Origin of the sequence: Pseudomonas sp. RA_105y_Pfl2_P56 (assembly GCF_963970845.1) — a bacterium.
GTDB lineage: Bacteria > Pseudomonadota > Gammaproteobacteria > Pseudomonadales > Pseudomonadaceae > Aquipseudomonas > Aquipseudomonas baetica_A.
This window is the reverse complement of the sequence record NZ_CAXAPL010000009.1, coordinates 54,053-111,723: the sequence shown is the minus strand read 5'-3', so window position 1 is coordinate 111,723 and position 57,671 is coordinate 54,053. Positions and strand designations below refer to the sequence as shown.

At 58.8% G+C, this 57,671-nt stretch carries 50 protein-coding genes (2 of these 50 running past the window's edge); 34 read left to right on the top strand and 16 right to left on the bottom strand.

Going from position 1 to position 57,671, the window contains the following annotated elements:
- Positions 1-1,735: the 5' portion of a glycerol-3-phosphate 1-O-acyltransferase PlsB gene (plsB, locus tag AACY11_RS08940; RefSeq protein ID WP_339494453.1), read on the bottom strand. It extends 767 nt beyond the left edge of the window; the window shows 1,735 of its 2,502 coding nt (coding positions 1-1,735); the start codon lies at positions 1,733-1,735; its stop codon lies beyond the left edge, outside the window.
- Between the two features lie 238 nt (positions 1,736-1,973).
- Here plsB and AACY11_RS08935 point away from each other — a divergent pair, with 238 nt between their 5' ends.
- Positions 1,974-2,183 carry a cold-shock protein gene (locus AACY11_RS08935; RefSeq protein WP_007908870.1) on the top strand — a complete coding sequence of 70 codons (210 nt, stop codon included), beginning with the start codon at positions 1,974-1,976 and terminating at the stop codon, positions 2,181-2,183.
- A 76-nt stretch (positions 2,184-2,259) separates the two neighbouring features.
- On the opposite strand, the gene AACY11_RS08930 is transcribed toward AACY11_RS08935, so the two are convergent.
- From AACY11_RS08930 to AACY11_RS08915, 4 genes are all read right to left on the bottom strand, one after another.
- Positions 2,260-2,637, bottom strand: a complete 378-nt coding sequence (locus AACY11_RS08930; RefSeq protein ID WP_339430531.1) for a hypothetical protein — start codon at positions 2,635-2,637, stop codon at positions 2,260-2,262.
- 75 nt (positions 2,638-2,712) lie between these two features.
- The gene (locus AACY11_RS08925; RefSeq protein WP_339430532.1) at positions 2,713-3,522 is read right to left on the bottom strand and encodes a putative RNA methyltransferase; all 810 of its coding nucleotides are present in this window, start codon (positions 3,520-3,522) and stop codon (positions 2,713-2,715) included.
- Positions 3,522-4,673, bottom strand: coding sequence for a succinyl-diaminopimelate desuccinylase (gene dapE / locus AACY11_RS08920; protein WP_339430533.1), 1,152 nt, complete (start codon positions 4,671-4,673; stop codon positions 3,522-3,524). Before dapE ends, AACY11_RS08925 begins: the two co-directional genes overlap by 1 nt.
- 240 nt (positions 4,674-4,913) lie before the next feature.
- A complete protein-coding gene (locus tag AACY11_RS08915) occupies positions 4,914-7,505 on the bottom strand; it encodes a glycosyltransferase (RefSeq protein WP_339464333.1) in 2,592 nt (863 codons plus the stop codon).
- 220 nt (positions 7,506-7,725) lie between these two features.
- Here AACY11_RS08915 and tcdA point away from each other — a divergent pair, with 220 nt between their 5' ends.
- Positions 7,726-8,538: a tRNA cyclic N6-threonylcarbamoyladenosine(37) synthase TcdA gene (tcdA, locus tag AACY11_RS08910; protein WP_401160484.1), complete on the top strand. Its 813-nt coding sequence runs from the start codon at positions 7,726-7,728 to the stop codon at positions 8,536-8,538.
- A gap of 82 nt (positions 8,539-8,620) precedes the next feature.
- Here tcdA and AACY11_RS08905 read toward each other — a convergent pair whose 3' ends face one another.
- The 4 genes from AACY11_RS08905 to AACY11_RS08890 form a co-directional block, all read right to left on the bottom strand.
- Positions 8,621-9,025 carry a SufE family protein gene (locus AACY11_RS08905; RefSeq protein ID WP_339430536.1) on the bottom strand — a complete coding sequence of 135 codons (405 nt, stop codon included), beginning with the start codon at positions 9,023-9,025 and terminating at the stop codon, positions 8,621-8,623.
- On the bottom strand, positions 9,022-10,227 hold the full coding sequence (locus tag AACY11_RS08900; protein ID WP_339494451.1) for an aminotransferase class V-fold PLP-dependent enzyme: 1,206 nt from the start codon (positions 10,225-10,227) through the stop codon (positions 9,022-9,024). Before AACY11_RS08900 ends, AACY11_RS08905 begins: the two co-directional genes overlap by 4 nt.
- A gap of 149 nt (positions 10,228-10,376) precedes the next feature.
- Positions 10,377-11,411 (bottom strand): 2,3,4,5-tetrahydropyridine-2,6-dicarboxylate N-succinyltransferase, encoded by a 1,035-nt coding sequence (gene dapD / locus AACY11_RS08895; protein ID WP_339494449.1) that lies wholly within the window; start codon positions 11,409-11,411, stop codon positions 10,377-10,379.
- Positions 11,412-11,444: 33 nt separating this feature from the next.
- Complete coding sequence (locus AACY11_RS08890) at positions 11,445-11,807, bottom strand: ArsC family reductase (protein ID WP_003222107.1); 363 nt, start codon at positions 11,805-11,807, stop codon at positions 11,445-11,447.
- Between the two features lie 183 nt (positions 11,808-11,990).
- On the opposite strand from AACY11_RS08890, the gene AACY11_RS08885 reads away from it, so the two are divergent.
- Complete coding sequence (locus tag AACY11_RS08885) at positions 11,991-13,622, top strand: Na+/H+ antiporter (protein WP_339430539.1); 1,632 nt, start codon at positions 11,991-11,993, stop codon at positions 13,620-13,622.
- On the opposite strand, the gene AACY11_RS08880 is transcribed toward AACY11_RS08885, so the two are convergent.
- The 4 genes from AACY11_RS08880 to map all read right to left on the bottom strand — a co-directional run bounded on the left by AACY11_RS08880 (position 13,615) and on the right by map (position 19,408).
- Complete coding sequence (locus AACY11_RS08880; protein ID WP_339430540.1) at positions 13,615-14,361, bottom strand: M12 family metallopeptidase; 747 nt, start codon at positions 14,359-14,361, stop codon at positions 13,615-13,617. The genes AACY11_RS08885 and AACY11_RS08880 overlap by 8 nt on opposite strands.
- Before the next feature lie 274 nt (positions 14,362-14,635).
- Complete coding sequence (gene dapC, locus AACY11_RS08875) at positions 14,636-15,835, bottom strand: succinyldiaminopimelate transaminase (protein WP_339430541.1); 1,200 nt, start codon at positions 15,833-15,835, stop codon at positions 14,636-14,638.
- Between the two features lie 44 nt (positions 15,836-15,879).
- Positions 15,880-18,582 carry a [protein-PII] uridylyltransferase gene (locus AACY11_RS08870; RefSeq protein ID WP_339494448.1) on the bottom strand — a complete coding sequence of 901 codons (2,703 nt, stop codon included), beginning with the start codon at positions 18,580-18,582 and terminating at the stop codon, positions 15,880-15,882.
- Between the two features lie 43 nt (positions 18,583-18,625).
- Positions 18,626-19,408 carry a type I methionyl aminopeptidase gene (gene map / locus AACY11_RS08865; RefSeq protein ID WP_339430543.1) on the bottom strand — a complete coding sequence of 261 codons (783 nt, stop codon included), beginning with the start codon at positions 19,406-19,408 and terminating at the stop codon, positions 18,626-18,628.
- Between the two features lie 373 nt (positions 19,409-19,781).
- Here map and rpsB point away from each other — a divergent pair, with 373 nt between their 5' ends.
- The 23 genes from rpsB (at position 19,782) to ispD (ending at position 45,914) form a co-directional block, all read left to right on the top strand.
- The gene (gene rpsB, locus AACY11_RS08860) at positions 19,782-20,519 is read left to right on the top strand and encodes a 30S ribosomal protein S2 (protein WP_095189367.1); all 738 of its coding nucleotides are present in this window, start codon (positions 19,782-19,784) and stop codon (positions 20,517-20,519) included.
- Positions 20,520-20,722: 203 nt separating this feature from the next.
- The gene (tsf, locus tag AACY11_RS08855; RefSeq protein ID WP_339430544.1) at positions 20,723-21,586 is read left to right on the top strand and encodes a translation elongation factor Ts; all 864 of its coding nucleotides are present in this window, start codon (positions 20,723-20,725) and stop codon (positions 21,584-21,586) included.
- Positions 21,587-21,795: 209 nt separating this feature from the next.
- Positions 21,796-22,539 carry a UMP kinase gene (gene pyrH, locus AACY11_RS08850; RefSeq protein WP_003222124.1) on the top strand — a complete coding sequence of 248 codons (744 nt, stop codon included), beginning with the start codon at positions 21,796-21,798 and terminating at the stop codon, positions 22,537-22,539.
- The gene (gene frr, locus AACY11_RS08845; RefSeq protein ID WP_339430545.1) at positions 22,536-23,093 is read left to right on the top strand and encodes a ribosome recycling factor; all 558 of its coding nucleotides are present in this window, start codon (positions 22,536-22,538) and stop codon (positions 23,091-23,093) included. The genes pyrH and frr overlap by 4 nt, the downstream gene beginning before the upstream one ends.
- A gap of 14 nt (positions 23,094-23,107) precedes the next feature.
- Complete coding sequence (uppS, locus tag AACY11_RS08840; RefSeq protein WP_034156332.1) at positions 23,108-23,863, top strand: polyprenyl diphosphate synthase; 756 nt, start codon at positions 23,108-23,110, stop codon at positions 23,861-23,863.
- Entirely contained in the window at positions 23,863-24,669 is an 807-nt protein-coding gene (locus tag AACY11_RS08835; RefSeq protein WP_339494446.1) for a phosphatidate cytidylyltransferase, read from the top strand. Before uppS ends, AACY11_RS08835 begins: the two co-directional genes overlap by 1 nt.
- Positions 24,666-25,856 carry a 1-deoxy-D-xylulose-5-phosphate reductoisomerase gene (gene ispC / locus AACY11_RS08830; protein ID WP_339464337.1) on the top strand — a complete coding sequence of 397 codons (1,191 nt, stop codon included), beginning with the start codon at positions 24,666-24,668 and terminating at the stop codon, positions 25,854-25,856. Before AACY11_RS08835 ends, ispC begins: the two co-directional genes overlap by 4 nt.
- A gap of 54 nt (positions 25,857-25,910) precedes the next feature.
- On the top strand, positions 25,911-27,263 hold the full coding sequence (gene rseP, locus AACY11_RS08825; protein WP_339494444.1) for a sigma E protease regulator RseP: 1,353 nt from the start codon (positions 25,911-25,913) through the stop codon (positions 27,261-27,263).
- Positions 27,264-27,337: 74 nt separating this feature from the next.
- Positions 27,338-29,713 (top strand): outer membrane protein assembly factor BamA, encoded by a 2,376-nt coding sequence (gene bamA, locus AACY11_RS08820; RefSeq protein ID WP_339430549.1) that lies wholly within the window; start codon positions 27,338-27,340, stop codon positions 29,711-29,713.
- 45 nt (positions 29,714-29,758) lie between these two features.
- The gene (locus tag AACY11_RS08815) at positions 29,759-30,262 is read left to right on the top strand and encodes an OmpH family outer membrane protein (RefSeq protein ID WP_339430550.1); all 504 of its coding nucleotides are present in this window, start codon (positions 29,759-29,761) and stop codon (positions 30,260-30,262) included.
- Between the two features lie 3 nt (positions 30,263-30,265).
- On the top strand, positions 30,266-31,321 hold the full coding sequence (lpxD, locus tag AACY11_RS08810) for a UDP-3-O-(3-hydroxymyristoyl)glucosamine N-acyltransferase (protein WP_339494442.1): 1,056 nt from the start codon (positions 30,266-30,268) through the stop codon (positions 31,319-31,321).
- Positions 31,322-31,427: 106 nt separating this feature from the next.
- Positions 31,428-31,868, top strand: a complete 441-nt coding sequence (gene fabZ, locus AACY11_RS08805) for a 3-hydroxyacyl-ACP dehydratase FabZ (protein WP_042557884.1) — start codon at positions 31,428-31,430, stop codon at positions 31,866-31,868.
- Positions 31,865-32,641, top strand: a complete 777-nt coding sequence (gene lpxA / locus AACY11_RS08800) for an acyl-ACP--UDP-N-acetylglucosamine O-acyltransferase (RefSeq protein ID WP_339430552.1) — start codon at positions 31,865-31,867, stop codon at positions 32,639-32,641. Before fabZ ends, lpxA begins: the two co-directional genes overlap by 4 nt.
- A gap of 2 nt (positions 32,642-32,643) precedes the next feature.
- On the top strand, positions 32,644-33,774 hold the full coding sequence (gene lpxB, locus AACY11_RS08795) for a lipid-A-disaccharide synthase (RefSeq protein ID WP_339430553.1): 1,131 nt from the start codon (positions 32,644-32,646) through the stop codon (positions 33,772-33,774).
- A gap of 11 nt (positions 33,775-33,785) precedes the next feature.
- Positions 33,786-34,412: a ribonuclease HII gene (rnhB, locus tag AACY11_RS08790; protein ID WP_339494479.1), complete on the top strand. Its 627-nt coding sequence runs from the start codon at positions 33,786-33,788 to the stop codon at positions 34,410-34,412.
- 76 nt (positions 34,413-34,488) lie between these two features.
- A complete protein-coding gene (dnaE, locus tag AACY11_RS08785; RefSeq protein WP_339430554.1) occupies positions 34,489-38,010 on the top strand; it encodes a DNA polymerase III subunit alpha in 3,522 nt (1,173 codons plus the stop codon).
- Positions 38,011-38,149: 139 nt separating this feature from the next.
- Positions 38,150-39,097, top strand: coding sequence for an acetyl-CoA carboxylase carboxyltransferase subunit alpha (locus tag AACY11_RS08780; protein WP_038357918.1), 948 nt, complete (start codon positions 38,150-38,152; stop codon positions 39,095-39,097).
- 144 nt (positions 39,098-39,241) lie between these two features.
- Positions 39,242-40,558 (top strand): tRNA lysidine(34) synthetase TilS, encoded by a 1,317-nt coding sequence (tilS, locus tag AACY11_RS08775; protein WP_339430555.1) that lies wholly within the window; start codon positions 39,242-39,244, stop codon positions 40,556-40,558.
- Between the two features lie 274 nt (positions 40,559-40,832).
- On the top strand, positions 40,833-42,464 hold the full coding sequence (locus tag AACY11_RS08770; protein WP_339430556.1) for a CTP synthase: 1,632 nt from the start codon (positions 40,833-40,835) through the stop codon (positions 42,462-42,464).
- A gap of 5 nt (positions 42,465-42,469) precedes the next feature.
- A complete protein-coding gene (gene kdsA, locus AACY11_RS08765; protein WP_339430557.1) occupies positions 42,470-43,315 on the top strand; it encodes a 3-deoxy-8-phosphooctulonate synthase in 846 nt (281 codons plus the stop codon).
- Between the two features lie 157 nt (positions 43,316-43,472).
- Positions 43,473-44,762 carry a phosphopyruvate hydratase gene (gene eno, locus AACY11_RS08760; protein ID WP_339430558.1) on the top strand — a complete coding sequence of 430 codons (1,290 nt, stop codon included), beginning with the start codon at positions 43,473-43,475 and terminating at the stop codon, positions 44,760-44,762.
- Positions 44,763-44,931: 169 nt separating this feature from the next.
- The gene (ftsB, locus tag AACY11_RS08755; protein WP_339430559.1) at positions 44,932-45,210 is read left to right on the top strand and encodes a cell division protein FtsB; all 279 of its coding nucleotides are present in this window, start codon (positions 44,932-44,934) and stop codon (positions 45,208-45,210) included.
- On the top strand, positions 45,207-45,914 hold the full coding sequence (gene ispD / locus AACY11_RS08750; protein ID WP_339430560.1) for a 2-C-methyl-D-erythritol 4-phosphate cytidylyltransferase: 708 nt from the start codon (positions 45,207-45,209) through the stop codon (positions 45,912-45,914). Before ftsB ends, ispD begins: the two co-directional genes overlap by 4 nt.
- A 27-nt stretch (positions 45,915-45,941) precedes the next feature.
- Here the strand turns inward: ispD and AACY11_RS08745 are convergent, their stop codons facing one another.
- Positions 45,942-46,838: a LysR substrate-binding domain-containing protein gene (locus tag AACY11_RS08745; RefSeq protein ID WP_339430561.1), complete on the bottom strand. Its 897-nt coding sequence runs from the start codon at positions 46,836-46,838 to the stop codon at positions 45,942-45,944.
- 106 nt (positions 46,839-46,944) lie between these two features.
- Here AACY11_RS08745 and AACY11_RS08740 point away from each other — a divergent pair, with 106 nt between their 5' ends.
- The 8 genes from AACY11_RS08740 to rpoS all read left to right on the top strand — a co-directional run bounded on the left by AACY11_RS08740 (position 46,945) and on the right by rpoS (position 54,147).
- The gene (locus tag AACY11_RS08740) at positions 46,945-48,057 is read left to right on the top strand and encodes an S-(hydroxymethyl)glutathione dehydrogenase/class III alcohol dehydrogenase (protein WP_339430562.1); all 1,113 of its coding nucleotides are present in this window, start codon (positions 46,945-46,947) and stop codon (positions 48,055-48,057) included.
- A gap of 65 nt (positions 48,058-48,122) precedes the next feature.
- Entirely contained in the window at positions 48,123-48,968 is an 846-nt protein-coding gene (gene fghA, locus AACY11_RS08735) for an S-formylglutathione hydrolase (RefSeq protein ID WP_339494439.1), read from the top strand.
- A gap of 43 nt (positions 48,969-49,011) precedes the next feature.
- A complete protein-coding gene (ispF, locus tag AACY11_RS08730; protein ID WP_221732463.1) occupies positions 49,012-49,485 on the top strand; it encodes a 2-C-methyl-D-erythritol 2,4-cyclodiphosphate synthase in 474 nt (157 codons plus the stop codon).
- Positions 49,482-50,540, top strand: a complete 1,059-nt coding sequence (gene truD, locus AACY11_RS08725; protein ID WP_339464343.1) for a tRNA pseudouridine(13) synthase TruD — start codon at positions 49,482-49,484, stop codon at positions 50,538-50,540. Before ispF ends, truD begins: the two co-directional genes overlap by 4 nt.
- Positions 50,528-51,277 carry a 5'/3'-nucleotidase SurE gene (gene surE, locus AACY11_RS08720; protein ID WP_339430565.1) on the top strand — a complete coding sequence of 250 codons (750 nt, stop codon included), beginning with the start codon at positions 50,528-50,530 and terminating at the stop codon, positions 51,275-51,277. Before truD ends, surE begins: the two co-directional genes overlap by 13 nt.
- A 41-nt stretch (positions 51,278-51,318) precedes the next feature.
- The gene (locus AACY11_RS08715; protein ID WP_339430763.1) at positions 51,319-51,954 is read left to right on the top strand and encodes a protein-L-isoaspartate(D-aspartate) O-methyltransferase; all 636 of its coding nucleotides are present in this window, start codon (positions 51,319-51,321) and stop codon (positions 51,952-51,954) included.
- 212 nt (positions 51,955-52,166) lie between these two features.
- The gene (locus tag AACY11_RS08710) at positions 52,167-53,033 is read left to right on the top strand and encodes a peptidoglycan DD-metalloendopeptidase family protein (RefSeq protein WP_339430566.1); all 867 of its coding nucleotides are present in this window, start codon (positions 52,167-52,169) and stop codon (positions 53,031-53,033) included.
- Positions 53,034-53,139: 106 nt separating this feature from the next.
- On the top strand, positions 53,140-54,147 hold the full coding sequence (gene rpoS, locus AACY11_RS08705) for an RNA polymerase sigma factor RpoS (RefSeq protein WP_221732467.1): 1,008 nt from the start codon (positions 53,140-53,142) through the stop codon (positions 54,145-54,147).
- A 488-nt stretch (positions 54,148-54,635) separates the two neighbouring features.
- Here rpoS and fdxA read toward each other — a convergent pair whose 3' ends face one another.
- Both fdxA and mutS read right to left on the bottom strand, forming a co-directional pair.
- Positions 54,636-54,959, bottom strand: coding sequence for a ferredoxin FdxA (gene fdxA, locus AACY11_RS08700; protein WP_054047139.1), 324 nt, complete (start codon positions 54,957-54,959; stop codon positions 54,636-54,638).
- Positions 54,960-55,122: 163 nt separating this feature from the next.
- Positions 55,123-57,671 carry the 3' portion of a DNA mismatch repair protein MutS gene (gene mutS / locus AACY11_RS08695; protein ID WP_339464344.1) on the bottom strand. It continues 34 nt past the right edge of the window, so the window shows 2,549 of its 2,583 coding nt (coding positions 35-2,583); the start codon falls outside the window, past its right edge; the stop codon is at positions 55,123-55,125.

Below are 57,671 nucleotides of genomic sequence, written 5' to 3'. Positions count from 1 at the left end.
GCGCACGGCCATCACCTTCCGGCAGGGTGGTGTGTGGCGAGTACGGGACTTTGCGCAGCAGGGCCAGATACAGATCCAGCACGCGCGCCATGGCCCGATCGTCCAGTGCCAGGCGGCTGGTCGACAGAAGCGCCAGTGCCACCAGGTTGACCGGGTTGATCGCTGCCGCTTCGTTGAGGTGCTGGGCGACTTTCTCACCGAGGCGATGGGTGGTCGCGTTGAGCCACGCGGGTTTGTACTGCGGGCCAAGTTCCTGTTGGCGCCAGCCCGGTTGCTCGGCATCGAGGAATTGCGCCAGTTTGATCGGTTCGCCGAAGTTGACGGCCACCTGACCGAAACGTTGCTTGAGCGCGCCGATGACTTTGAAGATGTCGAAGATCGACTCTTTCTTCTTGCTCGCACCCCGCAGTTCGCCCAGGTAGGTGCGGCCCTCCAGCACGCGTTCATAACCGATGTACACCGGCACAAACACGATCGGCATGCGCGAGGAGCGCAGGAAGCTGCGCATCGTAATCGCGAGCATCCCGGTTTTCGGTTGCAGCATGCGCCCGGTGCGCGAGCGGCCGCCTTCGACGAAGTACTCGACCGGGAAGCCTTTGGTGAACAGGGTGTGCAGGTATTCGTTGAACACCGAGGTGTACAGCGGATTGCCCTTGAACGTGCGGCGCATGAAGAACGCACCGCCACGGCGCAGCAGGCTGCCGATCACCGGCATGTTGAGGTTGATCCCGGCGGCGATGTGCGGCGGGGTCAGGCCGTTGCGGAACAGCAAGTACGAGAGCAGTAGGTAGTCGATGTGGCTGCGGTGGCACGGCACGTAGATCACTTCGTGGCCCTGGGCGACCTTCTGCACGCCTTCGATGTGGTTGACCTTGATGCCGTCGTAGATCTTGTTCCAGAACCAGCTCAGCACCACTTCGAGGAAGCGGATCGCGGTGTAGGTGTAGTCCGAAGCGATCTCGTTGCCGTAGCGCAGGGCTTGGGCCTTGGCTTTTTCCGGGGAGATGTTTTCGCGCTCGGCCTCATCAAGGATCGCTTGCTTGACCAGTGGCTGGTTGAGCAGGCCTTTGACGAGGTTGCGGCGGTGGGAAATGTCCGGGCCGATCACCGCCGCTTTGAGGTTGCGAAAGTGCACGCGCAGGATGCGCTGGGCCATGCGTACGGTGCGCTCGTGGCCCTTGTTGTGTTCGATCAGCTCGCGCAAGTGGATCGGCGCAGAGAATTGCACACGGGTTTTACGCCCCAGCACGATGATGCTCAGCAGCCGGCGCAGACGTCCGGTGACCGCCCAACTGTCGGCGAACAACAATTTCCACGGGCTCGACTCGCTGTCCGGCGACTGCCCCCAGAACACGCTGACCGGGATGATTTGCGCATCTTCGGCGGCGTTCTGGGTGAGGGCGCTGACCAGGCGGGTCAGGGTCGGCGGCGCGCCGCGTTTGTCCTGACGGCCGAGCCAGTCCGGGTCTGGCGTCAGGTAAAAGAACGCCGCCGGTTCGATCAACGAACCGATCGACACCGGCAGCACCGGGCGAGGCAGGCCGGCCTTGGTGCACTCGGTATCGACCACTGCCAGGTCGGTGAGCGATGGGTTTTGCAGGACGTAGAACACCGGACGACTGCGGTCGAGGTTGAGGGTGAACGACGACTGATTGATCGTCTCGGAGCGAACCCAGAGGTACAACAGTCGGCGCAAGGTGCCAAACACAAGACGGCGGAACGGGGAACGGGTCATACGGCTTCTGCGTGAGTGAATAAAACCGAGCGTTTGCTCGGGCGGTCGACAGTTTGCCGGATTCATCGAAAATCGGCAAAAAAGCGGCGAAGTAATCTCCTGTTGAGACTTTTCGCTCCTGTCATATACTCGGCGGTCTGTCGCCGGGGCCCTTTTATGGACGTCGGACGCAGGCTGACGTTCCTCAAAGGCTTTCCTGCGAAAAGCCTGTTCAATAATAAAAAAGGAGTATGAACAGATGGCAACACGTGAAACCGGAAACGTGAAGTGGTTCAACGACGCCAAGGGCTACGGCTTCATTCAGCGCGAAGACGGGGTGGACGTGTTCGTGCACTACCGCGCGATTCGCGGCGAAGGGCATCGGTCGCTGACCGAAGGCCAGCAGGTCGAGTATGCGGTGATCACCGGCGAGAAGGGGTTGCAGGCTGAGGATGTTGTGGGTCTGTAACGCAAACCTTCAGAACGCTAAAACCATTGTGGGAGCGAGCAAGCCCGCTCCCACATTGGGGGCTGTATTGCTGGTGTTACGCGGTTTTCCAGGTGATCTCTTCTTCACCATCAGCGCTGATGCGCATCCAGCGATCCGCCGTTTCCTCGCCTTCTTCCTCGACCCACGTCCCCGGTGCACAACGCACTTCGACGTTCAGCGCAGCAAACGCGGCGCGGGCGCAGGCGATGTCGTCGTCCCATGGGGTCGCATCGCTTTCCAGGTACAGGCTGTTCCACTTGCCCACGGCTTTGGGCAGCCAGGTCACCGGGATGTTGCCGGCCTTGCACTTGTAGGTCTGGCCTTTCTGTACCCAGTCGCTGCACGGGCCCAACGCTTCACCGAGCCAGGCGGAAATGGCTTTGTGGTCGACGTCGGCGTCTTTCAGGTAAATCTCGATATCCGGTTGGCGCATGGATGTCCTCACTGCGGGTCTGAAAAATCCATTCGCGGATTTAGCCGGCCCCGGGCACTTGCCCGAGACCAAAAGTTATTGAAGAACGAAATAATCGTAGCGCATCGACACGGTGGTCACGAACGGCTCGGCCTGTTCGATCACCGCCGTGCGGCGTTCGGCACTGGCGCGCCAGCCGTGGGGTGTCATCGCCAGGAGGTTGGCGCGATCCTCGGGTTTGTCCAGCGTCAGCTTGAACTCCAACGTCTCACTGTGTGCCAGTGCCATGCCTGACGGCACCAAGGCCAGATGCTTGTCGTCGGTGTATTCGCGAACCTCGTCGTAAAGACGTTCGCGCAGTTCCATCAGATGGCCGCTGGTCGGGCCGACTTTCATCAGGCCGCCACCGACGCTGAGCAGGCGCTTGGCCTCTTCCCAGTCCAGCGGACTGAAAACGCTGGCGAGAAACTGGCAACTGCCCGCCGCCAATGGCACGCGGGCCATGCTGGCGATCAACCAGGTCAGTTGCGGATTGCGTTTGCAGGCGCGCTTGACGGCTTCGCGGGAGATATCCAGCGCGTAGCCATCGGCATCCGGCAGGGCTTCGGCGATTTGCGCGGTGTAGTAACCCTCGCCACAACCGATATCGACCCAGCGCGCCGGTGCGTAACTCGCTGCCAGCTCGGCCAGACGCTTGGCCACCGGCGCGTAATGCCCGGCGTTCAAGAAGTCGCGGCGCGCCTCGACCATCGCCTGATTGTCGCCAGGGTCGCGGCTGTTTTTGTGCTGCACCGGCAACAGGTTCAAGTAACCCTGGCGCGCACGGTCGAAGCGATGCCCGGCGGGGCAGACCACGCCGTTGTCTACCGCGTTCAGCGGCTCACTGCAGATCGGGCATGCCAGCATCAGGCGAGCAACTTGATCAGGGTCTGGTAGTAGATCTCGGTCAGCACGTCGAGATCGGCCGCCAGCACACGCTCGTTGACCTGGTGAATGGTCGCGTTGACCGGGCCCAGCTCAACGACTTGGGTGCCCATGGTCGCGATGAAACGGCCATCGGACGTGCCGCCGCTGGTGGACGCCTTGGTCTCGCGGCCGGTGATGTCCTTGATGCTCGACGACACCGCGTCGAGCAGCGCGCCCGGCTCGGTGAGGAACGGCAGGCCGGACAGCGCCCAGTCGATGTGCCAGTCCAGATCATGCTTGTCGAGGATGTCGGCCACGCGCTTTTGCAGGCCTTCAACGGTCGATTCGGTGGAGAAGCGGAAGTTGAACACCGCGACCAGATCGCCCGGAATCACGTTGGTCGCGCCGGTGCCGGAGTTGACGTTGGAAATCTGGAAACTGGTCGGCGGGAAGAAGTCGTTGCCGTGGTCCCAATGCTCGGCGGCCAGTTCAGCCAGGGCCGGCGCCGCGAGGTGAATCGGGTTCTTCGCCAGATGCGGGTAGGCGACGTGGCCCTGAATGCCTTTGATGGTGAGTTTGGCGCCAAGCGAGCCGCGACGGCCGTTTTTCACCACGTCGCCCACCAGTGTGGTGCTCGACGGTTCGCCGACGATGCACCAGTCCAGACGCTCTTTGCGCGCCGCCAGACGCTCAATCACAGCCTTGGTGCCGTGGTGCGCCGGGCCTTCTTCGTCGCTGGTGATCAGAAACGCGACCTTGCCCTTGTGATTCGGGTAATCGGCAACGAAACGCTCAGCGGCCACGGTCATCGACGCCAGGCTGCCTTTCATGTCTGCCGCGCCACGGCCGCAGAGCATGCCGTGTTCATCGATCACCGCATTGAACGGATCGATCTGCCAGGCGGTCACCGGGCCGGTCGGCACCACGTCGGTGTGACCGGCGAAGCACAGCACCGGGCCGTCGTTGTTGCCGTGGATGGCCCAGAAGTTATCCACATCTTCGATGCGCATCGGCTCCAGCGTGAAACCGGCATCGCCCAGGCGCTGCATCATCTGCTTCTGGCAATCGGCGTCGACCGGCGTCACGGACGGACGGCGGATCAGGTCGATGGCGAGTTGGAGGGTCGGCGAAAGGTCGGCGTGGGCCGTCATGGAGAACTCCGAAGATCATGAATGTGGGCGCGGACTAAATGTGGGAGCGGGCTTGCTCGCGAATGCATTGTGCCAGTCAACATCAACTTTTAATGACACACCGCATTCGCGAGCAAGCCCGCTCCCACAGGGATACAGTCCGGTCAGTCAGACCGCGTATCACGCCAAGCCCCGCAAAATGGCGGTTATCTTAAAGCAAAACGGCGACCATTGGCCGCCGTTTAGTGCATCGATGAGTATTTAGACGACCGGTGCCGGCTCAGGCGTCGCGGCAGGTTTTGGCAGTGACGACAGGAACGCCATGATCAGCGCCGCCAGATACGGCAGCGACTGCACCAGCAGCATCGCCACCCAGAAGCGCATGTCGTTGCTCGGAATGCCTTGCACCAGGAAGATCCCCAGCGCCGCGCCCCACAACAGCAGCATGATGAACAGCTCTTCCCGCGCTTCGGAAATCGCCACCCAGAAGCCGTGGTTGTCGGCGTTTTTCGGCGTGCGGAAGAACGGAATGCTGCTGGTGAAGAAGCCGTACAGCACCGCTTTGGCGATGGTGTGCGACAACGCCAGCCCGGCCAGTGCCGCACAGAACGCATCCTTGAGGTTCACGCCCACCGCGCGGCGATACAGGAAGATGATCTTGCCGACCTTGAACACGAACAGCGCCAGCGGCGGGATTGCGAAAATCAGCAGCGGCGGGTCGACCCGTTGCGGCACGATGATCATCGCCGCCGACCACAACAAAGCGCCGATGGTGAAGAAAATGTTCATCCCGTCCGCGACCCACGGCAACCAGCCCGCGAGGAAGTGGTAGCGCTGGCCGCGAGTCAGTTCGGTGTCCTGGCCGCGCAGCAGACTGCGGGTATGGCGCTTGATGATCTGGATGGCGCCATAGGCCCAGCGGAAACGCTGCTTCTTGAAGTCGATGAAGGTGTCCGGCATCAGACCTTTGCCGTAGCTGTCGTGGTAATACGCCGCCGACAGGCCTTTTTCGAACACGCGCAGACCCAGTTCGGCGTCTTCACAGATGCACCAGTCGGCCCAGCCCAGTTCTTCCAGAACCGAGCGACGGGTCATGGTCATGGTGCCATGCTGGATGATCGCGTCACGGTCATTACGGGTGACCATGCCGATGTGGAAAAAACCTTTGTACTCGGCGTAGCAGAGTTTCTTGAAGGTGCTTTCGTTCTGGTCGCGATAATCCTGCGGCGACTGCACCACGGCGATTTTCGGATCGGCGAAGTGCGGCACCATGTGCTTGAGCCAGTCAGGGTGCACGCAGTAATCGGAGTCGATCACGGCGATCACTTCGGCGTCCTTGGCGGTGTGCGGGATCAGGTAGTTCAGCGCGCCGCCCTTGAAACCTGCCAACGGCGCTACATGGAAGAACTTGAAGCGCGGGCCGAGGGTTGCGCAGTAGTCGCGCACCGGTTCCCACACCGCCGGGTCCTTGGTGTTGTTGTCGATGATCAGGACTTCGAAGTCCGGATAGTCGAGGTTGGCCAAGGCGTTGAGGGTCTGTTTGACCATCTCCGGCGGCTCGTTGTAGCAAGGCACATGGATCGACACTTTAGGTCGGTAGTCCGAATCGCCGATCACCGGCAGGAATTCTCGTCGGCGCTTGTGAGTCCACACCGCTTCGGCCAGTTCATGTGCCTCGGTGAGCAACACGATGAACACCCCGAGCGCACCCAGCGCCAGGAGGAAACCCACCGTCAGGCTGAACCAGGTGCTGTATTGCTGGCTGTAGTCGTAACCGATCCACACCAGAACCGAACCGCAGAGGAACGCGATAAAGGTCAGGAAGGTACGGCCACGCTGGCGCAGGGCCGAGCCGTCGATCATCAGCAGCGTCAGCGAGAGCAGCGCCAGCACCACCGAACCGATGGCCAGCACGCGCCATTGCGGAATCGCCACCACTGGGCCTTCAAAGTTGAATTTTTGCTGACGCGCCGCGTTGAACACGCCCCAGTACGCGCCGACCGACCCCTCGTCACTGGCCTTCCACGGCTGATCAAAGGCTTCGATCACGAAGTAGTTGAAGCCCTGGCGGTTGAGTTTGTTGACCAGCGTGCGCAGGTAGATCGCCTGATCCGCCGGCGACGCGTCGGCGCCACCGCGCATGCGACCGTTGCTCGGCCAGCCCACTTCGGACAGCAGCAGCGGTTTTTTCGGGAACATCTTTTTCAGGTCGCGGGCACGGTCGAAAACGAACTGTCCGGCCTTGTCGACGGGAATGAATTCCCAGTACGGCAGCACGTGCGCGGCGATCAGGTCAACGTGCTTGGCCAGTTCCGGGTGTTCTTCCCAAACGTGCCATTGCTCGGAGGTGGTCACCGGCACTTTCACGGCTGCGCGTACGCGATCAAGCAACACGCTCAGTTGCTCGGCAGTGATTTCCTTGCGGAAAATCGCCTCGTTACCGACCACCACCCGAACCACGCTGCGCGAAGTGTTGGCCAGTTCGATGGCACGCTGGATCTCCCGCTCGTTACGTTCCTGATCGGGGCTTATCCAGATCCCGAGGGTCACGCGTAAACCGAATTCTTCAGCCAGTTTCGGGATGTCTTGCAGGGAGCCGTCGACCGAGTAGATGCGGATGTTGTCCGTCAGCTTGCTCATGATCTCCAGGTCGCGGCGCATCTCCTCATCAGACGGATACTGATCCTTCTGTGGGTATTGTCCCTGCTGAAATGGCGAATAAGAGAAACCGGCGATCTGCTCCGGCCAGTTCGGTGCAGAAACCGGGCGATTGATCAGCGCCCAGAAACCGGTGAACAGGGCGGCGATTGCCAGAACCACCACCAGGTTGAGTCCAAATTTACGCGATGACATAGCTGTTTCGGGTTCCAAAGGCTGTGGAACGGAGGATCGGTCGGCTGTACGCCAGAGGGGCGCGCATCCTACACCGGCAGTTCGCCAGTCGTACATCGGACAGGGAAATGACTGACATTGGGCAACCGGCGTTGACTTAAGTTCTTACACTTGTAGCTTGAAGCTTAAAACTTGTCGCTGCGTAGCCCTATAATGCGCGCCGGTTTTTGGGGTAATGGTCATGAGTACAGAAGATCCACGGTTTGCAGGCATCGCCCGTTTGTATGGCATCGAAGGCCTGGAGCGTCTGCGCGCCGCCCATGTGGCGATCGTCGGCGTCGGCGGCGTCGGTTCCTGGGCGGCGGAAGCCATGGCCCGTTGCGGCGTGGGTGAAATCTCGCTGTTCGACCTGGACGACGTCTGCGTCAGCAACGCCAACCGGCAGTTGCATGCGCTGGACAGCACCGTCGGCAAACCCAAAGTCGAGGTCATGGCCGAGCGCCTGCGCGGGATCAATCCCGACTGCACCGTGCACGCGGTGGCGGATTTCGTCACCCGCGACACGATGGCCGAATACATCACGCCAAACATCGACTGCGTGATCGACTGCATCGACGCGGTCAACGCCAAGGCTGCGTTGATCGCCTGGTGCAAACGCCGCAAGATCCAGATCATCACCACGGGCGGCGCGGGCGGGCAGATTGACCCGACGCTGATTCAGGTCTGCGACCTGAACCGCACGTTCAATGATCCGTTGGCCTCGAAAGTGCGCTCTACGTTGCGCCGCGATTACGGTTTTTCGCGCACCGTGACCCGTCACTACAGCGTGCCGTGCGTGTTCTCCACCGAACAACTGCGCTATCCGAAGCCTGACGGCAGCATTTGTTTGCAGAAGAGCTTTGTCGGCGACGGCGTCAAACTGGACTGTGCCGGTGGATTTGGCGCGGTGATGATGGTGACGGCGACGTTTGGCATGGTCGCGGCAACCAAGGCTGTGGACAAGCTTGTGGCGGGTGTTCGGCGCCCGGCTGACCGAGTCAAACCTCAGGTTTGATGCAGAGGCTGATGGCCCCTTCGCGAGCAAGCCCGCATTGGGATGCGTTCCCCTGTGGGGGCAAACTTGCTCGCGAAGGCGATCAAACAGCCAACGCATTCATCCGCTTGAGCACGGCATTCAAGCCGTTACTGCGCGACGGTGAAAGCTGGCGCGAAAGCCCCAACTGGCTGAACCAGTCCGGCAAATCCACCTGCTGCAATTCATCAGCAGTCAACCCGTTGACCCGCACCAGCAGCAACGCCACCAACCCGCGAATCATCCGCGCATCGCTGCTGGCGCTGAATTGCCAGTAACCGTCCTGCAGTTTGCCCACCAGCCACACTTGGCTTTCACAACCATGCACCCGGTTGGCATCGTTTTTATCCGCATCGCCCAGCGGCGGCAGACGATCACCGAACTGCATCAGCAACCGCGCCCGCTGTTCCCAACCGGCAGCATTCTGAAAGGTTTGCAGCGCTTGCGCGGCGGCGATCGGCAGGCTCATCGCAACAATTCCAGCGCCTGATCCAGCGCTTCAAAAAAGCGCTCCAGATCTTCGGAGTCGTTGTACAGCGCCAGCGATACGCGAATCGCCCCAGCGAGCTCGAAGCTTTTGAGCAGTGGCATGGCGCAGTGATGCCCGGCGCGCACGGCAATGCCTTGCTCGGTGAGCAGGTGCGCCAGATCGGCGTTGTGCACGCCTTCGACGACAAAACTGGCCAGCGCCAGTTGCGGCGAGCCCAGCACGCGAATGCCGTTGCGAGCGGCGAGGCCGCACAGCAGATAATCATGCAGCGCCGCTTCGTGAGCAGACACCGCGTCCTGATCCAGCCCAGCCAGATAATCGAGGGTCGCCCCGAGGCCGATCACACTGGCAATCGGCGGCGTGCCCGCCTCGAAACCCAGGGGCGCCGGGCGGAAGCGCGCGTCGTGATAATTGGCTTCCAGCACCATTTCGCCGCCGAACTGCCACGGCTTCAGGTGTTCAAGCGCCTTGTTGCGCCCGAACAACACGCCGAGGCCATCAGGGCCATACAGCTTATGGCTGGAAAACACATAGAAGTCGCAACCGAGGGCCTGCATGTCCTGCCGACCATGTACCACGCCCTGGGCGCCATCGACCACGGTCAGGGCGTTTTGCGCCTTGGCCATGGCCAGCAACGCGGGCAGTGGTTGCCAGGCGCCGAGCACGTTGGACAACTGACTGACCGCCAGCAATCGGGTGCGCGGGGTGATCAAACGCACCGCCGCCGCGAGGTCGATCAAACCGTCGTCATCCAGCGGCAGGATCACCAGTTTCAGATCGCGACGTTGCGCCAGTTGCTGCCACTGCAGCAGGTTGGCGTGATGCTCCAGGGCGCTGATGACTATTTCATCGCCCGGATGGAAAAGATGTTCCAGGCCATAAGCCAGGAGATTCAGCGCACTGGTGGCGCCGTGGGTGAAGATGATCTGCCCGCTGTCACCGGCATTGAGCCACTGGGCAACCTTGAGGCGACTGTCTTCGAACGCTTGCGTGGCATGGGCGCCGGGCAAGTGCTGCGCACGGTGCACATTCGCTGCACCGTTGGCGTAGTAATGCGCCAATGCGTGGAGCAGGGCCTGGGGTTTTTGCGTGGTGGCGGCGTTGTCCAGGTAAGTCTGGTCTTGCCGTTGCAGTGCGGCGATGGCCGGGAAGTCGGCGCGCCACGGGGAGGGAATCATCATCTGTTCAGCCCTGTGAATTTGGGCGGGGTTTACGCCAGACCCTGCGGGAGCGGGCTTGCTCGCGAAAGCGTAGTGTCATTCAGCACTGCTGTTGAGTGACAGGACGCCTTCGCGAGCAAGCCCGCTCCCACAGGGGATCGGGTGGCTGCTTAGTTGTGAGCGTGCAGCGCTTCGTTCAGTTCGATGGCCGACTTGTGGGTTTTGCACTCCACGGCACCGGTTTGCGAGTTGCGACGGAACAGCAGGTCAGTCTGACCGGCCAGCTCGCGGGCCTTCACCACCTTGACCAGATTGTTGTGCTCGTCCAGCAGCGCCACCTTGGTGCCGGCGGTCACGTACAGGCCCGACTCGACGGTGTTGCGGTCGCCCAACGGGATACCGATACCGGCGTTGGCGCCGATCAGGCAGCCTTCACCCACCTTGATTACGATGTTGCCGCCGCCCGACAGGGTGCCCATGGTCGAGCAACCGCCACCCAGGTCCGAACCCTTGCCGACGAAGACGCCAGCGGATACACGGCCTTCGATCATGCCCGGGCCTTCGGTGCCGGCATTGAAGTTGATGAAACCTTCATGCATGACGGTGGTGCCTTCGCCCACATAGGCGCCCAGACGCAGGCGCGAGGCATCAGCGATACGTACGCCGGCCGGAACGACGTAGTCGGTCATTTTCGGGAATTTGTCCACCGAGAACACTTCCAGCAACTCGCCACGCAGACGGGCTTCGAGTTGCATTTCGGCCAGTTCGCTCTGGTCGATCGCCCCCTGGCTGGTCCAGGCAACGTTTGGCAGCAGCGGGAAGATCCCGGCCAGGCTCACACCGTGCGGCTTGACCAAGCGGTGGGACAGCAGGTGCAGCTTGAGGTAAGCCTCTGGCGTCGACGTCAGTTGTGTATCTTCGGCCAGTACGGTGGCGACCAGCGGCTTGTGGCTCTCGGCCAGACGGGTCAGCAGTTTGCCTTGAACGGCGTCGATGCCTTTGACCGCTTCAGCCAGTTGCGCAGCCTGCGCGGTGGTGAAGGTGATGGCCTGGTTGCCTTGGGTGTAACCGAGGATCGGCGCAACAGCCGCGACCAGTTCTGCCGACGGGTTGAGCAGTGGCTGTGCGTAGAACACTTCCAGCCATGCGCCTTGACGGTTTTGTGTGCCGACGCCGAAGGCGATGCTGAACAGGGAGTTGGACATGTGAATACCTCTAGCAATAAGTGACGGGCTGCTTTACTTGAGTGCGGCCGCGTAGATATCTGGCTTGAAGCCAATCAGGGTTCGGTCACCGAGATCGAGCACCGGGCGCTTGATCATCGAGGGTTGAGCGAGCATCAGTTCGATGGCTTTCGATTGGTCGAGATCGGCTTTGCGTTCGTCGTCGAGTTTGCGAAAGGTCGTGCCTGCGCGGTTCAACACCGTTTGCCAGCCGTGCTCGTCACACCATTGGGTCAGGTGTTCACGGTCGATACCGGCGGTTTTGTAATCATGGAAGTCGTAGCTGACAGCGTGTTCATCGAGCCAGGTGCGCGCCTTTTTCATGGTGTCGCAGGCTTTGATGCCGAAAAGGTGCAACGTTTTACTTGAAACGGTCAAGGAATCGCCCCCTTTACAGGTGCTGGAAAAAAATGGTCCGGGATTATGCCATGCCCCTTCGGGTAAAGCGCAAAACCTGTGGGCGCGAGTTGGCGAGACTGCGACGTAGGTGCAACGGTCACGCGCATCCTAAGCGGCTAATATGGCAGTTCAACGCTGTCGATCTCCTGAGATTTGTGCTTTATGCAAACTGCCTACACCGTCCTGATCCTGCTGATGCTGGTCAGCGTCTCGCGTTTGCTCGGACGGGTCATCCCGTTGCCATTGCCTCTGGTGCAAATCGCCGCCGGTGCCTTGCTGGCCTGGCCGACGCTGGGTCTGCATGTGGCGCTCGACCCGGAGCTGTTCCTGTTTTTGTTCCTGCCGCCGCTGCTGTTTTCCGACGGCTGGCGCATGCCCAAACGCGAGCTCTGGCATCTGCGGGGGCCCATCCTGACGCTGGCGGTGGGGTTGGTGCTGTTCACCGTGGTCGGCGCCGGGTACTTCATTCATTGGTTGCTGCCGACGATTGCGTTGCCCGTGGCTTTTGCTCTGGCAGCCGTGTTGTCGCCAACCGACGCCGTGGCCGTCTCGGCTATTTCGCAGAACCGCCTGCCGACGCCGCTGATGCACATGCTTCAAGGCGAGGCGCTGATGAATGATGCGTCGGGCCTGGTGACGTTCAAGTTCGCCTTGGCGGCAGCCGTCACCGGAGTGTTCTCGCTTGCCAATGCGAGCCTGGACTTTGTCGTGGTGGCAATCGGCGGGCTGGCCGTTGGCGTGGCATTGAGCTGGTTGGTCGGGCGCGGGCGCGCCTGGATGATCGCCCGTGGCTGGGATGATCCGGCCACCCATGTGGTGTTCATGTTGTTGCTGCCGTTCGCCGCGTACGTTTTGGCTGAGCGCCTGGGTGTGTCGGGCATTCTTTCGGCGGTGGCGGCGGGGATGATGCAGAGCTGGCTCGACCTGCTGCCGCGCCAGACCAGCACCCGACTGCTCAATCGCAGCGTCTGGTCGCTGCTGGAGTTTGCCTTCAACGGCCTGATCTTTCTGCTATTGGGCTTGCAGTTGCCGGACATTATCAAGGCGGTGGTCAGCCATGAGCCGACGCTGTGGCCAACGTTGTTTTATCGCTGCCTCGATGTGGTGGCGATTTTCCTGGCGTTGGTGCTGCTGCGGTTTATCTGGGTGCAAAGCATCTGGCGGTTGTCCGTGCTGCTGCGGCGTTTGCGTGGCAAAGGTGAGCTGACACAAGTGCCCACCGCCCGTTCCTGCTGGTTGTTGACCGTCGGCGGTGTGCGCGGGGCGGTGACACTGGCGGGCGTGATGTCGGTACCGATGTTGATAGGGGCGCACGCATTTCCTGAGCGTGATCTGCTGATCTTCATCGCTGCCGGCGTGATCCTGCTGTCGTTGATATCGGCCTGCATTGTGCTGCCGCTGTTGCTGCATGGAATCCAGAAGAGTCCAGACGACAAACGCCGTCAGGAAGTCCGCGATGCCTGGCGCCAAACCGCTGAAGCGGCCATTCATGCGCTTGAAACCGAAGAGTTCCCCCCGCAGGACGCTGCACAAGCGGCGTTGGCGGCAGAGCTCAAGGCCCGGATCATGTCCGAATATCGCCATCAACTGGACGTGTTCAATGATTCCGCCGAAGCGCAGGCGCTGGCGTTCCAGATGGATCTGCTGGAACGTCATTTGCGTGTGAAGGCACTGCGGGCGCAGCGCCTTGAGCTCTATAGCCTGAGTCGCCATCACCGGATCGGCGATGACGTGCTCAGGGAAGTGCTGGCTGACCTGGACTTGAGCGAGGCGAATCTGGGAAAGATCAAATAGGCAGTTGGCGATAGTTGATGGGGGGGTAGGTCTGACTTGCAAACAACTTGTCGCCTTCGCTGAGTGTTGTATTTATTTTTGTCTGCCAATTCGACAAGGTCATGAAGTCTGGTATGTGGTAGTGCATGACGGAGTCTTTATCGTACTTGCCAAAAGACAGTGTTTGGGTCGGGTCAACATCAAAGAGATTAAGGTTGACTCGTGCTTTGGTCCAGCCGAAGTTGGTTTTGAAGAAGTTATAAACTACCGGTTTGTTCCACGGAATATTGGCCTGGGGGTGCAGGTGCGCATGATGAAAGCCCAAAGCATGACCAAACTCATGAAGCAGTGTGCGCTCAAAATCAAAGTGGTCCGGTTCTACTCCGATGCACAGGGTCGGAAGGTCAGCGTGGATGTTGAGTGCTTCTGTCCCCATGGTCGAGTAGCTATCCTTGCCGCCCACAGCGATGCGAATTTCCCCCTTGTCATCCGCCACGATTTCAAAGGCCAGACTGACGTAAGGCTCCCATTGGCGAATGATCCTTTCGATTCGGTCTCTCAGGTCAACAGGAACATCGTGGGCGAAAGAGATTTTAAGGGTGCTGGCGTTTTCCCAGAAATAGTTGGCATAAGCGACTGAGCGCTTGTGACGTCCTTGAGACAACGGTTGTACCCGGTCTTCGGTATGTTCTTCATTGATCGAGTCAGTGCAGTTGTTTTTATTCTGCAGCTTCAGTTCTACATAGTGGAATATTTGCATGATTAACATCCGTGTTGGTTGTGAATGTCTGTCCTGATCCATTGGACAAACCTGTTTAAGCGGATGCGAAGATAATCTGGTTGGGCGTTCTTTGGGGGCAGATGTTGTAACTTTATGCTGGATCCACGTTCCGCTATTGCATTTTTTTTCAGGGTTTGGAGTATTGGCGCACAGGGATAACTCAGGGCGGCCGGACAGGAGACTGTTGATGGGGTGAATGTGTAACTTTTAATCAGGCCGTTGCGCCAGGTTGCCTGGCGCAAGACTTGGACAGTTACTGCTTGCGAGTAATAAAAGCGCGAATCCGCTCAGCCGCTTCAACGCATTCTGCCAAGGGGGCTACCAGCGCCATGCGCACGCGGCCAGCCCCAGGGTTGACGCCATCCACTTCCCGGGAGAGATAGGAGCCCGGCACCACAGTCACATGTTCTTCGGCAAACAGGTCACGGCAAAACGCCGCGTCATCACCTTGCACATTCGGCCACAGATAGAAGCTGCCATCCGGGCGCTGCACATCCAGCACCGGGCTGAGGATCTCCAATACGGCATCGAATTTCTCGCGGTACAGCGCACGGTTGGCACGTACATGCACTTCGTCATTCCACGCGGCAACGCTGGCCAGTTGGGTTTGTACCGGCATCGCACAACCGTGGTAGGTGCGATACAGCAGGAAGCCTTTGAGAATGTCGGCATCGCCGGCGACGAAACCGGAGCGCAGCCCCGGCAGGTTGGAGCGCTTGGACAGGCTGTGGAAGACCACGCAGCGTTTGAAGTCCTTGCGGCCCAGTTCTACGCAAGCAGTGAGCAAGCCCGGCGGGGGCGTCTGTTCGTCGAAGTACAACTCGCTGTAGCACTCATCGGCGGCGATCACGAAATCGTATTCGTCGGCCAGGGCGATGAGTTTTTTCAGCGTCTCGACCGGGATCAGCGCACCCGTCGGGTTACCCGGCGAGCACAGGAACAGGATCTGGCAGCGCGTCCAGATGTCCGGCGAGACGGCATCGAAGTCGGGGTTGAAACCGTTCTCGTCCAGGCACGGCAGGTAATGCGGCTTGGCACCGGCGAGGAAGGCGGCGCCTTCGTAGATCTGATAGAACGGGTTCGGGCTGACCACCAGTGCGTCGTCACCCCGGTTGACCACGGTTTGGGTGAAGGCAAACAGCGCCTCACGGGTTCCGTTGACCGGCAGCACGTTGCGCGCCGGGTCGATCCAGCCGGTTGGCACGCCGAAGCGACGCTCGCACCAGCCGGCAATGGCTTCGCGCAGCGCCGCAATGCCGAGCGTGGTCGGGTACACCGCCATCTGATCCAGATTATTGGCCAACGCCTCGGCGACGAAGCTTGGCGAGCGATGCTTCGGTTCACCGATGGACAGCGCGATCGGGCGCTTGTCCGGATTCGGCGTGACGGTGCCGAGCAGGGCGCGCAGCTTTTCGAAAGGGTAGGGCTGGAGCTGGTTCAGAGCGTTGTTCATTCGTGCAGGGTCTCAATGCAAAGCAGATTAATCCGGGCGCGCAGTCAGATGCTGATGCGCGACAGTTTGATATCGGGTTCCTGATTGACGCTCAGATGTTCGACGATCGCATCCTGCAAACGGCTGCACAGCAGCGGATCGGATAACGGCTGATTGTGCGCGTCGGTGATGAAGAACACGTCTTCCACCCGTTCGCCCAGCGTGGCGATCTTGGCGTTCTGCAGTGACAGGTCGAACTCGAGGAATATCCCGCCAACGCGCGCCAGCAGTCCTGGCCGGTCGGGCGCGGTGAGCTCCAGCACCGTCACTGGTCGCTGGGCGTCGTTGTGGATCGTCACCTGCGGCGCAAAGGCAAAGTGCTTGAGCTGGCGTGGTACCCGGCGCTGGATGATCGTCGGGTAGTCGTCCGGGTTGCGCAAGGCTTCGGTCAGGCCTTCGCGGATCTGCTTGACCCGGGCCGGGTTGTAGCCAATCGAGTCGCCATCGGTGTCGAGCACGATGTAGGTGTCGAGGGTGAACTGGCTGCTCGAGGTGATGACCCGGGCATCATGAATGTTCAGGTTGAGCTGGTCCATCGCCGCCACGGTCACGGCAAAGAAATCGTGCTGATCGGGTGCATAGATGAAGATCTGCGTACCGCCCTCGAACTCGCGTTGGGTGGTTTCCTTGATCAGCACCAGTGGGCCACCATCGGTGGGCTGCTGGAGAATTGCATCGCTGTGCCAGGCCACATCGCCTGCTGTGTGACGCAGGAAGTAGTCATCGCCCAACTGCGCCCACAATTGCTCGACATCGTCCGGATCGGTGCCGCCGCGCACCAGGATGTCCAGGGCCGCGCTCTGGGTCTGGCGGATCTGCTCTTCGCGATCCACCGGGTTCTCGAGGCCTCGGCGCAGGGCGCGTTTGGTCTCGGTGTAGAGTTGGCGCAGCAGGCTCGCGCGCCATGAATTCCAGAGTGTCGGATTGGTCGCGTTGATATCGGCGACCGTCAGCACATACAGGTAGTCGAGGCGGGTTTCGTCGCCGACGGCCTGAGCGAAGTCGTGGATCACTTGCGGGTCGGACAAGTCTTTACGTTGGGCCGTGGTCGACATCACCAGGTGGTTCTGCACCAGCCAGACGATCAGACGGCTGTCCCATACCGGTAACTGATGACGCTGGCAGAACGCCTCGGCATCGACCGCACCGATTTCCGAGTGATCGCCATGCCGGCCCTTGCCGATGTCGTGGTACAGGCCGGCGAGGTAGATCAGCTCCGGTTTGGGCAGCTTGCCCATGAGCTTGCTGGCCAGCGGGAATTTTTCCGATACCTGGGTGTACTGCAACTTACGCAGGTGTTTGATGAGGTTCAGGGTGTGTGCGTCGACCGTATAGATGTGGAACAGGTCGTGCTGCATCTGCCCGACGATAAAGCCGAACTCCGGCAGGTAGCGCCCGAGAATGCCGTAACGGTTCATCCGCCGCAGGTTTCGGTGGATGCCGACCTTGCACTTGAACAGCTCGATGAACAGGCTGGTATTGCGGATATCGTTGCGGAAGTTATCGTCGATCAGGTGACGGTACTCGCGCAGCAGGCGAATGGTGTCGGCACGCACGCCTTTGATTTCAGGCTGCTGAGCCATCAACACGAAAATTTCGAGCATGGCGAACGGCGTGCGGCGGAATACATTGTCACTGCGCGCCTCGATATAGCCGTCGTGCAGTTGGAAGCGCGAGTTGATCGGTTGCGGCGGTGCTTCGTCCTCCGGTGCGAGAATGACCTCTTCGAAGTGCTGGATGATCAAGTCGCTGAGCTGGGCGATGCTCATCACTACGCGAAAGTACTGTTGCATGAAGTTTTCGACGGCCTGCTTGGCGTCGTCACCTTCAAAACCCAGTAACCCGGCAATGGTGCGTTGATAATCGAACAGCAGACGGTCTTCAGAGCGTCCGGCCAGCATGTGCAGGGCGTAACGCACCTTCCACAAAAACTCCTGCGAAGAGGCGAGCAAGGCGTTTTCGCTCTCGACCAGGAAGCCTTCGCCGGCCAGCGCGCGCAGGTTGAGAGTGCCGTATTGACGACGGGCAACCCAAAGAATCGTCTGAATGTCCCGCAGTCCGCCGGGCGAGCCTTTGACGTTGGGTTCCAGGTTGTATTCGGTGTCGTTGTACTTGTGGTGGCGAGTCTTCTGTTCGGCGCGCTTGGCCAGAAAGAACTCTTTGGCTGGCCACATGTGCGCGGTACTGGTGACGTCCAGCATGCGCTGGCGCAAACGCTCGGGGCCGCAAATGGTGCGGCTTTCCATCAGGTTGGTGACCACTGTCAGGTCGGCGCGGGCTTCTTCGGCGCATTCATCGACCGAGCGAACGCTCTGACCGACTTCGAGGCCGATGTCCCACAGCAAAGTCAGAAAACGCTCGATGGAATCGCGGAAAACTTCGTGATCGGCGCTGTCCAGCAGGATCAGCAGATCGATGTCCGAGTAAGGGTGCAACTCCCCTCGGCCGTAGCCGCCGACCGCGACCAGCGCGATATCGGCGTCTTCACTCCAGTTGAACTGCTCCCAGGCCTTTTGCAGGATGTTGTCGACGAACCAGGCGCGGTCTTCGATCAGCCGGCGGATGTCACGGCCGCAGCGAAAACGTGTGTCGAGCACCTCGCGGGCCTGGCGGATGGCCTTCTTGAACGCCGCTATGGGGCTCGCTTTCAGGGCCAGTTCAGCCTGGAACTGGCCGCGGTCGAAGAGTTCGGGATCCACCTGCGGCATCGATTTGCTTTCCTTCTGTAAAAGGCTGAGAGCGTGCTGGGGATCAGGCCGAAATGCGCGCGATGGTGTCGTCAGCGCGCAGAGTGAAGATCTCGTAGCCAGTGTCGGTTACCAGCAGGGTATGTTCCCACTGTGCCGAGAGCTTGCGGTCCTTGGTGATCGCCGTCCAGCCGTCGCCCAATACTTTGGTGTCGGCCTTGCCCTGATTGATCATCGGCTCGATGGTGAAGGTCATGCCGGCCTTCAGTTCCATGCCGGTGCCGGCGCGGCCGTAGTGGAGGATCTGTGGCTCTTCGTGGAACACCTTGCCGATGCCGTGACCACAGAATTCGCGAACCACCGAGAAACCGTTCTTTTCCGCATGCTTCTGGATGACTTCACCGATGTCACCCAGGCGGCAGCCAGGTTTGACGATCTCGATGGCCTTGTACATGCATTCCTGGGTGATCTGCGAAAGGCGCTCGGCCCAGACCGGTACTTCGCCGACGTGGAACATGCGGCTGGTGTCGCCGTGATAGCCGTCCTTGATCACTGTCACGTCGATGTTCAGGGTGTCGCCGTTTTTCAGCGGTTTGTCGTTCGGGATGCCGTGGCAGACCACATGGTTGATCGAGGTGCAGATCGACTTCGGATAGCCCTTGTAGTTGAGCGGGGCAGGGATGGCCTGCTGCACATTGACGATGTAGTCGTGGCAGATCTGGTTCAATTGATCAGTGGTAATGCCCGGTTTTACATGCTCGGCAATCATTTCCAGCACATCGGCGGCCAGTTTGCCGGCGACACGCATACCAGCGATGTCCTCGGGGGTTTTGAGGTTGACGGTCATACAGGCTCTCTCTGCGCTCGGCGGCGCTTGCTGATACGGGTAGGGTGGCAACTGTTCGTTTTGCGACCCCGAAAAACGCGATTCTAACAGACCAAAGGAGCAATTCCGCGCCGGTGTGCATCGCTTCTCTCTATACAATGGCGGGTGCCGGGCCGATTCCAAGGGGGCTGCGCCCATGTCCTTGGTGTGATTACAGATTTCGGGTTCCGTTTCTGCACACCCTGTGGTATAAAATGCGCCGCTTTCCGGGGATGCCCCGAAAAGCTTAAATCCACACACGTGTCGACACGATGACCTGGGTGCTTTTGGCTTTATGCCACTGGTTGGTCATTGGGATACGTGGAGGCCAAACCCGACTTATTAAGGAACTATCATGTCCCAAGTCAACATGCGCGATATGCTGAAGGCCGGTGTGCACTTCGGTCACCAAACCCGTTACTGGAATCCGAAAATGGGTAAGTACATTTTCGGCGCGCGTAACAAGATTCACATTATCAACCTTGAAAAAACCCTGCCAATGTTCAACGAAGCTCTGACTTTCGTAGAGCGTCTGGCCCAGGGCAAAAACAAGATTCTGTTCGTCGGCACCAAGCGTTCCGCTGGCAAGATCGTTGCTGAAGAAGCAGCACGTTGCGGTTCGCCGTACGTCGATCACCGCTGGTTGGGCGGCATGCTGACCAACTTCAAAACCATTCGTGCTTCCATCAAGCGTCTGCGTGACCTTGAAGTTCAAGCCGAAGACGGTACCTTCGCCAAGCTGACCAAGAAAGAAGCGCTGATGCGCACTCGTGATCTTGAGAAGCTGGATCGCTCCCTGGGCGGCATCAAGGACATGGGCGGTCTGCCAGACGCACTGTTCGTGATCGACGTTGACCACGAGCGCATCGCGATCACCGAAGCCAACAAGCTGGGCATTCCGGTCATCGGCGTTGTCGATACCAACAGCAGCCCGGAAGGCGTTGACTACATCATCCCAGGCAACGATGACGCAATCCGCGCTATCCAGCTGTACATGGGTTCGATGGCTGACGCAGTTATCCGTGGTCGCAACAATGTTGGCGGCGGCACTGTAGAATTCGCAGCTGAAGAAACTCAGGCTGCAGCTGAGTAATTGACGCCCTGGCGTTGACTCAGTAAGCAAAAAGGGGGCTTGGCCCCCTTTTTGCCACCTCGAAAACCATTTGTCGGCGCCCACTTGTGGTAGCGCTCACCCTGCATCTGTAACGTGCAGCGGCTACAAGGTGATTCGGGAAGAATTGAACGCCCGTTCGATCGGGTGGAATGGTTGAAAACCTATCCAAGAGGAATTTGAAAATGGCAGCAATTACTGCAGCGTTGGTTAAAGAACTGCGCGAGCGTACCGGCGAAGGCATGATGGATTGCAAGAAAGCCCTGGAAAAGGCTGACGGCGACATCGAAAAAGCCATTGATGACATGCGTGCTTCGGGCGCGATCAAAGCTGCGAAAAAAGCTGGCAACGTTGCCGCTGAAGGCGCAATCGCAATCAAGGACGACGGTAAAGCTGCCGTTATCCTGGAAGTGAACTCGCAGACCGACTTCCTGGCTCTGCAAGACGACTTCAAAAACTTTGTTGCTGCCAGCGTTGAAAAAGCTTTCGCTGACAAGCTGACCGATGCGGCTCCGCTGATCGCTGCTCAAGAAGCTGATCGCGAAGCACTGGTTGCCAAAGTAGGCGAAAACGTCAACATCCGTCGTCTGACCCGTATCGAAAGTGACGTTGTGGGCTCGTACCTGCACGGCAACAAGATCGGTGTTGTTGTGGCTCTGAAAGGCGGTGACGTCGAGCTGGCCAAAGACATCGCGATGCACGTAGCTGCAAGCAACCCTGAGTTCCTGCTGCCTTCGCAAGTTTCGGCTGAAGCGATCGAGCGCGAAAAAGCTGTGTTCATGCAGCTGAACGAAGAAAAAATCAAAGGCAAGCCAGAAAACATTGTTGAGAACATGGTCAAGGGCCGTATCAGCAAGTTCCTGGCAGAAGCGAGCCTGGTTGAGCAGGCGTTCGTCAAAAACCCTGAAATCAAGGTTGGCGAGCTGGCCAAGAAAGGCGGCGCAGAAATCGTTTCCTTCACTTACTACAAAGTAGGCGAAGGCATCGAGAAGCCGGTCGACAACTTCGCTGAAGAAGTTGCTGCCCAGCTGGCTGCCGCCAAGCAGTAAGACGGTTTTTCAACTGTCGCCCGAAAGAGGCTGCCCGCTCACGCGCGCAGCCTCTTTTCAGATGGGGCAACCAATTTTTTATTGGTTTCCACTTGGAACTGACTTACAAAGCCATGTTCCGATGGCGCTGAAGCAGCGCCAAGCTAGAGTGAACGCCAGCTGTAAACAGCTCGCAAAGAATTTTAAATACGCCGCAGGAGAGATTCGCAATGGCTCAGCAGGGCAGTGGTTATCAGGCTCGCTATAAACGCATTCTACTCAAGCTTAGCGGCGAGGCCCTGATGGGCTCGGAAGAGTTCGGGATCGATCCGAAAGTGTTGGATCGAATGGCGCTGGAAGTCGGTCAGCTGGTCGGTATCGGCGTACAGGTCGGTCTGGTGATCGGTGGTGGTAACCTGTTCCGCGGCGAAGCGCTGAGCAAAGCCGGCATGGATCGGGTGACAGGCGACCACATGGGCATGCTGGCCACTGTGATGAATGCCCTGGCCATGCGCGACGCGCTGGAGCGTGCCAATATCTCGGCCATCGTGATGTCGGCCATTTCCATGGTCGGCGTAACCGATCACTATGATCGCCGCAAAGCCATGCGCCACCTGAACTCCAAAGACGTCGTGATTTTCGCGGCCGGTACCGGCAATCCGTTCTTCACCACGGATTCGGCAGCCTGCCTGCGCGCAATCGAAATCGACGCGGACGTCGTGCTCAAGGCGACCAAGGTTGATGGCGTCTACACAGCCGATCCGTTCAAAGACCCGCATGCCGAGAAGTTCGATCATCTGACTTATGATGAAGTGCTGGATCGCAAGCTGGGTGTGATGGACCTGACGGCTATTTGCCTGTGCCGCGACCACAAGATGCCGCTGCGCGTATTCAACATGAACAAACCCGGTGCCCTGCTGAACATCGTCCATGGCGGCGCTGAAGGTACCCTGATCGAGGAAGGTCAACAATGATCAACGAAATCAAGAAAGACGCTCAAGAGCGTATGCAAAAGTCTCTGGACTCCCTGTCCCATGCATTCGGTCAGATTCGTACCGGCAAGGCGCACCCAAGCATTCTGGGTAGCGTGATGGTGCCTTACTACGGCACTGACACCCCGCTGAGTGGCGTTGCCAACGTCACCGTGAAAGACTCGCGCACGCTGCAGGTCGTGGCGTTCGAGCGCAACATGCTCGCAGCCGTCGACAAGGCTATCCAGAGCGCCGGTCTGAACCTCAACCCGACTAACCTGGGTGAGTTGCTGTTGATCCCGATGCCGGCCCTCACCGAGGAAACGCGTAAAGGCTTCACCAAGCAGGCACGCAGCGCTGCTGAAGACGCGCGTGTTGCCGTGCGCAATATTCGTCGTGATGCTTTGGGCGAGCTCAAGAAACTGGTCAAGGACAAGGAAATCAGCGAAGACGAAGAGCGTCGTGCCATCGCTGATATCGATAAGCTGACCAAAGAATCCGAGGCCCAGATCACCAAGGCCACGGACGAGAAAGAAAAAGACCTGATGGCCGTATAAGGGTCGAGCTTTAAATGGACAAGACCAAGCAGACTGCGCCGTCCGCGGTGCCGCGCCATGTCGCGATCATCATGGATGGCAACAATCGCTGGGCGAAAAAACGCTTTATGCCGGGTGTTGCCGGGCATAAAGCGGGTGTGGATGCTGTTCGGGCCGTGATCGAGGTGTGTGCTGAGGCCAAGGTCGAAGTGCTCACCCTGTTCGCCTTCTCCAGTGAGAACTGGCAGCGCCCGGCCGATGAGGTCAGTGCCTTGATGGATCTGTTCTTCAAGGCCTTGCGTCGTGAGGCCAAGCGCCTCAACGACAACAACATCAGCCTGCGCATCATTGGCGATCGTTCGCGCTTCCATCCGGAGCTTCAGGCCGCGATGCGCGAAGCCGAAGCCATGACTGCGGGCTCCAATCGTTTTATCCTGCAGATCGCCGCCAACTACGGCGGTCAGTGGGATATCGCGCAAGCCGCGCAGCGTTTGGCGCGTGAAGTTCAGGCCGGGCATCTGCGTCCGGAAGACATTACTCCTGATCTGCTGCAAACCTGTCTGGCGACCGGCGATCTGCCGTTGCCGGACTTGTGCATCCGCACGGGCGGAGAGCACCGCATCAGCAACTTCCTGCTGTGGCAACTGGCTTACGCCGAGTTGTACTTCTCCGACCTGTTCTGGCCGGACTTCAAACACGATGCCATGCGCAATGCGCTGGCTGATTTCGCTTCGCGCCAGCGTCGTTTCGGTAAAACGAGCGAACAGGTCGAAGCTGGAGCCCGGGTTTAATGCTTAAACAACGAATCATCACTGCACTGATCCTGCTGCCGATCGCCTTGTGCGGGTTTTTCCTGCTCGAAGGTTCCGGTTTTGCGCTGTTCATCGGTCTGGTCGTGAGCCTCGGTGCCTGGGAATGGGCACGTCTGGCGGGCTTCACCGCACAATCGTTTCGCGTCGGCTTTGCTGCCGTCGTCGCATTGATGCTGTTCGTCATGTACGTGGTGCCCAGTCTCGCGCCGTGGGTGTTGGGTGCTTCGGTGCTTTGGTGGGCAGTTGCGACGTATCTGGTGCTGACCTACCCGCGTTCCAGCGAACATTGGTCCAGTGCTGCCAGCAAGCTAGTGATTGGTCTGTTGATTTTGCTGCCGGCCTGGCAAGGCCTGATGCAGATCAAGCAATACCCATTGGGTAACTGGCTGATCATGGCAGTGATGGTGCTGGTCTGGGGCGCAGATATCGGCGCTTATTTTTCCGGTCGTGCATTCGGCAAGCGTAAGTTGGCCCCTCAAGTCAGTCCGGGTAAAAGCTGGGAAGGCGTCTACGGCGGTCTTGCCCTCAGTCTGGTGATCACCGCTATTGTCGGCCTGGTACGTGACTGGACGGTTGCCGAGTTGCTCAAGGGTTTGATTGGTGCTGCGCTGATCGTCTTCATCTCGGTTGTGGGCGACCTCACCGAAAGCATGTTCAAGCGTCAGTCCGGCATCAAGGACAGCAGTAATCTGCTGCCAGGTCATGGCGGCGTTCTTGATCGTATCGACAGTCTGACCGCGGCCATTCCAGTCTTCGCGGTGTTGCTGTGGATGGCTGCGCCGTGAGCCGCCCGCAACAGATCACTGTTTTGGGGGCGACCGGCTCGATTGGTCTGAGCACCCTTGATGTTATTGCGCGTCACCCTGAGCGCTATCAGGTTTTCGCATTGAGCGGTTTCACTCGCCTGAGTGAGTTGCTGGCGTTGTGCATACGGCATGTGCCGCAATTTGCCGTGGTACCGCAAGTCGCCGCTGCGCGCGGTTTGCAGGACGATTTGCGCGCAGCCGGTTTGTCGACCCGTGTGCTGGTGGGGGAAGAGGGCCTGTGTCAGGTCGCTTCTGCTCCGGAAGTCGATGCGGTGATGGCGGCGATCGTTGGCGCGGCTGGCCTGCGTCCGACTCTGGCGGCCGTCGTGGCCGGCAAGAAGATCCTTTTGGCCAATAAAGAGGCGCTGGTAATGTCCGGCGCCCTGTTTATGCAGGCGGTACGCCAAAGCGGCTCTGTGCTGCTGCCGATCGACAGCGAACACAACGCGATTTTCCAGTGTATGCCACTGGATTTTGCTCGCGGATTGAGCGCTGTCGGTGTTCGCCGGATTTTGCTTACAGCCTCTGGTGGTCCGTTCCGACAGACGCCGATGAGCGAATTGGCGCACGTTTCACCTGAGCAAGCGTGTGCCCACCCGAACTGGTCCATGGGGCGCAAGATTTCAGTAGACTCGGCCAGCATGATGAATAAAGGTCTTGAGTTGATCGAGGCTTGCTGGTTGTTTGATGCAAAGCCGTCGCAAGTCGAGGTGGTGATCCACCCGCAGAGCGTGATTCACTCGCTGGTCGACTATGTCGATGGCTCGGTACTGGCGCAATTGGGGAACCCTGACATGCGCACACCGATCGCCAATGCTCTGGCTTGGCCGGAACGCATAGACTCCGGTGTGGCGCCGCTGGATCTGTTCGCAGTTGCGCGCCTGGACTTTGAGGCGCCGGATGAGCAGCGCTTCCCTTGTCTGCGTCTGGCGCGTCAAGCTGCCGAAGCAGGCGACAGTGCACCGGCGATGCTCAATGCGGCGAACGAAGTGGCGGTGGCGGCGTTTCTCGACGGACGAATCCGTTACCTGGAAATCGCGAGTATCATCGAGCAGGTGTTGAACCTCGAACCGGTCGTAGCACTGGATGATCTCGACGCTGTGTTTACGGCTGACGCCAAGGCGCGAGTTCTGGCTGAGCAGTGGTTGAAGCGTCACGATCGATAGAATTTGAAACACAATGGCGTCACGCGGCACTGAACAGGATTGCGGAGAAAGTAGATGAGCGCGCTCTATATGATTGCCGGCACCCTGATCGCCTTGGGTGTGCTGGTCACCTTTCACGAATTCGGCCACTTCTGGGTCGCGCGGCGCTGTGGCGTCAAGGTTCTGCGCTTTTCCGTAGGCTTCGGCATGCCTCTGCTGCGCTGGCACGACAAACAGGGCACTGAGTTCGTCATCGCCGCGATTCCGCTGGGTGGCTACGTCAAAATGCTCGACGAGCGTGAGGGCGAGGTGCCGGTTGATCAACTGGATCACTCGTTTAACCGCAAGACGGTTCGTCAGCGAATCGCCATTGTTGCCGCCGGCCCTGTCGCCAACTTCCTTTTGGCCCTGGTGTTTTTCTGGGTGCTGGCCATGCTCGGTAGCGAGCAGGTACGCCCGGTCATCGGTGCGGTCGAGTCTGGCAGCATCGCCGCCAAGGCTGGTTTGGGTGTGGGGCAGGAGATCGTCGCGATTGATGGCGAGCCGACCACCGGTTGGGCTGCCGTCAACTTGCAGTTGGTGCGTCGGCTTGGTGAAAGCGGTTCGTTGCAGTTGCTGGTGCGTGAGCAGGGCTCTACCGCGGACTCTCCACGCGAGTTGGTGCTGGATCACTGGCTGCAGGGGGCTGATGAGCCCGATCCTATCCGCTCATTGGGTATTCGTCCGTGGCGTCCGGCCTTGGCGCCCGTGCTTGCCGAGCTTGATCCAGAAGGTCCAGCTCAGGCGGCTGGCCTGAAAACCGGTGATCGCCTTCTGTCTTTGGATGGCCAGGCGCTTAATGACTGGCAGCAAGTGGTTGATACCGTTCGTACGCGTCCTGATACCAAAATCATGCTGCGTATCGAGCGCGACGGTGCTCAAATCGACGTCCCGGTCACCTTGGCAGCGCGCGGCAAAAGCAAGTCTCCAAGCGGTTATCTGGGGGCGGGTGTAAAAGCTGTCGACTGGCCACCGGAGATGATCCGCGAAGTCAGTTACGGGCCGTTGGCCGCGATTGGCGAGGGCGCCCATCGTACTTGGACCATGAGCATTCTGACGCTGGACTCACTCAAGAAAATGCTGTTCGGCGAGCTCTCGGTAAAAAACTTGAGTGGACCGATAACCATTGCTAAAGTGGCGGGCGCTTCTGCCAAGTCGGGCGTCGCTGATTTCCTGAATTTCCTTGCTTATCTGAGTATTAGCCTGGGAGTTCTGAATTTGCTGCCCATCCCTGTACTGGATGGGGGGCATTTGTTGTTTTATCTGATCGAGTGGGCGCGTGGTCGTCCCTTGTCGGATCGGGTGCAAGGTTGGGGGATACAGATCGGTATCAGTTTGGTGGTCGGGGTGATGTTGCTTGCTCTGGTCAACGATCTGGGTCGACTGTAACGCTTCGCTGAATTGCGAATCTGCCGCATTTTGCGGCAGTTTGTTTATTGCCAGTTGGAATAAGAAAGGACTTCATGAAACGTCTGCTGCTAACTGCGGTTCTCACCGTATTGATGATCGCCGAAGTTCACGCCGAGTCCTTCACTATCTCTGATATTCGCGTCAATGGCCTCCAGCGGGTCTCCGCGGGTAGCGTCTTTGGTGCCTTGCCGTTGAACGTCGGCGAGCAGGCGGATGATCGTCGCCTGGTGGAATCCACTCGTGCGTTGTTCAAAACCGGTTTCTTTCAAGATATCCAGCTGGGCCGCGAAGGCAACGTTCTGGTGATCACGGTTGTTGAGCGTCCATCTGTCGCCAGTATCGAGATCGAAGGTAACAAAGCGATCTCTACTGAAGACTTGATGAAAGGCCTCAAGCAATCCGGTCTGGCCGAAGGCGAGATCTTCCAGCGTGCCACCCTCGAAGGTGTCCGTAACGAACTGCAACGCCAGTACGTCGCGCAAGGCCGCTATTCCGCGACCGTCGATACCGAAGTGGTATCGCAGCCGCGTAACCGTGTTGGCCTGAAAGTGAAGATCAACGAAGGCACCGTTGCTGCCATTCAGCACATCAACGTGGTAGGCAACACGGTTTTTCCCGAGGAAGACCTGACCGACCTGTTCGAGCTGAAAACCACCAACTGGCTGTCGTTCTTCAAGAACGATGACAAATATGCCCGTGAAAAACTGTCCGGTGACCTGGAGCGTCTGCGTTCCTACTACCTGGATCGCGGCTATATCAATATGGATATTGCTTCGACCCAGGTGTCCATCACTCCGGACAAGAAGCATGTCTACATCACCGTCAACGTGACCGAGGGTGAGAAATACACCGTTCGTGACGTCAAACTCAGCGGTGATCTCAAAGTACCTGAAGATCAGATCAAGTCCTTGTTGCTGGTGCAGAAAGGCCAGGTGTTCTCGCGCAAGCTGATGACCACTACTTCTGAACTGATCACCCGTCGTCTGGGTAACGAGGGTTATACCTTCGCCAACGTCAACGGCGTGCCTCAGCCGCACGACGATGATCACACCGTAGACATCCTGTTTGCTGTCGATCCGGGCAAGCGTGCCTACGTCAACCGCATCAACTTCCGTGGCAACACCAAGTCCGAGGACGAAGTGCTGCGTCGCGAAATGCGTCAAATGGAAGGTGGCTGGGCTTCGACCTACCTGATCGACCAATCCAAGACCCGTCTTGAGCGTCTGGGCTTCTTCAAGGAAGTCAACGTCGAAACGCCGGCTGTTCCGGGTGTCGACGACCAGGTTGATGTGAACTACAGCGTTGAAGAGCAGGCTTCCGGTTCGATTACCGCCAGCGTCGGTTTCGCCCAGAGCGCCGGTTTGATCCTCGGTGGTTCGATTACCCAGAACAACTTCCTCGGTACCGGTAACCGCGTCAGCGTCGGTCTGACTCGAAGCGAATACCAGAGCCGCTACAACTTCGGCTACGTTGACCCCTACTGGACCGCCGATGGCGTGAGCCTGGGTTACAACGCGTTCTATCGCACAACCGACTACGCTGAACTCGATGCCGATATTTCGAGCTATTCCGTAGACAGCCTGGGTGCGGGTGTTAACGTTGGCTACCCGATCAGCGAGACTTCGCGACTGACCTTCGGTCTGTCTGCCCAGCAAGACAAGATCAAGACCGGCAAATACACCGTTGACGAGATTTTCGACTTCGTTAACAAAGAAGGCGACAACTACCTGAACTTCAAGGCGTCGGCCGGCTGGTCCGAGTCGACCCTGAACAAAGGTGTACTGCCAACCCGTGGTCGCTCCCAGAGCCTCACCCTGGAAACCACCATTCCGGGCAGCGACCTTGCATTCTACAAACTTGACTACCGTGGTCAGTTGTTCCAGCCGATCAGCGAAAACTACACTTTGCGTCTGCACACCGAACTGGGTTATGGCGACGGTTATGGTTCCACAGATGGCTTGCCGTTCTATGAAAACTACTATGCTGGTGGTTTCAACTCGGTTCGTGGCTTCAAGGACAGCACCCTCGGCCCGCGTAGCACACCAAGTTCGGGCAACAACCCGGGTACTGTCAAAGATCCGGACCAAGACCCGCTGCCGTTCGGTGGCAACGTCCTGATTCAGGGCGGTGTGGAAGTTCTGTTCCCGCTGCCATTCGTCAAGGATCAGCGTTCCCTGCGTACTTCGGTATTCTGGGACGTGGGTAACGTTTTCGATTCGCAGTGCAAGGACACCACCAACGCAAACGGCACTTCGTCCAACACCAAGTGCAACGACATCAGCCTGAGCAACATGGCCAGTTCCGTCGGTGTTGGCGTGACCTGGGTTACCGCGCTGGGCCCCCTGAGTTTTGCTCTGGCCATGCCGGTCAAAAAACCGGATAACGCTGAAACTCAAGTGTTCCAATTCTCCCTCGGCCAGACGTTCTAAGCGTCTGACCCAAGATAACGACAATGGATTTTGTAGGAGTGCATCGTGCGTAAGTTGACTCAATTGGTTCTCCTGGCCTCCGTACTGGTGGCAGGCCCGGCATTCGCCGACATGAAAATTGCCGTTCTGAACTATCAGATGGCGTTGCTGGAATCGGACGCGGCCAAGAAATACGCTGTCGATGCGGAGAAGAAGTTCGGTCCTCAACTGACCAAGCTCAAAACTCTGGAAAGCAGCGCCAAGGGCATTCAGGATCGTCTGATGGCCGGTGGTGACAAGATGCAGCAGGGCGAGCGTGAGCGTCTGGAGCTGGAGTTCAAGCAAAAGGCCCGTGACTTCCAGTTCCAGTCCAAGGAACTGAATGAAGCCAAGGCCGTTGCTGACCGCGAAATGCTCAAGCAACTGAAGCCGAAACTGGATAGCGCTGTAGAAGGCGTCATCAAGAAAGGTGGTTTTGACCTGGTGCTCGAACGTGGCGCAGTGATCGATGTCAAGCCTCAGTACGACATCACACGCCAGGTTATCGAGCGCATGAATCAGCTGAAGTAACCCATGACCGTGACTATCAAGCTCGGCCAGTTGGCCGAGTTCCTCGGCGCCACCCTGCGTGGCGACCCGGAGAAGCAAATTACTGGGCTAGCCACTTTGCAAGAGGCTGGCCCAGCTCAGTTGAGCTTTCTGGCAAATCCTCAATATCGAAAATACCTGGCCGGTTCTCAGGCAGCAGCCTTGTTGCTCAAAGACGCCGACGCAGAAGGTTTTGCCGGTAATGCAGTGGTGGTGCCAGATCCTTATCTGGCTTATGCACGTATCTCTCACTTGTTCGATCCCAAACCGAAAGCTGCCGCGGGTATCCATCCCTCGGCAGTCATCGCTGACGACGCTGTGGTTGATCCAACCGCCAGCATCGGCCCCTTCGTGGTGATCGAGGCGGGTGCACGCATTGGGGCGCAAGTCACGCTGGGTGCCCATTGCGTCATCGGTGCCCGCAGCGAAATCGGCGAGGGCGGCTGGCTCGCTCCGCGTGTCACGCTGTATCACGATGTGCACATCGGCAAGCGTGTGGTTGTCCAGTCCGGTGCCGTGCTCGGTGGTGAAGGCTTCGGCTTCGCCAATGAGAAGGGTATCTGGCAGAAAATTGCCCAGATCGGTGGTGTGACCATCGGCGACGATGTGGAGATCGGCGTGAATACTGCCATCGACCGCGGCGCGTTGGCCGATACCGTGATCGGCAATGGCGTGAAACTCGACAACCAGATCCAGATTGCCCACAACGTCCAGGTCGGTGATCACACTGCCATGGCCGCGTGCGTCGGGATCTCCGGTAGCACCAAAATCGGCAAGCACTGCATGCTGGCCGGAGGTGTCGGTCTGGTCGGCCACATTGATATTTGCGACAACGTTTTCCTGACCGGGATGACCATGGTGACGCACTCGATTACCGAGCCAGGCGCCTATTCTTCCGGCACAGCCATGCAACCGGCTGCCGAATGGCGCAAAAGCGCGGCACGCATTCGTCAGCTCGATGACATCGCGCGTCGTTTTAAACAGCTGGAAAAGCGCGTTGGGGAAGTGACCCCTGACGGCAATGCTTCATCAGATGGCTGATACCATTTCCATATCAAGTGTGCACAGCCTCTAGACTGCCTCCTTGATTTGCTAGAGGAGTGCGCGTCAGTCGCGCTCCCAATCTTTACATAGGCTTCCCCCCGAAATGATGGACATCAACGAGATTCGCGAATACCTGCCTCACCGTTACCCGTTCCTGCTGGTGGACCGGGTGGTGGATCTGGACACTGAAGGCAAGCGCATTCGCGCCTACAAGAATGTCAGCATCAATGAACCTTTCTTCAATGGTCACTTCCCGGCGCATCCAATCATGCCAGGCGTGCTGATCATCGAAGCGATGGCTCAAGCTGCCGGGATCCTCGGTTTCAAAATGCTCGACGTCAAACCGGCGGACGGCACCCTTTATTACTTCGTTGGTTCCGACAAGCTGCGTTTCCGCCAACCGGTCAAGCCTGGCGACCAGTTGATCCTTGAAGCCACGTTCATTAGCTGTAAACGCAAGATCTGGAAGTTTGAATGCCAGGCTTCGGTCGATGGCAAGCCGGTCTGCTCGGCCGAGATCATCTGCGCGGAACAAAAAGTATGAGTTTGATTGACCCTCGCGCAATCATCGATCCGTCGGCCGTTCTGGCAGACGGCGTCGAGGTCGGCCCTTGGTCGATCATCGGCGCAGGTGTGGAAATCGGCGAGGGTACCGTGATCGGGCCGCATGTGATCCTCAAAGGCCCGACACGTATCGGCAAGCACAATCGCATTTACCAGTTTTCCTCGGTAGGCGAAGACACGCCCGATCTGAAGTACAAAGGTGAAGAGACCCGACTGGTGATAGGTGACCACAACGTCATCCGCGAAGGCGTGACGATTCACCGTGGCACCGTGCAGGACCGTTCGGAAACCACGCTGGGCGATCACAACCTGATCATGGCCTATGCCCACATCGGTCACGACAGTGTCATCGGCAATAACTGCATCCTGGTCAACAACACGGCGTTGGCCGGCCATGTGCATGTTGACGACTGGGCGATCCTCTCCGGGTTCACCCTGGTTCACCAGTATTGCCACATTGGCGCCCATAGCTTTTCAGGCATGGGTACCGCGATCGGTAAAGACGTTCCCGCGTTTGTCACCGTGTTTGGCAACCCGGCCGAGGCGCGCAGCATGAATTTCGAAGGCATGCGCCGTCGCGGTTTCAGCGAAGACGCTATCCACGCATTGCGTCGTGCCTATAAGACCGTTTATCGCCAAGGGCTGACAGTCGAGCAGGCACTGGCTCAACTGGCCGAGCCTGCTGCTCTGTTCCCGGAAGTCGCGGTGTTTCGCGATTCCATCCAGTCGTCGACACGCGGCATCACCCGCTGATCATGGCCAATTTGCGTATTGCGCTGGTGGCGGGTGAAGCTTCCGGTGACATTTTGGGTGCCGGCCTCATGCGTGCCCTCAAGGCACAGCATCCGTCGGTCGAGTTCATCGGTGTCGGCGGTCCGTTGATGCAGGCGGAAGGTCTGACCTCGTACTTTCCCATGGAGCGCTTGTCGGTCATGGGGCTGGTTGAGGTCCTCGGTCGTTTGCGCGAGTTGCTCAAGCGTCGTAAAGAGCTGATTGCCACGCTGATTGCCGAAAAACCGGACGCGTTCATCGGTATCGATGCCCCCGACTTCAACCTCAATATCGAACTCAAGCTGCGTCAGGCCGGGATCAAAACCGTGCATTACGTCAGCCCGTCGGTGTGGGCGTGGCGGCAGAAGCGCGTGCTGAAGATTCGCGAAGGCTGCGATTTGATGCTCACCCTTTTCCCGTTCGAAGCCAGATTCTACGAAGAGAAAGGCGTACCGGTACGCTTCGTCGGTCACTCGCTGGCCGATGCCATTCCGCTGGAGGCTGATCGTGCGGCTGCGCGTGCCGAGTTGGGATTGCCTGATGGGCCGCTGATCGCGCTGATGCCTGGTAGTCGTGGCGGTGAGGTCGGTCGCCTCGGCGCACTGTTCCTCGATACCGCCCAGCGCCTGCGCGCGATGCGTCCGGGTGTGCGCTTTGTCATGCCGTGCGCCAGCCCGGAGCGCCGTTTGCAGCTTGAAGAACTGCTCGCTGGCCGCGATTTGCCGGTGACCTTGCTCGATGGCAAGTCTCATCTGGCCTTGGCTGCCTGTAACGCCGTATTGATCGCCTCCGGTACGGCAACCCTCGAAGCGCTGTTGTACAAGAGGCCGATGGTGGTTGCCTATCGTCTGGCACCGCTGACGTTCTGGATTCTCAAACGCATGGTCAAGAGCCCGTATGTATCGCTGCCAAATCTGTTGGCCCAGCGTCTGCTGGTTCCGGAGTTGTTGCAGGACGATGCAACTGTCGAGGCGCTTGCCCAGACCCTGTCGCCCTTGATCGAGGGCGGTGAAGAGCAGACTCGCGGCTTCGACGAGATTCACCGCACGCTGCGTCTGGACGCATCCAATCAGGCGGCGCATGCCGTCCTTAACCTGATCGGTCAATCACGATGAGCAAGACAAGCATGCAAATGGGCCTGGATTTCACGTTGGTCGCCGAAGTTGAAGAACTGGTCGCCGGCGTCGATGAAGTCGGTCGCGGCCCGTTGTGCGGTGCAGTGGTGACGGCAGCGGTGATCCTCGATCCGAACCGCCCTATCGTCGGGCTCAACGACTCGAAGAAACTCACCGAAGCCAAACGGGAAAAGCTTTACGACGAGATCATCGAAAAATCCCTGAGCTGGTGCATCGCTCGCGCCGAAGTCGAAGAAATCGATGAATTGAATATTTTGCACGCGACCATGCTGGCCATGCAGCGCGCCGTGGCCGGGCTGCACATCCAGCCGAAACTGGCGATGATCGATGGCAACCGCTGCCCGAAACTGCCGATGCGCGCCGAAGCGGTTGTAAAGGGCGATAGCAAGGTGCCTGCCATTGCTGCGGCATCGATTCTGGCCAAGGTCAGTCGTGACCGCGAAATGGCTGCGTTCGAACTGATTTACCCGGGTTATGGCATTGGCGGCCACAAAGGCTATCCGACGCCCGTTCATCTGGAAGCATTGGCCCGGCTCGGGCCGACCCCGATTCACCGGCGCTCGTTCGCCCCGGTGCGTCAGGCTTATGAGGCGCTGGAAGGCCTGACGCAGGTTTAGTCGCAAGGCTGATGTTTTGTTCGAGGCCCGGTACAATCCGGGCCTTGTTGTCTCTATGTAACTGGACAGGATCACTATGCCGGCTTCATTCGTTCACCTACGCCTGCACACTGAATACTCCCTGGTCGACGGGCTGGTGCGGATCAAGCCACTGGTCAAGGCCCTGGCTGGCATGAACATGCCGGCCGTCGCGGTCACCGATCAGAACAACATGTGTTCCCTGGTCAAATTCTATAAAAACACCATGGGCGCAGGGATCAAGCCGATCTGCGGCGCTGACCTGTGGCTGTCGAACAAGGATCCGGATGCGCCGCTGAGCCGGATCAGCCTGTTGGTCATGAACGCCAAGGGCTATCGCAATCTCACTGAGCTGATTTCCCGTGGCTTCATTGAAGGTCAGCGCAATGGCATGATCATCGTCGAGCGCGAGTGGGTCGCCGAGGCCAGCGAAGGCCTGATCATGCTGTCTGCCGCCAAAGAAGGCGAGATCGGCATGGCCCTCATCGGCGGTAACCCGGCTGAAGCTGAGGTTCTGACGCGTGAATGGATGGCGGTGTTTCCGGATCGTTTTTATCTGGAAATCCAGCGTACCAACCGTCCCAACGATGAAGAGCAACTGCATGGTGCTGTGGCTCTGGCTGACAAGCTGGGCGCGCCACTGGTGGCGAGCAACGATGTGCGTTTCATCAAGCAGGAAGACTTCGCCGCCCACGAAACCCGCGTTTGCATCGGTGAGGGCCGCGCCCTCGACGATCCGCGGCGTTCGAAGAATTACAGCGATCAGCAATACCTCAAAAGCGCCGAGGAAATGGCCGAGCTGTTCAGCGACATTCCTGACGCCATCGAAAACACCGTCGAAATTGCCAAACGCTGCAATATCGATGTGAAACTGGGCACGCACTTCCTGCCCAACTTCCCGATTCCCGATGGCATGACCATCGATGAGTACTTCCGCAAGGTGTCCTTCGACGGTCTGGAGGAGCGGCTCGCGGTTCTGTTGCCCAAAGACACCACCGAAGACTACGAAGCCAAGCGTCAGGTGTACGTCGACCGCTTGAATTTCGAGCTGGATATCATCATCCAGATGGGCTTCCCCGGTTATTTCCTGATCGTGATGGACTTTATCCAGTGGGCCAAGAACAACGGCGTACCGGTTGGACCTGGTCGTGGGTCGGGTGCCGGATCGCTGGTGGCCTATGTGCAGAAAATCACCGACCTCGACCCGCTGGAATACGACCTGCTGTTCGAACGTTTCCTTAACCCGGAACGGGTATCGATGCCCGACTTCGACGTCGACTTCTGCATGGACGGTCGTGACCGGGTGATCGACTATGTGGCCGAGAAATACGGGCGCAACGCGGTAAGCCAGATCATCACCTTCGGTTCCATGGCGGCAAAAGCTGTGGTGCGTGACGTGGCGCGGGTACAGGGCAAGTCCTACGGCCTGGCGGATCGTCTGTCGAAGATGATTCCGTTTGAAGTCGGCATGACCCTGGAAAAAGCCTACGAGCAGGAAGAGATCCTGCGCGACTTCATCAAGGTCGATGAAGAGGCGGCGGAAATCTGGGAGATGGCGCGCAAGCTCGAAGGCGTTGTGCGTAACGTCGGCAAGCACGCTGGTGGTGTGGTGATCGCACCGACCAAACTGACCGACTTCTCGCCGATCTATTGCGACGAGGCCGGTGACGGTCTGGTAACCCAGTTCGACAAGGACGATGTTGAGGCTGCCGGTCTGGTGAAGTTCGACTTCCTCGGTCTGCGGACGTTGACGGTTATTGACTGGGCGCTAAAGACCATCAACCGAGACCGCGCCAAGGTCGACGAACCACCGCTGGATATCGCGTTCATCCCGCTGGATGACAAACCGACTTACCAGTTGCTGCAAAAAGCTGAAACCACTGCGGTGTTCCAGCTTGAATCCCGAGGCATGAAAGAGCTGATCAAAAAGCTCAAGCCCGACTGCCTGGAAGACTTGATCGCACTGGTAGCGCTGTTCCGTCCGGGCCCGCTGCAGTCCGGCATGGTGGACGACTTCATCAACCGTAAGCACGGTCGCGCCGAACTGGCGTACCCGCACTCGGATTACCAGTACGAGGGCCTCAAGCCAGTATTGGCACCGACTTACGGCATCATCCTGTATCAGGAACAGGTGATGCAGATTGCCCAGGTCATGGCCGGTTACACCCTCGGCGGTGCGGACATGCTGCGTCGGGCGATGGGTAAGAAAAAACCCGAAGAGATGGCCAAACAGCGCGGCGGTTTCATTGAAGGTTGCAAGACCAACAATATCGACGCCGACCTCGCCGGTAACATTTTCGACCTGGTGGAAAAATTCGCCGGTTACGGCTTCAACAAGTCTCACTCCGCCGCTTACGGTCTGGTTTCGTATCAGACTGCCTGGCTGAAAACCCATTACCCGGCGCCGTTCATGGCTGCGGTACTGTCGGCGGACATGCACAACACCGACAAGGTCGTGACCTTGATCGAAGAAATTCGCACGATGAAGCTGCGTCTCGACGCGCCAGACGTGAATACTTCGGAGTTCAAGTTCACGGTGAACGACGACGGCCGCATTGTGTATGGCCTCGGCGCGATCAAAGGGGTCGGTGAAGGCCCGGTAGAAGCAATCACTGAGGCGCGTCAGGAAGGCCCGTTCAAGGATTTGTTCGATTTCTGCGCCCGTGTCGACCTCAAGCGCATCAACAAGCGCACGCTCGACGGTTTGATTCGCAGCGGTGCACTGGATCGTCTGGGGCCTTATTTTCACGACGAACAAAAGGCTTATCAGGCCAATATCGACCGTAATCGCGCGGTGTTGCTGGCGGCGATGGAGGAGGCGATCAAGGCTGCAGAGCAAACCGCCCGCACCCACGACAGTGGTCACGCCGACCTGTTTGGCGGTCTGTTCGTCGAGGAAGATGCTGACGTTTATGCCAGTCATCGCAAAGCCAAGGAGCTGACCCTCAAGGAGCGCCTCAAGGGTGAAAAAGACACCCTGGGCCTGTACCTGACCGGTCACCCGATTGACGAATACGAAGGTGAGATCCGCCGTTTCGCCCGCCAGCGCATCATCGACCTGAAACCGGCGCGCGATACGCAAACCGTGGCCGGGATGATCATTGCCCTGCGGGTGATGAAGAACAAGAAGGGCGACAAGATGGGCTTCATCACCCTCGACGACCGCTCCGGCCGGATCGAAGCGTCGCTGTTTGCCGAAGCGTTCCATTCCGCGCAGTCGCTGTTGCAGACCGACGCGATGGTGGTGGTTGAAGGCGAGGTCAGCAACGATGACTTCTCCGGCGGCCTGCGCCTGCGGGTCAAGCGCGTGATGAGCATGGAAGATGCGCGCACCAACCTTGCCGAAAGCCTGCGCCTGAAGCTGCAAACCCAGGACCTCAAAGGCGATCAGCTACGCTGGTTGGGTGATTTGCTCAAGCGTCATCGCGGGGCGTGTCCGATCACCATGGAGTACACCAGCCCCGATGCGAAGACCTTGCTGCAGTTTGGCGAGACCTGGCGCATCGACCCGGCGGATGCGTTGATTCAAGCCTTGCGTGACCAGTTCGGGCGAGACAACGTCTTCCTCCAATACCGTTGAGCGGCAGGTGCCATCATTGCGCTTGCCCGAAACCTGAATTTTTAATCTCGACCTTAGCGCGCCTCTCCCTTAAGGTAGGGCGCGAATAGACAACCGGCCGACCCAAGCTCATTTGGGATACGACCCAAGACGGACGCCTATGAACCCGAATTTTCTAGATTTCGAACAGCCGATCGCCGACCTGCAAGCCAAGATCGAAGAGTTGCGCTTGGTCGGTAATGACAATTCGCTGAATATCGGCGATGAGATCTCCCGCCTGCAGGACAAGAGCAAAACGCTGACCGAGGACATCTTCGGCAAGCTGACCAGCTGGCAGATCGCACGCTTGGCGCGTCACCCGAAACGCCCGTATACCCTGGACTACATCGAACACATCTTCACCGAGTTCGATGAACTGCACGGCGACCGTCACTTCTCCGACGACGCTGCGATCGTGGGGGGCATTGCTCGTCTGGAAGACCAGCCAGTGATGATCATCGGTCACCAGAAGGGCCGCGAAGTCCGTGAAAAAGTACGCCGCAACTTCGGCATGCCGCGTCCGGAAGGCTACCGCAAGGCATGCCGTCTGATGGAAATGGCCGAGCGTTTCAAAATGCCGATCCTGACCTTCATCGACACCCCGGGTGCCTATCCAGGTATCGACGCCGAAGAGCGTAACCAGAGCGAAGCCATCGCCTGGAACCTGCGTGTGATGTCGCGCCTGAAGACCCCGATCATCGCCACCGTTATCGGCGAGGGTGGTTCAGGCGGTGCACTGGCCATCGGTGTTTGCGATCAGTTGAACATGCTGCAGTACTCGACCTACGCGGTGATCTCGCCGGAAGGTTGTGCTTCGATTCTGTGGAAAACCGCCGAAAAAGCGCCGGACGCTGCTGAAGCCATGGGCATCACTGCCGAGCGCCTGAAAGGTCTGGGCATCGTTGACAAGGTGATCGGCGAGCCTTTGGGCGGCGCTCACCGTGATCCGGCCGCTGCCGCTGCCTCGATTCGTGCCGAGCTGAGCTCGCAGCTGGCAATGCTGAAGAAGTTCGACAACGAAGCGCTGCTCAAGCGCCGTTACGATCGACTGATGAGCTACGGTCTCTGACAGATCGCGCAATACCCAATGTGGGAGCGGGCTTGCTCGCGAAAGCGGTATAACAGTCGACAGATGTGTTGAATGTTGAGACGCCTTCGCGAGCAAGCCCGCTCACACTTTGATTTGGGCAAAGAGTTAGATAGGGGTCAGTCCGTGAGTGATCTGCCTTCCCGGCTTCTGCTGAATCTTGCAGCTTGGCGCAACGCCACTGCATGGCGCGTCGCTTTCTCCGGTGGTCTCGACTCGACCGTCCTGCTGCATCTGCTTGCCGATCTCGTAAAAGACCAATCCCTTCCGGCGCTAAGCGCCATCCACATTCATCACGGCCTCCAGCCTGCGGCGGATGCGTGGCCACAGCATTGCCAGTCGTTCTGTGATGCGCTGGGTGTTCCATTGCAAGTGGAGCGGGTCACGGTGCAACCGGGTGCGAGTCTGGAGCGAGCGGCGCGCAATGCGCGTTATGCGGTGTTCGGTGCGCTGACGCAGGCCAATGATGTGCTGCTGACCGGTCAGCATCGGGATGATCAGGCCGAAACATTACTGTTTCGTCTGTTGCGTGGCGCAGGTGTCAGAGGATTATCGGGCATGCCGAGCCAGCGAGCGCTGGGGCGGGGTGTTCTGATTCGACCTTTGCTTGATGTCCCTCGGGCTGAACTGGAGGCCTACGCACAAGCTCATCAATTGCACTGGATCGAAGACCCGTCGAATCAGGATCGTCAGTTCTCGCGTAATTACCTGCGCCATCAGGTCATGCCGCTGCTGAGCAGTCGCTGGCCGCAAGCGCCAGCAAGCATGGCGCGCAGCGCTGCGCATCTGCGTGAGGCGCAGGGTTTGCTCGATGAATTGGCGCAAATCGATCTGGCACAGGCTGCAACGCCTCATGAGTTCCAATGGCTGCGCTTGCCGTCTCTGGCGTTGGCGCCACTTTGCGCTCTCACCGCCCCCCGGCAACGAAATGCGCTGAGTCATTGGCTCGAACCGCTGACACGTTTGCCTGACACCGACCATTGGTCGGGTTGGGCGGATCTGTGCAATGCCAGTCACGATGCTTCGCCGGTCTGGCGTCTGGCCGATGGCGAGTTGCATCGCAGTGCCGGTCGTCTGTGGTGGCTCAGTGGCGACTGGCTGCGCGCTCCAGTGATCGACGGCGAGTGGCAGGCACCGGCGTCGCCGCTAAGCTTGCCCCATAACGGGGGGGTCATGTTCAGCGGTCAGGCTCCCTGCGGCCCGTTACGCATTGCCTATCGGCAGGGTGGCGAAGTGATGCATTTGGCGGATCGCGGCCATCGCGACCTCAAACGGTTGCTCAATGAGCGTGCGGTGCCGGGTTTCGTGCGTGGCAGATTGCCGCTGCTTTTTCGCGGTGACGAATTGCTCGCGGTGGCGAACCTGCCGGGACTTGATGGCCACGAGCAGGACGGCTGGAAAATGAGTTGGCAGCCAACAGACGAAGATCAAGGTTTGAGATGAAAGGGGCATTCCGGTAGACTACGCTCCCTTCTTGATACAACTTCTGTGGATTCGCCTGAATTGCAGGAGTTGCCGATTACCAAGCAGTCTTTGCTGGGCGATTCCAAAAAATGTGTAGCGCACAACGTACCGGTGTTTCATCTGCCGGTCTGTCCCAACGCGGCGGTTTTTTTGAAAGGTGCACTGTGATTAATGCTGGTGATCGGGGGCTTCGGCCTTCCTTCGCTTTCCCCGGCGGCTCGTACCGCTTTAACGCAGACTTCTAGGGTTTTTCATGACGCGCTACATATTCGTCACGGGCGGTGTTGTTTCTTCATTGGGGAAAGGCATTGCCTCGGCTTCATTGGCGGCCATCCTGGAGGCGCGGGGGCTTAAAGTCACCATGCTTAAGCTGGATCCGTACATCAACGTTGACCCGGGCACGATGAGCCCGTTCCAGCACGGTGAAGTGTTCGTCACCCATGACGGTGCCGAGACTGACCTGGACCTGGGCCATTACGAGCGGTTCATCCGCACGACCATGACCCAGAACAACAACTTCACCACCGGCCGTGTCTACGAGCACGTGCTGCGCAAAGAGCGCCGTGGTGACTACCTGGGTGCAACCATCCAGGTGATCCCGCACATCACCGACGAAATCAAGCGCCGCATCATCAAGGGTGCTGGCGATGCTGACGTGGCCATGGTCGAGATCGGTGGCACCGTGGGTGACATCGAGTCGCAACCGTTCCTCGAAGCCATTCGTCAATTGCGTTTCGAAGTCGGCGCCAAGCGCGCGATGCTGATGCACCTGACCTTGGTGCCGTACATCGCCACGGCTGGCGAGACCAAAACCAAGCCAACCCAGCACTCGGTAAAAGAGCTGCGTTCGATCGGCCTGCAGCCAGACGTGCTGGTGTGCCGTTCCGATCACCCGATCGACATCTCGTCGCGTCGCAAAATCGCTCAGTTCACCAACGTTGAAGAACGTGCGGTGATCGCGCTGGAAGACGCCGACACTATCTACAAGATCCCGGGCATCCTGCATTCCCAGGGCCTGGACGATTTCGTTGTCGAGCGTTTTGGCCTGCAATGCGGCAGCGCTGATCTGTCCGAGTGGGAAGCAGTGGTTGATGCCAAGCTGAACCCGGAACACGAAGTCACCATCGCGATGGTCGGCAAATACATGGAGCTGCTGGACGCCTACAAGTCGCTGATCGAAGCGATGAGTCACGCCGGCATCAGCAACCGCACCAAGGTCAACCTGCGCTACATCGACTCCGAAGACATCGAAAACCAGGGCACTGCGCTGCTCGAAGGTGTTGACGCGATTCTGGTGCCGGGCGGCTTCGGTCTGCGTGGCGTGGAAGGCAAGATCACCGCTGTTCAGTACGCTCGCGAAAACAAGGTTCCGTACCTGGGTATCTGCCTGGGTATGCAAGTGGCAGTCATCGAGTTCGCCCGTAACGTAATGGGCTGGAAAGACGCCAACTCCACCGAGTTCGATCGCGCCAGCGGTCACCCGGTCGTGGGCCTGATCACCGAGTGGGAAGATGCGACCGGTGCCGTTGAAGTGCGTACCGAAGCTTCCGACCTGGGCGGCACCATGCGTCTCGGCGCTCAGGATTGCCTGCTCGAAGCCGGCTCCAAAGTGCACGATTGCTACGGCAAGGACGTGATTGTCGAGCGTCACCGTCATCGTTACGAAGTGAACAACAACCTGCTGCCGCAAATCATCGAAGCCGGCCTGAAAATCTCCGGTCGTTCCGCTGATGCTGCGCTGGTTGAAGTGGTTGAAGCACCGGATCATCCATGGTTCGTGGCTTGCCAGTTCCACCCTGAGTTCACCTCGACACCACGCGATGGCCATCCGCTGTTCAGCGGTTTTGTCAAAGCAGCGTTGGCTCAACACCAGAAGAAGGCGTAACCCCGATGGCACAGAAGATCATCCGCGTCGGCGACATCGAAATTGCCAACGACAAACCCATGGTGCTGTTCGGCGGCATGAACGTGCTGGAAAGCCGTGACATGGCCATGCAGGTTTGCGAAGAGTACGTGAAGGTTACCGAAAAGCTCGGCATCCCTTACGTGTTCAAGGCCAGCTTCGACAAAGCCAACCGTTCTTCTGTGGCCTCTTATCGCGGTCCTGGCCTGGAAGAGGGCATGCGCATCTTCCAGGACATCAAACAAGCCTTTGGCGTGCCGATCATCACCGACGTCCATGAGCCTGATCAGGCTCAGGTCGTTGCTGAAGTCTGCGACATCATCCAGTTGCCGGCCTTCCTGTCGCGCCAGACCGATCTGGTTGTCGCGATGGCCAGGACCAATGCCGTGATCAACATCAAGAAAGCCCAGTTCCTCGCCCCTCAGGAAATGAAACACATCCTGAACAAGTGCGTGGAAGCGGGTAACGACCAATTGATCCTCTGCGAGCGTGGTTCGAGCTTCGGCTACAACAACCTCGTGGTCGACATGCTCGGCTTCGGCATCATGAAGCAGTTCGAGTACCCGGTGTTCTTCGACGTGACTCACTCGCTGCAAATGCCTGGCGGTCGTTCCGACTCCGCCGGCGGTCGCCGCGCACAGGTTCTGGATCTGGCCAAGGCTGGCATGAGCCAGGGCTTGGCGGGTCTGTTCCTTGAGGCCCACCCAGACCCGGACAACGCCAAATGCGATGGCCCTTGCGCCTTGCGTCTGGACAAACTGGAGCCATTCCTGGCCCAGCTCAAAGCTTTGGACGAACTGGTGAAGAGTTTTCCGACGGTAGAAACCGCGTAAACCTCAATTCTCCGGTAAAGTACCGCACGATTTGTCGCTCATGCCCTCGGGCATGAGCGTTATCGTCTGCAAGACTGCCCGCTGCACACCCCTTGCCGACGGTAAAAAGATTTCCTCTAGCTGCGTCGTTTTCGTCAACTTTGGAGTGTTTACAACAATGGCAAAAATCGTCGACATCAAAGGTCGTGAAGTTCTCGACTCCCGTGGCAATCCCACCGTGGAAGCGGACGTGCTTCTCGACAACGGCATCATCGGCAGCGCCTGCGCGCCATCCGGTGCATCCACTGGCTCGCGTGAAGCGCTCGAGCTGCGTGATGGCGACAAGAGCCGTTACCTGGGCAAGGGCGTGCTCAAAGCGGTAGCCAACATCAACGGTCCGATCCGCGATCTGCTGCTGGGCGCCGACCCAAGCGACCAGAAAGCCCTGGATCACGCGATGATCAAGCTCGACGGTACCGAAAACAAAGCAACCCTGGGCGCCAACGCCATCCTCGCCGTGTCCCTGGCTGCGGCCAAGGCTGCTGCACAGGATCAGGACCTGCCGCTGTACGCGCACATCGCCAACCTGAACGGCACTCCGGGTGTTTACTCGATGCCGGTGCCGATGATGAACATCATCAACGGCGGCGAGCACGCCGATAACAACGTCGACATCCAGGAATTCATGGTTCAGCCAGTCGGCGCCAAGTCTTTCTCGGAAGGTCTGCGCATGGGCACCGAGATTTTCCATCACCTCAAAGCTGTACTGAAGGCTCGTGGCCTGAGCACCGCTGTTGGCGACGAAGGCGGTTTCGCACCGAACCTGGCGTCCAACGAAGACGCTTTGAAAGTGATCTCCGAAGCCGTAGCCAACGCCGGTTACAAGCTGGGCACCGACGTGACCCTGGCGCTGGACTGCGCGGCCAGCGAATTCTACGAAGACGGCAAGTACAACCTGTCCGGAGAAGGTCAGGTATTCACCGCTGAAGGTTTTGCCGATTACCTCAAAGGCCTGACCGAACGTTATCCGATCATCTCGATCGAAGACGGTCTGGACGAGTCCGACTGGGCTGGCTGGAAGATCCTCACCGACAAGATCGGCGAGAAGGTTCAACTGGTTGGCGACGACCTGTTTGTGACCAATACCAAGATCCTGAAAGAAGGCATCGATAAAAAGATCGCCAACTCGATCCTGATCAAGTTCAACCAGATCGGCACGCTGACCGAAACCCTGGAAGCCATCCAGATGGCCAAGGCTGCCGGTTACACCGCCGTGATCTCGCACCGCTCGGGCGAAACCGAAGATTCGACCATTGCCGACCTGGCTGTGGGCACCTCGGCTGGCCAGATCAAGACCGGTTCGCTGTGCCGTTCCGACCGCGTTTCCAAGTACAACCAACTGCTGCGTATCGAAGAGCAGTTGAATGGCAAAGCCAAGTACAACGGTCGTAGCGAGTTCCGCGGTTAAGCGCAAACTGATGGAAGGACACCGGATTGTGTCGGAAAAGTCGTGACAGCGATGGATTTGCCACTAATCTGATGCCTTGAAAGCACAAGCCTGGTTCTTCCAGGCTTCGTGCTATCAGACGTTTCAAATTTTGCATGGCTGTCTTTTTTCACTGGATACCTGATATTCGATGCGCAGTCCCTACTGGTTGTTTCTAGTGTTGCTCTTGCTACTGGCCGGTCTGCAGTACCGTCTGTGGGTGGGCGATGGCAGTCTGGCGCAGGTCGCCGAACTGAATCAGCAGATTGCTGATCAACACGCCGAGAACGAAGCCTTGCTGGAGCGCAACCGGGTGATGGACGCCGAGGTCAGTGAGCTGAAAAAAGGCATGGAGACCGTTGAGGAACGAGCTCGCCATGAACTGGGCATGGTCAAGGACGGCGAAACCCTTTATCAGTTGGCTCAATGAACGATTCGCTGCCGGCCTTCTGGGCCGTGATTCCTGCCGCGGGCGTGGGTGCCCGAATGGCCGCGGACCGTCCCAAGCAATACCTGCAACTGGACGGGCGCACAATTCTCGAACACAGCCTCGGCTGTTTCCTCGATCACCCGAGCCTCATGGGGTTGGTGGTCAGTCTTGCTGTTGATGATCCTTATTGGCCGAACCTTGCTTGCGTCAACGATCCGCGTATTCAGCGGGTAGACGGCGGGGCCGAACGTTCTGGCTCGGTGCTCAATGCCTTGCTGCATCTGAATGCGCAGGGTGCCGACGATGACGATTGGGTGCTGGTGCACGATGCGGCACGACCTAACCTGAGCCGTGATGACCTCGACAGGTTGCTTGCCGAACTGGCCACTGACCCGGTGGGCGGTTTGCTGGCGGTGCCTGCGCGCGACACGCTCAAACGGGTCGACAAGCATGGTCGTGTTGTCGAAACCGTTGATCGCAGTGTGATCTGGCAGGCTTATACGCCACAGATGTTTCGCCTTGGTGCGCTGCACCGAGCGTTGGCGGACAGTCTGGTCGCGCAGGCAGTGATTACCGATGAGGCCTCGGCGATGGAGTGGGCTGGTCTGGCGCCGCGTCTGATCGAGGGGCGCGCGGATAACCTCAAAGTGACCCGGCCGGAAGATCTGGAGTGGCTGCGTCAGCGTTGGGCCAATCGCCGCTGAATCCCGGTCGCATAAACAACCCATCCCTCAGTTGCGATACTCAGGCCGCTCGGCCAACCCTTCCTTCAAGAAATCCACCAGTTTTCGCACTTTCGGCGACAGGTGCCGCTGCTGCGGATACAGCGCCCACACCGCGGTATTCGGCGGTTGATGGGCCTCCAGCAACGAAATCAACGCGCCGCTGTGCAGGTGCTCCAGCACGTAATAGTCCGGCAACTGACACAGACCGACCCCTTGCAGCGCCGCATCCAGCACCGCTTGCCCACTGTTGCAGCGCCAGTTTCCCTGCACCCGTTGGGAAAATTCTCGCCCGTTCTGTTCCAGTTGCCAGATATCCGAGCTGCCGATCAGGCAATTGTGCCGGCTCAGTTCCGACAAACTGTGTGGGCGGCCATACCTTTCCAGGTAGGACGGCGACGCACACAGATACATGCGCCGTGGCGCCAAGCGAGCAGCGACCAGTCGCGAGTCCTGCAACCGGCCCAGGCGAATCGCCAGATCCAAACCCTCATGCACCAAATCGAGTTGACGGTTGCTCAGTTCGATGTCGACGCGCAGTTGCGGGTAATGCCCCATGAATCGCGTCACCAGCGGCACGATAAAACGTTCGCCGTACGCCACGGCACAGGTCATGCGTAGCATGCCTTTGGGTTCGCTGGTCAGATCGCCGACCGCGCGCAGAGCTTCTTCTCGCCCGTCCTGCAAGCGTTGGCAATGTTGCAGAAAGGTTTGGCCGGCCTCGGTCAGTGCCACTCGACGAGTGCTGCGGTAGAGCAAGCGTGTCTGTAAACGCTCTTCCAGTCGTACGATTTGTCGACTGATGTGTGAGGAAGAAACACCAAGGCGTTCGGCAGCGGCGGTGAATTGGCTGCATTCGGCAACGGCGACGAATTCATCGATGCCTTCCCAGCGGTTGTCGGTCATCGGGATTATCCCTGTGTGGCAATAATGTTTTGCTTTTGTTCGGATTATTCATCAGTTGGCGCTGAACTACACTGCGTGTCTCGTTTTTATTCACTGGAGAGTCAGCATGATCAAGTCGCGCGCCGCCGTTGCCTTCGAGGCCAAGAAGCCGCTGGAAATCGTAGAAGTCGATGTCGCCATGCCCAAGGCGGGTGAAGTGTTGCTGCGCGTGGTGGCTTCCGGTGTTTGCCACACTGACGCTTACACGTTGTCCGGCGCTGACCCGGAAGGCATCTTTCCATCGATCCTCGGCCACGAAGGCGGCGCCATCGTTGAAGCTATCGGCGAAGGTGTCACCTCGGTTGCCGTTGGCGATCATGTGATCCCGCTGTACACCCCGGAATGCGGCCAGTGCAAATTCTGCAAGTCGGGCAAGACCAACCTGTGTCAGGCGATTCGTGCCACCCAGGGCAAAGGTTTGATGCCGGACGGCACTTCGCGTTTTTCCTACAAAGGCGAAACGATTTTCCACTACATGGGGACTTCGACCTTTTCCGAATACACCGTGTTGCCGGAAATCTCCGTGGCCAAGATCGCCAAGGACGCGCCATTGGAGAAGGTTTGCCTGCTGGGCTGTGGCGTCACCACCGGTATCGGCGCCGTAATCAACACCGCCAAGGTCAAGCCGGGTGACACCGTAGCGATCTTCGGTCTCGGCGGCATTGGCCTGTCGGCGGTCATCGGCGCCGTGAAGGCCAAGGCTTCGCGCATCATCGCCATCGATATCAACCCGGCCAAGTTCGAGATCGCCAAACAGTTGGGTGCCACCGATTGCGTTAACCCGAAAGACTTCGATCGTCCGATCCAGGAAGTGATCGTCGACATGACCGACGGCGGTGTCGACTTTTCTTTCGAATGTATCGGTAACGTGCAATTGATGCGCGCAGCGCTGGAATGCTGCCACAAGGGTTGGGGTGAGTCGGTGATCATCGGCGTGGCCGGTGCGGGCCAGGAAATCTCCACTCGTCCATTCCAACTGGTGACCGGGCGCGTCTGGCGCGGTTCGGCGTTCGGTGGCGTGCGTGGTCGCACCGAGCTGCCAAGCTACGTCGACATGGCCCAAAGCGGTGAAATTCCACTGGATACGTTCATCACCCACACCATGGGCCTGGAAGACATCAACAAGGCATTCGACCTGATGCACGAAGGCAAGAGCATTCGTACCGTCATTCATTTCTGATCAATCGCGACGTCATGGCTGCAAGTCTTGAAGGCTTGCAGCTTCGGCCGCGTAGGAGTCTTTACATGAGTCTGGAAAATATCTCCTGTCAGAAAAGTTTTGGTGGATGGCACAAGCGCTATCGCCATCGCTCGGATGTGCTCGGCTGCGACATGGTATTTGCCGTGTACTTGCCGCCACAGGCGGAGCAGGGCGGCAAGTTACCGGTGCTGTATTGGCTATCGGGCCTGACCTGTACCGATGAAAACTTCATGCAGAAAGCCGGCGCCATGCGCATGGCCGCCGAGCTCGGCTTGATCATCGTGGCGCCGGACACCAGTCCGCGTGGCCCTGATGTGCCGGGCGATCCTGAAGGTGCGTGGGACTTCGGCCTCGGTGCCGGATTTTATCTCAATGCCACGCAGGAACCGTGGTCGAGGCACTATCGGATGCATGACTATGTCGTGCAGGAATTGCCTTCACTGGTTGAAGCGCATTTTCCGGCCTCCGATAAGCGCAGCATCAGCGGCCACTCCATGGGCGGTCACGGCGCGCTCGTATGTGCGTTGCGTAATCCCGGGCGTTACCAATCGGTGTCGGCCTTTTCGCCGATCAACAACCCGATGGATTGCCCGTGGGGGCAGAAGGCGTTTTCGCGCTATTTGGGTGAAGACCGTTCGAAGTGGAAAGAATGGGATGCCTGCGCGCTGATCGCCGAAGCCAACGAAAAGCTGCCGCTGCTGGTTGATCAAGGTGATCGGGATGACTTCCTGGCCACCCAGCTTAAACCCGAAGCCCTGCAACAAACGGCAAAACAAGCGAACCATCCGCTGACGTTGCGCCTGCAACCGGGCTACGACCACAGTTATTTCTTCATCTCAAGCTTCATAGACGACCACTTGCAGCATCACGCACGCGCTCTGCGCGGTTAATGCAGGTAGAATCACGCCCTGACAAAAATCGGGGCGTTTTTTTATGCGTATTGGCCACGGCTATGATGTGCACCGTTTCGCTGAAGGCGATTTCATTACTCTGGGCGGCGTGCAGATTGCACACGGCTTCGGGCTGCTCGCTCATTCCGACGGTGACGTCCTGCTGCACGCCTTGAGCGATGCCTTGCTCGGCGCAGCTGCGCTGGGTGATATCGGCAAACACTTTCCGGACACCGACCCGCAGTTCAAGGGCGCCGACAGTCGCGCATTGCTGCGTCATGTGGTCGGGTTGATCCACGCCAAAGGCTGGAAAGTCGGCAATGTCGACAACACCATCGTCGCCCAGGCGCCGAAAATGGCCCCGCATATCGAATCGATGCGCGCGCTGATCGCTGCGGATCTACAAGTTGAGTTGGATCAAGTGAACGTGAAAGCTACCACCACCGAAAAGCTTGGCTTTGTCGGTCGCGAAGAAGGCATCGCCGTGCACTCCGTTGCCTTGTTGCTGCGCGCATGAATGAACTGCAATTGCTCGGCCCGCGGGCCTATGGCGAACCCCTCGGCACTGCGGTACTGAAAGCCATCGCGGAAGATTTTCAGGTCGATGAAGTGCTCGACATCCCGTTCAGCGGCGATGGCGAACACTTGTGGATCTGGGTCGAAAAACGGGGTCTGAACACTGAAGAGGCCGCGCGGCGTATCGCCAAGGCTGCCGGCGTCCCGTTGCGCACCGTCAGTTACGCCGGGCTCAAGGATCGGCAGGCGCTGACCCGTCAGTGGTTCAGCGTGCAACTGCCGGGCAAGGCTGACCCGGATCTGTCGGCGGCGGAAAACGACACACTGAAAATCCTCAAGACCACCCGCCATAAGCGCAAGCTGCAACGTGGTGCGCATTCGGCCAACGGCTTTACCTTGCGCCTGACCCAGTTCGCCGGCGACAAGGCGGCGATCGAGCGGCGTCTGCAGTTGATCGCCAAACAAGGCATTCCCAATTATTTCGGCGCCCAGCGTTTCGGCCATGACGGTGGCAACGTCGTCGATGCGCGTGCATGGGCGGCGCGCAAGGCCTTGCCAGAGCAGCGCAATGTGCGTTCGCGCCTGCTGTCGACGGCGCGCAGTTTTCTGTTCAATCAGGTGCTGGCGGCGCGGGTCGCTGATGGCACCTGGCAGCGCGCGCTGGTCGGCGATCTGTTGGCGTTCACCGATAGCCGCAGCTTTTTCCCGGCCGGTGAAGCCGAGTGCAGCGATCCGCGTCTGGCGATTCTCGATCTGCACCCGACCGGCCCGCAGTGGGGCGAAGGTGACGCTCCGACCGCTGGCGCTGTCCATGATCTGGAACAGGGGATTGCCGCCCGTGAAGCAGAACTGCGTGACTGGTTGATTCACGCCGGCATGAGCCACGAACGTCGCATCCTGCGACTGCCCATTGGCGGGTTGACGTGGCATTATCCCCAGCCTGACATTCTGCAACTGGAATTCGTCCTCCCGGCCGGATGCTTCGCCACCGTATTGGTGCGCGAGCTCGTTGATCTGGTGCCGGTGGGGCAGACGGACAGCCCATGCGTATTCTGATTTCTAACGACGATGGGGTAACCGCACCCGGTCTCGCCGCGCTTTATGCTGCGCTGGCGGATTACACCGAATGCGTGGTTATCGCCCCGGAGCAGGACAAAAGCGGCGCCAGCAGTTCGCTGACGCTCGACCGTCCATTGCATCCGCAATATCTGGCCAATGGCTTCATCAGCCTCAATGGCACACCGACCGACTGCGTGCACCTGGGCCTCAATGGTTTGCTGGAGCGCGAACCGGATATGGTGGTTTCCGGTATCAACCTCGGCGCCAATCTCGGCGATGACGTGTTGTATTCCGGGACAGTGGCGGCAGCCCTTGAAGGCCGGTTTCTCGAGCGCCCTTCGTTCGCCTTTTCGCTGGTCTCACGTCAGGTGGATAATCTTCCTGCGGCGGCCTACTTTGCGCGCAAGCTGGTCGAGGCCCATGCCGGGCTCGATCTGCCGCCGCGCACGGTGCTCAACGTGAACATTCCCAATCTGCCGATTGATCATATTCGCGGCATTCAGTTGACCCGACTCGGTCATCGCGCTCGGGCGGCGGCGCCAATGAAAGTGGTCGATCCGCGCGGCAAGTCCGGTTACTGGATTGCCGCCGCCGGCGATGCTGAAGACGGCGGCCCCGGGACTGATTTCCATGCCGTGATGCAGGGCTATGTTTCGATTACTCCGTTGCAGCTTGATCGCACCTTCAACGATGCCTTCAGAGGGCTCGACGGCTGGCTGGAGGGGCTGCGCTGATGGCTCGTGAACACGAAGACAGAATGCGTAGCGGCATCGGCATGACTTCCCAGCGAACGCGCGAGCGTCTGATTCAGCGTTTGTACGAAGAGGGTGTGTCCAACACTAAGGTACTGGAAGTGATCCGGCGCACGCCGCGTCACCTGTTCGTCGACGAAGCGCTGGCGCACCGCGCTTATGAAGACACGGCGTTGCCGATCGGCCACAACCAGACCATCTCCCAGCCTTATATGGTGGCGCGCATGAGCGAGTTGCTACTGGAGGCCGGGCCGCTGGACAAGGTGTTGGAGATTGGTACCGGCTCCGGTTACCAGACCGCCGTGTTGTCGCAACTGGTGGAGCGGGTCTTCTCGGTTGAGCGCATCAAGGTTTTGCAGGATCGCGCCAAGGAACGTCTGGTCGAACTGAACTTGCGCAACGTGGTGTTCCGTTGGGGCGATGGTTGGGAAGGCTGGCCGGCACTGGCGCCGTACAACGGTATTATCGTCACTGCCGTGGCCACCGACGTGCCGCAAGCGTTGCTCGATCAGTTGGCTCCGGGCGGGCGCCTGGTGATCCCGGTAGGCTCGGGTGAAGAACAGCAACTGATGCTGATCGTGCGCGAAGAGCACGGCTTTTCCCGACACGTTTTGGGCGCTGTGCGATTCGTGCCTTTGCTCAATGGGCCGCTGGCCTGAGCATATATTCAAAGGCGCTGAATTCCTTTCGTTCGCTTTGGTCTTACTTCGGTGGCGAGGGTTTAAACGCAGCAGGTTGTCAGCTTGCAAACGTGTGCGCGAAGCCATTTCGCAACATTAAAGGTAAAGCTGATTCGGCCCGTTATACTGGCGACACTTCATGCCGAAAGCCGGCATTTCAAATTTTTCAGCCACCACAAAGGGAGCGGCGGGTGAGTCTCACAGTCATTGCGCAGCGTATGGTTAACACGAGCTTTCAGCGCCTGGTGACTGGCCTTGTCTTGAGCACCTTGTTAGTGGGTTGCTCCAGCACCAAATCGAGCAATGTTCGAGTCGTTGATCGCAACGCGGTCGCTCAGCGTCCTACAGTGACAACTGGGCAGTATGTAGTCCGAAAGGGGGACACCTTGTTCTCCATCGCGTTTCGCTACGGCTGGGACTACAAAGCCCTCGCGGCTCGGAACAATATTCCTACGCCGTACACGATCCACCCAGGTCAGACAATTCGCTTTGATGGCCGCACCGGTTCAACGTCCACGGCGGTGGTGAGCCGCTCCAGTTCTTCGCCTTCATCGTCGAGTAAAACCACGGTAATCCGGCGCCAGGCGAATGGCACGACAACCACTACAACCACCGGTTCTACGGGCGCTGTACCGTCCGTCGCCAGCAAGCCAGCGCCCGCTCCACTGCCTCCAGCGGGTCCGGCCCCTACCGGCTGGGGATGGCCATCTAATGGCATCCTGATCGGGAAATTCTCTTCAAACGGTAGTTTGAATAAAGGAATTGATATCGCCGGGGATTTGGGACAGCCTGTTTTAGCTGCGTCTGATGGGACGGTTGTATACGCCGGGAGTGGCTTAAGGGGCTACGGCGAATTGGTCATCATCAAACACAGCGAAACCTACGTAAGTGCTTACGGTCACAACCGTCGGCTGTTGGTTCGGGAGGGACAGCAGGTCAAGGTCGGACAGACAATTGCCGAAATGGGGTCAACGGGTACAGACCGGGTGAAACTGCATTTTGAGATTCGCCGACAAGGTAAACCTGTAGATCCGCTGCAGTTCCTGCCAAGACGTTGATTTGTAAGCCAGCCTGTTCCGTCGCGTAGAGGGGACAGGCTCCAGCGCTGCCAAGGATAAAGGCGTCGCTTGAGCTTGGGGTCGAACTCACCAAAGGACTATAACAATGGCTCTCAGTAAAGAAGTGCCGGAGTTTGACATCGACGATGAGGTTCTCCTTATGGAAACCGTCATTGATTCGGATTCGATGTCGAATGATGAAGGGGCTGCTCCACCTTCCGTTCGTTCCAAATCCAAACACTCCGCTTCACTTAAACAACACAAGTACATCGACTACACGCGGGCACTCGATGCCACGCAACTGTATCTCAACGAAATCGGCTTTTCCCCATTGCTCTCCCCGGAGGAAGAAGTTCATTTTGCGCGATTGTCGCAAAGTGGCGATCCGGCCGGGCGTAAGCGCATGATTGAAAGTAACCTGCGGCTGGTGGTCAAAATCGCCCGGCGTTACGTCAATCGGGGGCTGTCACTGCTGGATCTGATCGAAGAGGGCAACCTCGGGCTGATCCGGGCGGTGGAAAAGTTCGATCCCGAGCGCGGCTTCCGCTTCTCGACCTACGCGACCTGGTGGATTCGTCAGACCATCGAGCGCGCCATCATGAATCAGACCCGGACCATCCGGTTGCCGATTCACGTGGTCAAGGAGCTCAATGTGTACCTGCGGGCTGCACGGGAGCTGACGCAAAAACTCGATCACGAACCTTCACCCGAAGAAATCGCCAACCTGCTGGAAAAACCGGTAGGTGAGGTCAAGCGTATGCTGGGCCTGAATGAACGGGTTTCTTCGGTCGACGTCTCGCTGGGTCCGGATTCGGATAAAACCCTGCTCGACACCCTCACTGATGATCGTCCAACCGATCCATGCGAACTGCTGCAGGATGATGACCTGTCACAGAGCATCGATCAGTGGCTGTCTGAACTGACCGACAAGCAGCGTGAGGTGGTCATACGCCGCTTCGGCCTGCGCGGCCACGAAAGCAGCACGCTGGAAGATGTAGGCCTGGAGATCGGGCTGACCCGGGAACGTGTCAGGCAAATTCAGGTGGAAGGCCTCAAACGCCTTCGCGAAATCCTTGAAAAGAACGGTCTGTCGAGCGAGTCGCTGTTCCAGTAAGCCACTCGATAGACCGACCGCCAAAAGCCCCGACTGGTTCGGGGCTTTTTGTTTTGTGGATTAACGCGGGTTTACTTGGCGCGATGTAGTCTCAGTTTGTAAGCCATTTCTTACTGTTTCGTAAGTGTTCGCTATTTTTACACGGCAGAAGAAGCCGATTGAGCGAGCTTATGTTTCTTAAGTTTATGATTAATAAGATTATTTTTTGATATGAGGTGCTTGTGACAGCCCATTTTGGCGTCCAGAGGCAATTGCTCTTGGCAGGGAACTCTTTAGTATCTGGGTTGTGTCGACGGACAGACACGCCCTTCAAGGATGAGGGGAACGGACATCGCAGGAAGCGATTCATCAGGACGATGAAAAGGAACACAGGGAATAGGGAAAAAATGTGGGCGGGTCAAACCGCCCCTTTTTTTTGCCTGTAAAAAGGCAAAACCCGGCAAAGCAAAAAGGCCCGCAAGGGGCCTTTTTATCGAGCGCGTGACAGATCAGCGTTCGAGGTCTTTGATCTTGCCTTTGACGCCATCCCACTCTTCGGCGTCTGGCATCGATTCTTTCTTCTCGGTGATGTTCGGCCAGATTTCGGCCAACTCGACGTTCAGTTGAATGAACTCCTGCATCTCTTCCGGAACTTCGTCCTCGGAGAAAATGGCCACGGCCGGGCATTCTGGTTCGCACAGGGCGCAATCGATGCACTCGTCCGGGTGAATCACCAGGAAGTTCGGGCCTTCGTAAAAGCAGTCCACCGGACACACTTCTACGCAGTCGGTGTACTTGCACTTGATGCAGTTGTCGGTGACGACGAAGGTCATTTCTAATTCTCTCCTCAGGCGGCGGCAGCGTTGCCCCTTCACGGTAGGGGGCGCCAGGTTCGGGAGCGATGTCTGCCAGCCAGGCTATTAGCCGGCAGCATCCCAAACCGCGCGAGATTCTACCAGCTTGAAGCCGTTTGCGTTATATCCGCTTCGTTAGTGCTTAGATCCGGTTCTTCAGTGCATATAACATTTCGAGCGCCCGACGCGGCGTCAGGTCATCCAGATCCAGCTTAGCCAACTCATCCAGCACCGGATGCGGCAGGCTGGCGAACATGTCACTTTGTTGCGGTGTCGCCGGTTTGCCCTTGGCCGCTGGTTTTGGCGCTTCATGTGGCAAAGCGGTGTCTTCCAGGCGGCTCAGATGTTCGCGGGCGCGTACGATCACTTCGCTCGGCACACCGGCCAGTTGTGCAACCGCCAAGCCATAGCTCTGGCTGGCAGGTCCGGGCAGGACGTGGTGCAGGAACACGATGCGTTCGTTGTGCTCGGTGGCGTTGAGATGCACATTCGCTACCAGTGGCTCGGCTTCCGGCAAAACGGTCAGTTCGAAATAGTGCGTAGCGAACAACGTATAGGCGCGTAGATGCGCCAAACGCTCGGCCGCCGCCCATGCCAGCGACAGACCGTCGAAGGTGCTGGTACCGCGACCGACTTCGTCCATCAGCACCAGGCTGCGCTCGGTAGCGTTGTGCAGGATGTTGGCGGTTTCGCTCATTTCCACCATGAAGGTCGAACGGCCACCGGCCAGGTCATCGCTCGAACCGATCCGGGTGAAGATCCGGTCGACCAGTGACAACTCGCAACTGGCTGCCGGTACGAAGCTGCCGATATGCGCCAGCAGCACGATCAATGCGGTTTGGCGCATGTAGGTGGATTTACCGCCCATGTTCGGGCCGGTGATCACCAGCATGCGCGTGTTGTCATCCAGGCTCAGATCGTTGGCCACGAACGGCGTGGTCAGCACTTGCTCGACCACCGGGTGACGCCCCTGAGTGATGCGCATGCACGGCTCGCTGACGAAGCGCGGGCAGTTCAGGTCAAGGTTCAGCGCACGTTCGGCGAGGTTGCTCAGCACGTCCAGTTCGGCCAGCGCACCGGCGGTGTCCTGCAACGGGGGCAACTGGCTGATCAGATCTTCCAGCAGCGCTTCGTAGAGCATCTTTTCGCGGGCCAGGGCACGGCTCTTGGCTGACAGTGCCTTGTCTTCGAATTCTTTCAGTTCCGGTGTGATGAAGCGCTCGGCGCCCTTGAGGGTTTGACGGCGGATGTAGTCTGCCGGAGCCGATTCAGCCTGCTTGCTCGGCAACTCGATGAAGTAGCCATGAATACGGTTGTAGCCGACTTTCAGGTTGGCCAGGCCGGTGCGGGCTTTCTCCCGCGCTTCCAGATCGATCAGGAACTGGCCGGCGTTTTCGCTCAACGATTGCAGCTCGTCGAGTTCGCTGTCGTAACCGGTTTTCAATACGCCGCCGTCACGGATCACCGCAGGCGGGTTGTCGATGATGGCTTTTTCCAGCAGCGCCGCCAGTTCCGGGTAGGTGCTGGTGGTGGTGGCCAGACGTTGCAAGTGCGGCGCTTCCAGATCGGTCATCGCCACTTGCAGTTGCGGCAGGGCGCCGAGGGCATCACGCAGCCGCGCGAGGTCACGGGGACGGGCATTGCGCAGACCGATTCGCGCCAGAATCCGCTCGATATCGCCGATTTCCTTGAGCTGCGGTTGTAGCTTTTCGAAGCGGTAGCCGTCGAGCAGACAAGTGATCGAAGTCTGGCGTGCCAGCAGTACGGTCAAGTCACGCAGCGGACGATTCAACCAGCGGGTCAGCAGACGGCTGCCCATCGCGGTCTGGCAACGATCGACCACCGATTGCAGGGTGTTGTCGCGACCACCGGCCAGGTTGGTGTCGAGTTCCAGGTTGCGGCGGCTGGCGCCGTCCAGCACCACGGTGTCGTCGAGGCGCTCATGGCGCAGGCTGCGCAAATGGGGCAGGGCGGTGCGTTGGGTTTCCTTGGCGTAGGCCAACAGGCAACCGGCAGCGCCGATGGCCAGGGTCAGGTTTTCGCAGCCAAAACCTTTCAGGTCCTGGGTGGAGAATTGCTGGCAGAGACTTTTCAGCGCCGAGTCTCGCTCGAAATCCCACGGCGCACGGCGACGCACGCCACGGCGTTTTTCCGCTGGCAGATCTTTCGGCCAGTCATCGGGGATCAACAGTTCAACCGGGTTGACCCGCTCCAGTTCCGCCAGCAGGTTCTCCCAGCCTTTGATCTCCAGCACGGTGAAGTTACCACTGGTGATGTCCAGCACGGCCAGGCCGAACAGACGCTCGTCGCCCAATACCGCCGCGATCAGGTTGTCGCGGCGCTCATCGAGCAGCGCCTCGTCGCTGACCGTGCCCGGGGTGATGATCCGCACCACCTGACGTTCCACCGGGCCTTTGCTGGTGGCCGGATCGCCAACCTGCTCGCAGATCACCACCGACTCGCCGAGCTTGACCAGCTTCGCCAGATAACCTTCCGCCGCGTGGTAAGGAATCCCACACATCGGAATTGCCTGCCCCGCCGACTGCCCGCGCGCGGTCAGGGTGATGTCCAGCAACTTGGCGGCCTTCTTCGCGTCTTCGTAGAAGATCTCGTAGAAGTCGCCCATGCGATAGAACATCAGCTGATCCGGGTGCTGGTTCTTCAGGCGCCAGTATTGCTGCATCATCGGGG

Coding starts and splice junctions, on each gene's coding strand:
- AACY11_RS08935 (WP_007908870.1), top strand. CDS start 1,974: ATGGCAACACGTGAAACCGGAAACGTGAAGTGGTTCAACGACGCCAAG.
- AACY11_RS08930 (WP_339430531.1), bottom strand. CDS start 2,637: ATGCGCCAACCGGATATCGAGATTTACCTGAAAGACGCCGACGTCGAC.
- AACY11_RS08925 (WP_339430532.1), bottom strand. CDS start 3,522: ATGCTGGCATGCCCGATCTGCAGTGAGCCGCTGAACGCGGTAGACAAC.
- dapE (WP_339430533.1), bottom strand. CDS start 4,673: ATGACGGCCCACGCCGACCTTTCGCCGACCCTCCAACTCGCCATCGAC.
- AACY11_RS08915 (WP_339464333.1), bottom strand. CDS start 7,505: ATGTCATCGCGTAAATTTGGACTCAACCTGGTGGTGGTTCTGGCAATC.
- tcdA (WP_401160484.1), top strand. CDS start 7,726: ATGAGTACAGAAGATCCACGGTTTGCAGGCATCGCCCGTTTGTATGGC.
- AACY11_RS08905 (WP_339430536.1), bottom strand. CDS start 9,025: ATGAGCCTGCCGATCGCCGCCGCGCAAGCGCTGCAAACCTTTCAGAAT.
- AACY11_RS08900 (WP_339494451.1), bottom strand. CDS start 10,227: ATGATGATTCCCTCCCCGTGGCGCGCCGACTTCCCGGCCATCGCCGCA.
- dapD (WP_339494449.1), bottom strand. CDS start 11,411: ATGTCCAACTCCCTGTTCAGCATCGCCTTCGGCGTCGGCACACAAAAC.
- AACY11_RS08885 (WP_339430539.1), top strand. CDS start 11,991: ATGCAAACTGCCTACACCGTCCTGATCCTGCTGATGCTGGTCAGCGTC.
- AACY11_RS08880 (WP_339430540.1), bottom strand. CDS start 14,361: ATGCAAATATTCCACTATGTAGAACTGAAGCTGCAGAATAAAAACAAC.
- dapC (WP_339430541.1), bottom strand. CDS start 15,835: ATGAACAACGCTCTGAACCAGCTCCAGCCCTACCCTTTCGAAAAGCTG.
- AACY11_RS08870 (WP_339494448.1), bottom strand. CDS start 18,582: ATGCCGCAGGTGGATCCCGAACTCTTCGACCGCGGCCAGTTCCAGGCT.
- map (WP_339430543.1), bottom strand. CDS start 19,408: ATGACCGTCAACCTCAAAACCCCCGAGGACATCGCTGGTATGCGTGTC.
- rpsB (WP_095189367.1), top strand. CDS start 19,782: ATGTCCCAAGTCAACATGCGCGATATGCTGAAGGCCGGTGTGCACTTC.
- tsf (WP_339430544.1), top strand. CDS start 20,723: ATGGCAGCAATTACTGCAGCGTTGGTTAAAGAACTGCGCGAGCGTACC.
- pyrH (WP_003222124.1), top strand. CDS start 21,796: ATGGCTCAGCAGGGCAGTGGTTATCAGGCTCGCTATAAACGCATTCTA.
- frr (WP_339430545.1), top strand. CDS start 22,536: ATGATCAACGAAATCAAGAAAGACGCTCAAGAGCGTATGCAAAAGTCT.
- uppS (WP_034156332.1), top strand. CDS start 23,108: ATGGACAAGACCAAGCAGACTGCGCCGTCCGCGGTGCCGCGCCATGTC.
- AACY11_RS08835 (WP_339494446.1), top strand. CDS start 23,863: ATGCTTAAACAACGAATCATCACTGCACTGATCCTGCTGCCGATCGCC.
- rseP (WP_339494444.1), top strand. CDS start 25,911: ATGAGCGCGCTCTATATGATTGCCGGCACCCTGATCGCCTTGGGTGTG.
- bamA (WP_339430549.1), top strand. CDS start 27,338: ATGAAACGTCTGCTGCTAACTGCGGTTCTCACCGTATTGATGATCGCC.
- lpxD (WP_339494442.1), top strand. CDS start 30,266: ATGACCGTGACTATCAAGCTCGGCCAGTTGGCCGAGTTCCTCGGCGCC.
- fabZ (WP_042557884.1), top strand. CDS start 31,428: ATGATGGACATCAACGAGATTCGCGAATACCTGCCTCACCGTTACCCG.
- lpxA (WP_339430552.1), top strand. CDS start 31,865: ATGAGTTTGATTGACCCTCGCGCAATCATCGATCCGTCGGCCGTTCTG.
- lpxB (WP_339430553.1), top strand. CDS start 32,644: ATGGCCAATTTGCGTATTGCGCTGGTGGCGGGTGAAGCTTCCGGTGAC.
- rnhB (WP_339494479.1), top strand. CDS start 33,786: ATGCAAATGGGCCTGGATTTCACGTTGGTCGCCGAAGTTGAAGAACTG.
- dnaE (WP_339430554.1), top strand. CDS start 34,489: ATGCCGGCTTCATTCGTTCACCTACGCCTGCACACTGAATACTCCCTG.
- AACY11_RS08780 (WP_038357918.1), top strand. CDS start 38,150: ATGAACCCGAATTTTCTAGATTTCGAACAGCCGATCGCCGACCTGCAA.
- AACY11_RS08770 (WP_339430556.1), top strand. CDS start 40,833: ATGACGCGCTACATATTCGTCACGGGCGGTGTTGTTTCTTCATTGGGG.
- kdsA (WP_339430557.1), top strand. CDS start 42,470: ATGGCACAGAAGATCATCCGCGTCGGCGACATCGAAATTGCCAACGAC.
- eno (WP_339430558.1), top strand. CDS start 43,473: ATGGCAAAAATCGTCGACATCAAAGGTCGTGAAGTTCTCGACTCCCGT.
- ftsB (WP_339430559.1), top strand. CDS start 44,932: ATGCGCAGTCCCTACTGGTTGTTTCTAGTGTTGCTCTTGCTACTGGCC.
- ispD (WP_339430560.1), top strand. CDS start 45,207: ATGAACGATTCGCTGCCGGCCTTCTGGGCCGTGATTCCTGCCGCGGGC.
- AACY11_RS08745 (WP_339430561.1), bottom strand. CDS start 46,838: ATGACCGACAACCGCTGGGAAGGCATCGATGAATTCGTCGCCGTTGCC.
- AACY11_RS08740 (WP_339430562.1), top strand. CDS start 46,945: ATGATCAAGTCGCGCGCCGCCGTTGCCTTCGAGGCCAAGAAGCCGCTG.
- fghA (WP_339494439.1), top strand. CDS start 48,123: ATGAGTCTGGAAAATATCTCCTGTCAGAAAAGTTTTGGTGGATGGCAC.
- ispF (WP_221732463.1), top strand. CDS start 49,012: ATGCGTATTGGCCACGGCTATGATGTGCACCGTTTCGCTGAAGGCGAT.
- truD (WP_339464343.1), top strand. CDS start 49,482: ATGAATGAACTGCAATTGCTCGGCCCGCGGGCCTATGGCGAACCCCTC.
- surE (WP_339430565.1), top strand. CDS start 50,528: ATGCGTATTCTGATTTCTAACGACGATGGGGTAACCGCACCCGGTCTC.
- AACY11_RS08715 (WP_339430763.1), top strand. CDS start 51,319: ATGACTTCCCAGCGAACGCGCGAGCGTCTGATTCAGCGTTTGTACGAA.
- rpoS (WP_221732467.1), top strand. CDS start 53,140: ATGGCTCTCAGTAAAGAAGTGCCGGAGTTTGACATCGACGATGAGGTT.
- fdxA (WP_054047139.1), bottom strand. CDS start 54,959: ATGACCTTCGTCGTCACCGACAACTGCATCAAGTGCAAGTACACCGAC.